52 protein-coding genes and 1 pseudogene (1 of these 53 running past the window's edge) are annotated in these 57,671 nt (G+C 31.3%); 28 read left to right on the forward strand and 25 right to left on the reverse strand.

Annotated elements, in window-relative coordinates; translation table 11 throughout:
* Nucleotides 1–846, reverse strand: a pseudogene (locus Q0678_RS08530) (hypothetical protein); the annotation flags it as partial.
* A 257-nt stretch (nt 847–1,103) separates the two neighbouring features.
* On the opposite strand from Q0678_RS08530, the gene era reads away from it, so the two are divergent.
* Nucleotides 1,104–1,988, forward strand: coding sequence for a GTPase Era (era, locus tag Q0678_RS08535; RefSeq protein WP_299056630.1), 885 nt, complete (start codon nt 1,104–1,106; stop codon nt 1,986–1,988).
* Between the two features lie 8 nt (nt 1,989–1,996).
* Here the strand turns inward: era and Q0678_RS08540 are convergent, their stop codons facing one another.
* On the reverse strand, nt 1,997–2,518 hold the full coding sequence (locus tag Q0678_RS08540; protein WP_299056632.1) for a GTP-binding protein: 522 nt from the start codon (nt 2,516–2,518) through the stop codon (nt 1,997–1,999).
* Nucleotides 2,519–2,596: 78 nt separating this feature from the next.
* On the opposite strand from Q0678_RS08540, the gene der reads away from it, so the two are divergent.
* The 6 genes from der to Q0678_RS08570 all read left to right on the forward strand — a co-directional run bounded on the left by der (nt 2,597) and on the right by Q0678_RS08570 (nt 8,364).
* Complete coding sequence (der, locus tag Q0678_RS08545; RefSeq protein WP_299056634.1) at nt 2,597–3,907, forward strand: ribosome biogenesis GTPase Der; 1,311 nt, start codon at nt 2,597–2,599, stop codon at nt 3,905–3,907.
* A 178-nt stretch (nt 3,908–4,085) separates the two neighbouring features.
* A complete protein-coding gene (msrB, locus tag Q0678_RS08550; protein ID WP_299057163.1) occupies nt 4,086–4,532 on the forward strand; it encodes a peptide-methionine (R)-S-oxide reductase MsrB in 447 nt (148 codons plus the stop codon).
* Between the two features lie 87 nt (nt 4,533–4,619).
* Nucleotides 4,620–5,156, forward strand: a complete 537-nt coding sequence (gene msrA, locus Q0678_RS08555; protein ID WP_299056636.1) for a peptide-methionine (S)-S-oxide reductase MsrA — start codon at nt 4,620–4,622, stop codon at nt 5,154–5,156.
* Nucleotides 5,153–6,709, forward strand: a complete 1,557-nt coding sequence (locus Q0678_RS08560; RefSeq protein ID WP_299056638.1) for a YdiU family protein — start codon at nt 5,153–5,155, stop codon at nt 6,707–6,709. Before msrA ends, Q0678_RS08560 begins: the two co-directional genes overlap by 4 nt.
* 37 nt (nt 6,710–6,746) lie before the next feature.
* On the forward strand, nt 6,747–7,760 hold the full coding sequence (locus Q0678_RS08565) for an XdhC family protein (RefSeq protein WP_299056640.1): 1,014 nt from the start codon (nt 6,747–6,749) through the stop codon (nt 7,758–7,760).
* A gap of 1 nt (nt 7,761) precedes the next feature.
* Entirely contained in the window at nt 7,762–8,364 is a 603-nt protein-coding gene (locus Q0678_RS08570) for a nucleotidyltransferase family protein (RefSeq protein ID WP_299056642.1), read from the forward strand.
* An 8-nt stretch (nt 8,365–8,372) separates the two neighbouring features.
* On the opposite strand, the gene Q0678_RS08575 is transcribed toward Q0678_RS08570, so the two are convergent.
* From Q0678_RS08575 to Q0678_RS08595, 5 genes are all read right to left on the reverse strand, one after another.
* Complete coding sequence (locus Q0678_RS08575) at nt 8,373–9,200, reverse strand: YgcG family protein (protein WP_299056645.1); 828 nt, start codon at nt 9,198–9,200, stop codon at nt 8,373–8,375.
* Nucleotides 9,197–9,634, reverse strand: coding sequence for a TPM domain-containing protein (locus tag Q0678_RS08580; protein ID WP_299056654.1), 438 nt, complete (start codon nt 9,632–9,634; stop codon nt 9,197–9,199). Before Q0678_RS08580 ends, Q0678_RS08575 begins: the two co-directional genes overlap by 4 nt.
* A 4-nt stretch (nt 9,635–9,638) precedes the next feature.
* The gene (locus tag Q0678_RS08585; RefSeq protein ID WP_299056656.1) at nt 9,639–10,247 is read right to left on the reverse strand and encodes a LemA family protein; all 609 of its coding nucleotides are present in this window, start codon (nt 10,245–10,247) and stop codon (nt 9,639–9,641) included.
* Between the two features lie 66 nt (nt 10,248–10,313).
* The gene (locus Q0678_RS08590; protein ID WP_299056658.1) at nt 10,314–10,643 is read right to left on the reverse strand and encodes a MerR family transcriptional regulator; all 330 of its coding nucleotides are present in this window, start codon (nt 10,641–10,643) and stop codon (nt 10,314–10,316) included.
* Nucleotides 10,644–10,687: 44 nt separating this feature from the next.
* Nucleotides 10,688–11,656: a M23 family metallopeptidase gene (locus Q0678_RS08595; protein ID WP_299056661.1), complete on the reverse strand. Its 969-nt coding sequence runs from the start codon at nt 11,654–11,656 to the stop codon at nt 10,688–10,690.
* A gap of 156 nt (nt 11,657–11,812) precedes the next feature.
* Between Q0678_RS08595 and alaS the strand changes: the two genes are divergently transcribed.
* Complete coding sequence (alaS, locus tag Q0678_RS08600; RefSeq protein WP_299056663.1) at nt 11,813–14,431, forward strand: alanine--tRNA ligase; 2,619 nt, start codon at nt 11,813–11,815, stop codon at nt 14,429–14,431.
* A 9-nt stretch (nt 14,432–14,440) separates the two neighbouring features.
* A complete protein-coding gene (locus Q0678_RS08605) occupies nt 14,441–15,391 on the forward strand; it encodes a GSCFA domain-containing protein (protein WP_299056664.1) in 951 nt (316 codons plus the stop codon).
* A gap of 15 nt (nt 15,392–15,406) precedes the next feature.
* Here Q0678_RS08605 and Q0678_RS08610 read toward each other — a convergent pair whose 3' ends face one another.
* Nucleotides 15,407–15,715, reverse strand: a complete 309-nt coding sequence (locus Q0678_RS08610) for a rhodanese-like domain-containing protein (RefSeq protein ID WP_299056666.1) — start codon at nt 15,713–15,715, stop codon at nt 15,407–15,409.
* 5 nt (nt 15,716–15,720) lie between these two features.
* The gene (locus tag Q0678_RS08615; RefSeq protein WP_299056668.1) at nt 15,721–17,469 is read right to left on the reverse strand and encodes an aromatic amino acid hydroxylase; all 1,749 of its coding nucleotides are present in this window, start codon (nt 17,467–17,469) and stop codon (nt 15,721–15,723) included.
* Between the two features lie 203 nt (nt 17,470–17,672).
* Here Q0678_RS08615 and gpmI point away from each other — a divergent pair, with 203 nt between their 5' ends.
* From gpmI to Q0678_RS08640, 5 genes are read left to right on the forward strand one after another with little or no spacing between them, the layout of a single operon-like run.
* Nucleotides 17,673–19,190, forward strand: coding sequence for a 2,3-bisphosphoglycerate-independent phosphoglycerate mutase (gene gpmI / locus Q0678_RS08620; protein ID WP_299056670.1), 1,518 nt, complete (start codon nt 17,673–17,675; stop codon nt 19,188–19,190).
* 18 nt (nt 19,191–19,208) lie between these two features.
* Complete coding sequence (locus tag Q0678_RS08625) at nt 19,209–19,739, forward strand: thioredoxin family protein (protein ID WP_299056673.1); 531 nt, start codon at nt 19,209–19,211, stop codon at nt 19,737–19,739.
* 1 nt (nt 19,740) lies between these two features.
* Nucleotides 19,741–20,139 (forward strand): BT0820 family HAD-type phosphatase, encoded by a 399-nt coding sequence (locus Q0678_RS08630; protein WP_299056676.1) that lies wholly within the window; start codon nt 19,741–19,743, stop codon nt 20,137–20,139.
* A 54-nt stretch (nt 20,140–20,193) separates the two neighbouring features.
* The gene (gene map / locus Q0678_RS08635; protein WP_299056678.1) at nt 20,194–21,003 is read left to right on the forward strand and encodes a type I methionyl aminopeptidase; all 810 of its coding nucleotides are present in this window, start codon (nt 20,194–20,196) and stop codon (nt 21,001–21,003) included.
* A 5-nt stretch (nt 21,004–21,008) separates the two neighbouring features.
* Nucleotides 21,009–21,776 carry a class I SAM-dependent methyltransferase gene (locus tag Q0678_RS08640; RefSeq protein ID WP_299056683.1) on the forward strand — a complete coding sequence of 256 codons (768 nt, stop codon included), beginning with the start codon at nt 21,009–21,011 and terminating at the stop codon, nt 21,774–21,776.
* 27 nt (nt 21,777–21,803) lie between these two features.
* Here Q0678_RS08640 and Q0678_RS08645 read toward each other — a convergent pair whose 3' ends face one another.
* Nucleotides 21,804–22,796, reverse strand: a complete 993-nt coding sequence (locus Q0678_RS08645; protein WP_299056685.1) for an FAD:protein FMN transferase — start codon at nt 22,794–22,796, stop codon at nt 21,804–21,806.
* Between the two features lie 115 nt (nt 22,797–22,911).
* Here Q0678_RS08645 and Q0678_RS08650 point away from each other — a divergent pair, with 115 nt between their 5' ends.
* Entirely contained in the window at nt 22,912–23,757 is an 846-nt protein-coding gene (locus Q0678_RS08650) for an OmpA family protein (RefSeq protein WP_299056687.1), read from the forward strand.
* 83 nt (nt 23,758–23,840) lie between these two features.
* On the opposite strand, the gene Q0678_RS08655 is transcribed toward Q0678_RS08650, so the two are convergent.
* Nucleotides 23,841–24,206 (reverse strand): Na(+)-translocating NADH-quinone reductase subunit F, encoded by a 366-nt coding sequence (locus Q0678_RS08655; protein WP_299056689.1) that lies wholly within the window; start codon nt 24,204–24,206, stop codon nt 23,841–23,843.
* Between the two features lie 30 nt (nt 24,207–24,236).
* Nucleotides 24,237–25,589, reverse strand: coding sequence for a DEAD/DEAH box helicase (locus tag Q0678_RS08660; RefSeq protein ID WP_299057166.1), 1,353 nt, complete (start codon nt 25,587–25,589; stop codon nt 24,237–24,239).
* Between the two features lie 129 nt (nt 25,590–25,718).
* Here Q0678_RS08660 and Q0678_RS08665 point away from each other — a divergent pair, with 129 nt between their 5' ends.
* The 5 genes from Q0678_RS08665 to Q0678_RS08685 all read left to right on the forward strand — a co-directional run bounded on the left by Q0678_RS08665 (nt 25,719) and on the right by Q0678_RS08685 (nt 31,753).
* Nucleotides 25,719–26,483 carry a TatD family hydrolase gene (locus Q0678_RS08665; RefSeq protein ID WP_299056691.1) on the forward strand — a complete coding sequence of 255 codons (765 nt, stop codon included), beginning with the start codon at nt 25,719–25,721 and terminating at the stop codon, nt 26,481–26,483.
* Nucleotides 26,483–26,977: a methylated-DNA--[protein]-cysteine S-methyltransferase gene (locus tag Q0678_RS08670; protein WP_299056693.1), complete on the forward strand. Its 495-nt coding sequence runs from the start codon at nt 26,483–26,485 to the stop codon at nt 26,975–26,977. The genes Q0678_RS08665 and Q0678_RS08670 overlap by 1 nt, the downstream gene beginning before the upstream one ends.
* A 153-nt stretch (nt 26,978–27,130) precedes the next feature.
* Nucleotides 27,131–30,412: a hypothetical protein gene (locus Q0678_RS08675; RefSeq protein ID WP_299056695.1), complete on the forward strand. Its 3,282-nt coding sequence runs from the start codon at nt 27,131–27,133 to the stop codon at nt 30,410–30,412.
* 52 nt (nt 30,413–30,464) lie between these two features.
* Complete coding sequence (locus Q0678_RS08680) at nt 30,465–31,028, forward strand: DUF3575 domain-containing protein (protein ID WP_299056697.1); 564 nt, start codon at nt 30,465–30,467, stop codon at nt 31,026–31,028.
* Between the two features lie 374 nt (nt 31,029–31,402).
* On the forward strand, nt 31,403–31,753 hold the full coding sequence (locus tag Q0678_RS08685; protein ID WP_299056699.1) for a nicotinic acid mononucleotide adenyltransferase: 351 nt from the start codon (nt 31,403–31,405) through the stop codon (nt 31,751–31,753).
* A gap of 75 nt (nt 31,754–31,828) precedes the next feature.
* On the opposite strand, the gene Q0678_RS08690 is transcribed toward Q0678_RS08685, so the two are convergent.
* Nucleotides 31,829–32,998, reverse strand: coding sequence for a hypothetical protein (locus Q0678_RS08690; RefSeq protein ID WP_299056700.1), 1,170 nt, complete (start codon nt 32,996–32,998; stop codon nt 31,829–31,831).
* Between the two features lie 114 nt (nt 32,999–33,112).
* Nucleotides 33,113–35,821 (reverse strand): TonB-dependent receptor, encoded by a 2,709-nt coding sequence (locus Q0678_RS08695; protein WP_299056702.1) that lies wholly within the window; start codon nt 35,819–35,821, stop codon nt 33,113–33,115.
* A 334-nt stretch (nt 35,822–36,155) separates the two neighbouring features.
* Here Q0678_RS08695 and Q0678_RS08700 point away from each other — a divergent pair, with 334 nt between their 5' ends.
* Together Q0678_RS08700 and Q0678_RS08705 are read left to right on the forward strand one after the other, a co-directional pair.
* Nucleotides 36,156–37,385, forward strand: a complete 1,230-nt coding sequence (locus Q0678_RS08700) for a porin (RefSeq protein WP_299056704.1) — start codon at nt 36,156–36,158, stop codon at nt 37,383–37,385.
* A gap of 79 nt (nt 37,386–37,464) precedes the next feature.
* Nucleotides 37,465–39,720 carry an inorganic phosphate transporter gene (locus Q0678_RS08705; RefSeq protein ID WP_299056706.1) on the forward strand — a complete coding sequence of 752 codons (2,256 nt, stop codon included), beginning with the start codon at nt 37,465–37,467 and terminating at the stop codon, nt 39,718–39,720.
* Nucleotides 39,721–39,779: 59 nt separating this feature from the next.
* On the opposite strand, the gene Q0678_RS08710 is transcribed toward Q0678_RS08705, so the two are convergent.
* Both Q0678_RS08710 and uvrC read right to left on the reverse strand, forming a co-directional pair.
* Nucleotides 39,780–41,975 carry a patatin-like phospholipase family protein gene (locus Q0678_RS08710; protein WP_299056708.1) on the reverse strand — a complete coding sequence of 732 codons (2,196 nt, stop codon included), beginning with the start codon at nt 41,973–41,975 and terminating at the stop codon, nt 39,780–39,782.
* Between the two features lie 15 nt (nt 41,976–41,990).
* Nucleotides 41,991–43,787: an excinuclease ABC subunit UvrC gene (gene uvrC, locus Q0678_RS08715; protein ID WP_299056710.1), complete on the reverse strand. Its 1,797-nt coding sequence runs from the start codon at nt 43,785–43,787 to the stop codon at nt 41,991–41,993.
* 249 nt (nt 43,788–44,036) lie between these two features.
* Here uvrC and Q0678_RS08720 point away from each other — a divergent pair, with 249 nt between their 5' ends.
* Together Q0678_RS08720 and Q0678_RS08725 are read left to right on the forward strand one after the other, a co-directional pair.
* The gene (locus tag Q0678_RS08720) at nt 44,037–46,577 is read left to right on the forward strand and encodes a T9SS type A sorting domain-containing protein (RefSeq protein WP_299056712.1); all 2,541 of its coding nucleotides are present in this window, start codon (nt 44,037–44,039) and stop codon (nt 46,575–46,577) included.
* A gap of 28 nt (nt 46,578–46,605) precedes the next feature.
* Nucleotides 46,606–46,773, forward strand: a complete 168-nt coding sequence (locus Q0678_RS08725; protein ID WP_299056714.1) for a hypothetical protein — start codon at nt 46,606–46,608, stop codon at nt 46,771–46,773.
* Between the two features lie 121 nt (nt 46,774–46,894).
* Here the strand turns inward: Q0678_RS08725 and Q0678_RS08730 are convergent, their stop codons facing one another.
* The 5 genes from Q0678_RS08730 to Q0678_RS08750 all read right to left on the reverse strand — a co-directional run bounded on the left by Q0678_RS08730 (nt 46,895) and on the right by Q0678_RS08750 (nt 52,990).
* Nucleotides 46,895–47,509 carry a lipoprotein signal peptidase gene (locus tag Q0678_RS08730; RefSeq protein ID WP_299056716.1) on the reverse strand — a complete coding sequence of 205 codons (615 nt, stop codon included), beginning with the start codon at nt 47,507–47,509 and terminating at the stop codon, nt 46,895–46,897.
* Between the two features lie 34 nt (nt 47,510–47,543).
* The gene (locus Q0678_RS08735) at nt 47,544–48,206 is read right to left on the reverse strand and encodes a hypothetical protein (RefSeq protein ID WP_299056719.1); all 663 of its coding nucleotides are present in this window, start codon (nt 48,204–48,206) and stop codon (nt 47,544–47,546) included.
* A gap of 52 nt (nt 48,207–48,258) precedes the next feature.
* Nucleotides 48,259–48,636, reverse strand: a complete 378-nt coding sequence (locus Q0678_RS08740; protein WP_299056721.1) for a TraR/DksA family transcriptional regulator — start codon at nt 48,634–48,636, stop codon at nt 48,259–48,261.
* Nucleotides 48,637–48,641: 5 nt separating this feature from the next.
* Nucleotides 48,642–52,118: an isoleucine--tRNA ligase gene (gene ileS / locus Q0678_RS08745; RefSeq protein WP_299056723.1), complete on the reverse strand. Its 3,477-nt coding sequence runs from the start codon at nt 52,116–52,118 to the stop codon at nt 48,642–48,644.
* A gap of 125 nt (nt 52,119–52,243) precedes the next feature.
* Nucleotides 52,244–52,990: a TerB family tellurite resistance protein gene (locus Q0678_RS08750; protein ID WP_299056725.1), complete on the reverse strand. Its 747-nt coding sequence runs from the start codon at nt 52,988–52,990 to the stop codon at nt 52,244–52,246.
* A gap of 335 nt (nt 52,991–53,325) precedes the next feature.
* Between Q0678_RS08750 and Q0678_RS08755 the strand changes: the two genes are divergently transcribed.
* The 3 genes from Q0678_RS08755 (at nt 53,326) to Q0678_RS08765 (ending at nt 54,735) form a co-directional block, all read left to right on the forward strand.
* Nucleotides 53,326–53,736, forward strand: a complete 411-nt coding sequence (locus Q0678_RS08755) for a BrxA/BrxB family bacilliredoxin (RefSeq protein ID WP_299056727.1) — start codon at nt 53,326–53,328, stop codon at nt 53,734–53,736.
* A 100-nt stretch (nt 53,737–53,836) separates the two neighbouring features.
* Nucleotides 53,837–54,076 (forward strand): hypothetical protein, encoded by a 240-nt coding sequence (locus Q0678_RS08760; RefSeq protein WP_299056730.1) that lies wholly within the window; start codon nt 53,837–53,839, stop codon nt 54,074–54,076.
* On the forward strand, nt 54,076–54,735 hold the full coding sequence (locus Q0678_RS08765; RefSeq protein ID WP_299056733.1) for an HD domain-containing protein: 660 nt from the start codon (nt 54,076–54,078) through the stop codon (nt 54,733–54,735). The genes Q0678_RS08760 and Q0678_RS08765 overlap by 1 nt, the downstream gene beginning before the upstream one ends.
* A gap of 8 nt (nt 54,736–54,743) precedes the next feature.
* Here the strand turns inward: Q0678_RS08765 and Q0678_RS08770 are convergent, their stop codons facing one another.
* Both Q0678_RS08770 and Q0678_RS08775 read right to left on the reverse strand, forming a co-directional pair.
* Nucleotides 54,744–54,917: a hypothetical protein gene (locus Q0678_RS08770; RefSeq protein ID WP_299056735.1), complete on the reverse strand. Its 174-nt coding sequence runs from the start codon at nt 54,915–54,917 to the stop codon at nt 54,744–54,746.
* Nucleotides 54,918–54,921: 4 nt separating this feature from the next.
* Complete coding sequence (locus Q0678_RS08775) at nt 54,922–55,794, reverse strand: AraC family transcriptional regulator (protein WP_299056738.1); 873 nt, start codon at nt 55,792–55,794, stop codon at nt 54,922–54,924.
* Nucleotides 55,795–55,999: 205 nt separating this feature from the next.
* Between Q0678_RS08775 and Q0678_RS08780 the strand changes: the two genes are divergently transcribed.
* Complete coding sequence (locus Q0678_RS08780; RefSeq protein WP_299056741.1) at nt 56,000–56,575, forward strand: hypothetical protein; 576 nt, start codon at nt 56,000–56,002, stop codon at nt 56,573–56,575.
* A gap of 113 nt (nt 56,576–56,688) precedes the next feature.
* On the opposite strand, the gene Q0678_RS08785 is transcribed toward Q0678_RS08780, so the two are convergent.
* Entirely contained in the window at nt 56,689–57,465 is a 777-nt protein-coding gene (locus tag Q0678_RS08785; RefSeq protein ID WP_299056744.1) for an enoyl-CoA hydratase-related protein, read from the reverse strand.
* A 49-nt stretch (nt 57,466–57,514) separates the two neighbouring features.
* Nucleotides 57,515–57,671: the end of an ATP-binding protein gene (locus Q0678_RS08790; protein WP_299057169.1), read on the reverse strand. Its footprint extends 1,253 nt past the window's final position; the window shows 157 of its 1,410 coding nt (coding positions 1,254–1,410); the start codon falls outside the window, past its right edge — the gene reads right to left on this strand; its stop codon occupies nt 57,515–57,517.

Genomic DNA, 57,671 nt, shown 5'->3' on the forward strand with positions numbered 1-57,671 from the left:
GATTTTTCGAATAGCAAAATTCTCTCCATCAGCAACATATAAATTATTTGCAGCATCAATAGTTATACCGTATGGATCATTAAAACGTGCAACAGTTCCAGTACCATTAACAAAACCACGTTCACCAGTCTCACTTCCGGCAAAAACAGTAACCTCTCCTGTAATAGCTACTTTTAATATACGATGCTCATTGTTATCAGCTATATACATATTGCCAGAAGCATCAAAAACGTTCCCTGCTGGCCAACTAATAAATTCAGAAGGTATTTCATATTTAGGATTTTGATCAGAAGTACCTACATAAGTAGAAACTGTATAAGGAGATTCATACTGTTCCATGTAATAGGTAGCACCATTTTCTAATAAGTCTTCTGGGTCTAATCTAGAACTTGCCTCAGGAGAAGCATACCAATCTATTCTTGTATTTTCATTTTCTGTATTTACAATATCTAACAGCTGGGTTGCTGCATCATTGTAATTAAAAGTACTCGTTTCTAATACTTTTTTTACTGAAACTGCAAAACGTTTTACACTCACTACACCTCCAACAGTTTGGCTCGCATAGTAAGTAGTGGCATCTTGTAAAACTGTTGTTAATGCTAAAACACTACCTCCAGTAGGTGTTGCATACCATTGTATATTCTCTCCTGTTACTTCTAAATCAGCTAAAGTAGCCTCTCCTGCATAAATTTGTGTAGACAAACCTTCGGGTGGTGGTGTATTAAAAAAAGAGTTTGAAAAAAGAGTTTCTGATTTGTAAATACCATTATTGGCATTCAATACAAAAGAACTAAATACTGCAAACAATAGTATTGTGATACTGTTTTTTTGGGGGAAATATTTCATAAATAGAATTTTAAAAATAAAATTATGTTTGGGGTTACATGTTTAAATCTTGCTCATTAAACAAAAATACTGGGTTTTAAAATTTTTTACTGTTTTTTTTATAGTGAAGTTGTTTCAAAATGCGATTTTGACACAAACTTTAACAAAAAAGACCCTAAAATGTCTTTGTATTTTTAAAAAAAAGTTTAAAAGTTTTTTTTCTAAACTTCTTAAATTTAAAAATATTCTAAAATCAAAAAACAAACTATCTTTGCACCATGACACATAAAGCTGGTTTTGTAAATATTATTGGAAATCCTAATGTTGGTAAATCTACATTGATGAATGCTTTGGTGGGCGAAAAGCTCTCTATTATTACTCCAAAAGCACAAACAACAAGGCACCGTATTTTGGGGATTGTCAATGATGAAAATCATCAAATTGTATTTTCAGACACACCAGGTATTATAAAACCTGCCTACGAATTACAATCTTCTATGATGGATTTTGTAAAGTCTGCCTTTGAAGATGCCGATATTTTAATCTACATGGTAGAAGTTGGCGAAAAAGAATTAAAAAACGAAGCTTTCTTCAACAAAATAATTCATAGTGAAATACCTGTTATTTTATTGTTGAATAAAATTGACACTTCTTCTCAGAACGAAGTAGAAGAAAAAATTGAGTATTGGAAAAACAAAGTACCCAATGCAGATGTTTTTGTTATTTCTGCTTTAGAGGGATTTAACGTAGCTGAAGTTTTAGAAAAAATAAAACAAGAGTTGCCCGAAGCACCTGCTTTTTATCCGAAAGACCAACTAACAGACAAACCAGAACGCTTTTTTGTAAATGAAAAAATTAGAGAAAAAATACTAATTCATTATAAGAAAGAAATTCCGTATGCTGTAGAAGTAGAAACAGAAGAGTTTACAGAGGAAGAAACAATTGTTAGAATTAGAGCTGTAATTATGGTAGAAAGAGAAACTCAAAAAGGAATTATTATTGGTCATAAAGGAAGTGCTATCAAAAGAGTTGGTGCAGAAGCAAGAAAAGATTTAGAGAAATTTTTTGCTAAAAAAGTATTTATAGAACTCTATGTTAAAGTGAATAAAAACTGGCGTAGCGATAAAATTCAACTAAAACGCTTTGGCTACAATCAAAAGTAACCCACTTCTTATATATTTTCAATCATAAAATGGTGTAGCTTTTTCATTTGAGGTTTGCCTGTATCTTTGCCTATTTTTCCTAAAACATATAATAAAATCCAAAGGAAAGGGACAACAAGCAGCATTACAACCGGAAGAAAAACAGGTTTTTCTAAAGAGATATTTGCGTATAAGAGCACTCCAAAACCTACAAACAAAGCGCCTAATATAAAGTGAAGAAACATAAAGAACGTCCAAACTTGTGGTTTTGGCCCAAAAAGTCCTTTTAAAACTGTTGTTGTTTCTGTTACTTTAATAAATTCTAAATGCAGTTGCGGAGACCAAAAATGTTCTTCTTTCTTGGGCACACTTATAAAAACATGTCCATCTACTACACTTCCTCTAAATAAAACAGTTTTGTTTTTAAACTGATTCGAAAACCGATCTAAAAGCAGCTCATAATTTTCTTCTAAAGTGATTGAAAACCTTGGTCTTAAGAAAATTTCGCTATTTCTTTTCTCTATTAAAAGTTTCTTTTCTTCGTGTAACATGAAAGATTTTATATGTGACTAAATTTACAATAATTTATCGTACAGTAAATTGTATCTTTGCAAAAAATATCAATCAAAATGAATAGTATTGTTGCCATTGTAGGAAGACCAAATGTAGGGAAGTCAACACTTTTTAATAGATTAGTGCAAAGAAGGGAAGCTATTGTAGACTCTGTTAGTGGGGTAACCAGAGACAGACACTATGGTAAATCTGACTGGAACGGAAAAGAGTTTTCTGTAATTGACACTGGTGGGTATGCAATTGGTTCAGACGATATTTTTGAAGAAGAAATAAGAAAACAAGTTGCCCTGGCAATCGAAGAAGCAGATATTATTGTGTTTGTGGTAGATGTCGAAGAAGGCATTACTCCGATGGATGCTGAAGTTGCCAAACTACTTAGAAAAGTTAAAAAACCAATTTTTGTTACTGTAAACAAGGTAGACAACGCCATGCGAGATGCAGATGCAGTAGAATTTTACAACCTTGGTTTGGGAGGATATCATACTATTTCATCGATAAACGGAAGTGGAACAGGAGATTTACTAGATGCTTTGGTAGAAAAAATGCCAGATCCAGAGCCTTTTGATTCTGAGAAACAAGAACTGCCAAGATTTGCAGTAGTTGGTAGACCAAATGCAGGAAAATCTTCTTTTATAAATGCTTTAATTGGAAAAGATAGAAATATTGTAACTAATATTGCTGGTACCACAAGAGATTCTATAGACACAAAATACAACCGTTTTGGATTCGATTTTAATTTGGTTGATACCGCTGGTATTCGAAAAAAATCGAAAGTAAAAGAAGACTTAGAGTTTTATTCTGTAATGAGAGCCGTCCGTTCGATAGAATACGCAGATGTTATTATTTTAGTTGTTGATGCCACTCGTGGTTTTGAAGGACAAGATCAAAACATTTTCTGGTTGGCAGAAAAGAATAGAAAAGGAGTTGTAGTGCTAATTAACAAATGGGATTTAATTGAAAAAGAAACCAATACGCTTCGCGATTTTGAAGCCATGGTTAAAAAACAGATAGAACCTTTTACAGACGTGCCTATTGTTTTTATTTCTGCACTTACTAAACAACGTTTGTTTAAAGCCATAGAAACTGCAGTAGAAGTTTTTGAAAAAAGAAAAAACAAAATACCAACTAGCAAGTTAAATGATGCCATGTTAGACTTGGTAAAAAGTTATCCACCACCAGCTACCAAAGGTAAATTTGTAAAAATAAAATACTGTATGCAGTTGCCAACGCCAACGCCTCAGTTTGCTTTTTTCTGTAATCTACCTCAATATGTAAGAGATCCTTACAAACGATTTTTAGAAAATAAACTAAGAGAAATGTATGATTTTTCTGGTGTACCAATTACTATTTACTTCAGACAAAAGTAACAACGATTCTTGGTATGTAAATGTATTCTAAATAGTTAAAATCTTTTTTAACTATTTTTTTTTCGCCAAAAAGTAAGTAATTTTAAAGAATATTTTAAACCCCTTTCAAATCGGTTTATCTGTAATTAAAAGGTGTTTTTTTCGACTAATAATAACACTAAACAAAGAAAACCAAATGATGCTTACATGGAAAGATATTATTCGTTTTGCAACCAAAGGAAGTCCGAATCCTGTAAAACGAGTTGAAAAAACACCGGCTGAATGGAAAGCTCAGTTGACTGAAGAACAGTACAGAATTACTAGAGAAAAAGGTACAGAAAGACCACATTCTGGTGCATTGTGTGCTATCTATGATGAAGGACAATACAATTGCGTTTGTTGCAACACACCACTATTTGACTCTACCATTAAATTTGAATCTAGCTCTGGTTGGCCAAGTTTTACACAACCTATTTCAGAAAATGCCATAAAATACCACAAAGATCTTACGTTTGGTATGGTAAGAGTAGAAGTACTTTGCAATACTTGCGATGCGCATTTAGGGCATATATTTCCTGACGGACCAGAACCAAGTGGCTTGCGTTATTGCATTAATTCTGAAGCCATGGTTTTAGATAAAAAATAATTGAACAATATTAAAAAATACCAAACAGTCTCAAAAGAAAACTAAAGATTAGATAATGATACTTCTTTAAAAAGACATAAAATTAAAATGGGTAAAAACATACAAATTGCCACAATAGGCGGAGGATGCTTTTGGTGTACAGAAGCTGTATTTCAAGAAGTAAAAGGAGTCGAAAAAGTAGTGTCTGGTTATGCTGGCGGTAACGCTCCTGGAAAACCAACCTACAGAGAAATTTGCTCTGGTTTAACAGGGCATGCAGAAGTTATTCAGGTTACTTTTAATGCAGATATAATTTCTTTTCAAGACATCTTAGTCATTTTTATGACAACACACAATCCTACAACATTAAATCAACAAGGTGCAGATAGAGGTACGCAATACAGGTCTGTCATCTATTATCATAATGATGCACAAAAATCAATTTCAGAGGAAGTCGTAAAACAAGTGCAACCTTATTACAACCATAAAATTGTAACAGAAATAAGTAAATTGCCTATTTTTTACGAGGCAGAAAAAGAGCATCAAAATTATTACAAAGAAAATACACAACAAGGATATTGCAGCTATGTAATTGAACCGAAATTGGCAAAACTAAGACAATTACACGCAGATAAATTAGCATGAAACTAAACATTAAAAATACATTTATAGAACACTTACCAGCAGATCCTAATTTAGAAAACACTAGAAGACAGGTAGAAGAAGCTGTGTATTCTTTTGTAAATCCGAAGCAAACAAAAGCTCCTAAAGTAATTCATACTTCATTAGAAATGGCGACTTGTTTAAATATTTCTGAAGCGGATACAAAAAGTGATTTTTTTAAAGATATTTTTACAGGCAACCAAATCTACCCAGAAACTAAACCCTTTGCCATGTGTTATGCGGGCCATCAATTTGGCAATTGGGCAGGGCAATTAGGAGACGGTAGAGCTATTAATTTATTTGAGGTAGAACACAAAAACTACAACTGGAAAATACAATTAAAAGGCGCTGGCGAAACTCCGTATTCTAGAACTGCAGACGGCTTGGCAGTGTTAAGATCTTCTATAAGAGAATATTTGTGTGCAGAAGCCATGTTTTATTTAGGTGTACCCACCACAAGATCTTTGTCTTTAAGTTTGTCTGGTGATACTGTTTTACGCGATGTCTTATACAACGGAAATCCTGAATATGAAAAAGGAGCAATTGTTGCCAGAGTGGCACCTTCCTTTATACGTTTTGGTAATTTTGAAATATTTGCGGCAAGAAATGATACTAAAAACCTAAAAATACTTACCGATTATACCATCAAACACCACTTTCCTCATTTAGGAACACCTTCTAAAGAAACGTATCTTCAATTTTTTAAAGAAGTTACTACCCGAACCTTAGACATGATTATAGCTTGGCAACGCGTTGGTTTTGTGCATGGTGTAATGAATACAGACAACATGTCTATTCTAGGTTTAACAATAGATTATGGCCCATATGGCTGGCTAGAAGGTTTCGATTTTGGTTGGACACCTAACACCACAGACCGCCAAAACAAACGCTACAGATACGGAAATCAGCCTAATATTGGTTTATGGAACCTGTATCAACTAGCGAACGCGTTGTATGTTTTAATTGAAGATGTACCTGCATTAGAAGCTATTTTAAAAGCCTATGAGGTAGATTTTGAACAAAAATCTTTACAAATGATGAAATCCAAATTAGGATTGTTTTCTTCGGATGCAAACGATGTTAAGCTCTTGCAAGATTTAGAAGATAATTTACAATTAGCTGAAACCGACATGACTATCTTTTTTAGAAATTTAAGTAATTTCTCTGAGGCTAGAACAGGGTTTAACACAATAGAAAATGCTTTTTACGATTTAGAAAACATGTCTGATGAAATAAAAATGAGATGGATTACTTGGTTTGAAAGTTATGAAACCAGATTGAAAAAAGAACACCTTTCATCCGAAGAAAGAAAAGAAAAAATGGATGCTGTAAACCCCAAATATGTACTTAGAAATTACATGGCACAATTGGCAATAGATGCAGCAGAAAAAGAAGATTATTCTTTAATTGATACCTTTTATCAGCTTCTTAAAAAACCTTATAATGAGCAACCAGAACACCAACAATGGTTTGCAAAAAGACCTGAATGGGCAAGAAATAAAGTAGGATGCTCTATGTTAAGTTGTAGTTCTTAACTTTAAAAAGAGTACTTTAGTTTAACAGTTTTCTACTATGATACACGAATTGAAAGAAATAATACATCAAGCAATTTTAAACCAGCAAAAAGGATTAAAAAATGTATTGGCTTCTGTAGTGTACCTAGAAGGTTCTTCCTATAGAAAACCAGGTGTTAGAATGTTAATTTCTGAAGATAAAACCACAGTGGGTGCAGTATCTGGTGGTTGTGTAGAGAAAGAAATTATAAAACGTGCAAATACTGTCTTTAAAGATCAAAAGCCAAAAATAATTACCTATGATGGCAGATACAGATTGGGTTGCGAAGGCATCTTATATGTACTCATAGAACCTTTTTTTATTGCTACTAATTTTTTAAATGCATTTTCTGAAGCTGACAAAAACAGAGAAAGTCTAAAAATAGAAAGTTATTATACCAAACAAGACGAGGCTTTTGGTAATTTTGGTTCGATAGTAACATTTGAAAACAATGAGACGTTTAAGTTTTCTGAGGAATTTATTCCTGAAAGCAAAGAGGAAGTCTTTACACAAATACTGCCTCCAAACTTTAAATTGATACTAATTGGCGGGGAACATGATGCTGTAAAACTTTGTAAAATTGCCGCCAACATTGGCTGGCAAATAACGGTAATTACCGCTGCAAAAGACAGCAAACAACTTTCTGATTTTCCAGGGGCATATTCGGTAACAGGCAGCACTCCAGAAAGTATAGCGTTTTCCAATATTGAAGAAAACACGGCTATTGTACTTATGAATCATAGTTATGTTCAAGATTTAAAATATTTGGTAAAACTCTCTGCACACTTACCAAAATACATTGGTATTTTAGGTGCTCCTAAAAGAAGAGAAAAACTTTTTAATGACCTTTTTGAATATGCACCAGACACAACCGAAGAGTTCTTAGACGCAATTTACACTCCTGCAGGTTTGCATATTGGGGCAAAAACACCCGAAGAAATTGCCATTTCTATAATTGCAGAAATATTAGCAGTAACCAGAAAAAAAGAACCATTTTCTCTGCGCAAGCTAACAGATAAAATTCACAATTAGAATGACAAAAATTGCAATTTTAGTATTGGCTGGGGGGCAATCTACAAGAATGAAAACGCCCAAACAATTGGTAAAACTAGGAAACAACTACTTGTTAGAAACAGTCTTAAACAAAGCAAAAGACATCAAAAAAAACCATGTATATTGTGTATTGGGTGCAAATGCAGATTTAATTAGAAGAGAAATAGCCTGTGCGAACATTCGTTTTATTTACAACAAAAACCACACAACTGGCTTAAGCGCTAGTATTGTTGCTGGCACTCATTTTATAACTTTACAAAAAGAAAAATACGACGGTCTTTTAGTGCTTTTAGGAGACCAACCTGCTATTGAAAAAGAATATTTATTACATTTAATAACAGAATTCTCTAAGGATTCTCTAAAAATTATCAGCTCAAATTACAAAAACAAGCCAGGTGTGCCTGCAATTTTTCCAACACATTATTTTTCTAAATTAAAATTGATGAAAGGTGATTTTGGTGCCAAAGAAATTTTAAAGAACAATAAAGACGTTGTTATTTCTAAAAAAACAAGCAATTTTATAGACATTGACACTCCAGAAGACCTAGAAAATTTTAAAAAATTGCTTTTAAAAAAAGACTAAAAACAGAATTACCAACCACCAGAAGCACCACCTCCGCCGAAGCTTCCACCACCAAAACCGCCGCCAAAACCTCCTGAAGAAGAGCCTCCGAAACCGCCTCCAAAACTCCCACCTCTACTACCTCTTCCTGCGTTGCTTAAAATAATAGCTTCTAAAATATTTGCAGCTAAAGTTCTTTTCCGAAACCTTCTGTTAGGGCCATCATCATTTTTATTGCCTTTGAAAATCAAAATGAAAATAATGATAAATGCAATGATAAAAAAGAGTTTACCAGTATTAAACCCCTCTTTAGTTTCAATTCTAGTCCCTTTAAATTCGCCTTGTAAGGTTCTAAAAATATAACTAGCTCCTAAATCTAACCCTTTGTAATAACTTCCTCTTTTAAACTCAGGAATAATAACTCTTTCAATAATTCTTTTAGACAGAAAATCTGTAAGTAAAAACTCGACACCCTTACCTACTTGAATTGCTATTTTTCGGTCATCTCTAGCCAATAAAATTAAAACTCCGTTATCTTTATCAGCATCACCAATACCCCATTTTTCTCCCCAATTTGCAGCTAAGTAATTTATGTTTTCACCTTCGGTAGAAGAAATTATAGCAATTACAATTTGTGTTGATGTAGTATCTGAATAACGAATTAATTTTTGTTCTAAAGTAGATTTTTCTGAAGATGCCAATAAACCAACATAATCGTAAATACTTGTCTGAAAATTGGGCTTAACAGGTATTTTATATCCTTGAGAAAAAAGGGTATTAGAAAGTATAAAAGCAATAAAAAAAAGGAATTTGTTACTAAAAAACAAACTCTTAAGACTTATTTTATTTTGCATCATGCTTTAGATATCTCGTTAGATAGTTCATTTTCATCATCTGTTTTGTAAGGAAAATGATCTTGTAATGCTGAACCGGCTTTTAGAATACCGTCTACAATACCTTGCTTAAAATTTCCAGTTTTAAAATGATGTTGCATGACATCTTTAGTAGCGTTCCAAAAATCTGAAGACACAATGCTATGAATGCCTTCATCGCCATAAATTACAAATTTCTTATCATTAACAGCAACATAAATCAACACTGCATTTGCTTGCTTTGTTGTATTCATTTCTAAAGAAAAAAACACTTCGATTGCACGCTCATAGTGGTCTTTATCCGAAGTAGCCTCTATATGAACTCTAATTTCACCCGAAGTGTTTTTTTCTGCAACCCTAATGGCTGCAATAATCTCTTGTTCTTCTTTGGATGTTAAAAACGCCTCAATTTTAGACATTTAATTATTGTTTCTTATTAAAATCGAAATTTACATCAGGTGCATTTTCAGATCCAGGATTTGCTTTGTAACGAGACATTTCTTCAAAACCAAATAAGCTTGCTAATAATTTACCAGGAAACTTTGTAGTATGTATATCGTATATATTTACTTTTTCGTTAAAACGATCTCTTGCAACATTAATTCTATTTTCTGTACCTTCTAACTGACTCTGTAATTCTAAAAAGTTTTTATTTGCCTTTAGCTCTGGATATCTTTCTACAGAAACCAACAATTTAGACAATGCGCCACTTAAACCTGTTTGTGCTTGCTGAAATTGCGCCATTTTTTCGGGTGTTAAATTACCCGCATCTATATTTACAGAGGTTGCTTTTGCTCTTGCATTGATAACATCTGTAAGGGTGCTTTTCTCAAATTCTGCTGCCCCTTGCACTGTTTTTACTAAGTTGCCTATTAAATCGTTTCTACGTTGGTAAGAACTTTCTACATTAGACCAAGATGTTTTTGCATCTGCTTGATAGGTAACTGCTGTGTTATTAAAACCAACTGCCCAATTATAAATTGCAAATACTATTACTGCAATTACTATTACGGGTACTAACCATTTTTTCATAATTCTTCTTTTATTTATTAAATTGTTTAGATTCTTATAATTTTAGACCCCAATAAAGAGATAAAGTTACAACTGACTTTTTATTTTTATTAATTCTGATTTAACATGCTCTAACCTTGTTATAATTTTTTGATTATGAATGGCTACTTTGGCATTGGTTTTTAACTTTTGCTTAGCGCCCTCTAAAGTAAATCCTCGTTCTTTAACAAGATTAAAAATCAGCTTAAAATTTGCAACATCTTCTTGGGTAAACAATCGATTGCCTTTGGCATTTTTTTTAGGCTTGATGATATCGAACTCTTTTTCCCAAAAGCGAATTAAAGAAGCATTTACCTCGAAGGCTTTGGCTACTTCTCCTATCTTATAATATCTTTTGTCTTGTAGTTCTATGTGCATTATATATTGATAACCGTATACTTTTCTAACAGAAAATTAAGTGATTAATCGTAAGATTGCCCTTCTTCTTCTGCCGCTTTTTGCATGGCAGCAAATTCTTCTGGGGTTAAATCTCCGTAGTAAAAGTTAATCGGATTTAAGGCTACATCATTTTTATGTACTTCGTAATGCAAGTGTGCAGATACAGATCTACCTGTATTACCCACGTAGCCAATTAAATCTCCCCTATTTACCTTTTCTCCTCTTTTTGCTTTAATTTTACTCATGTGAGCATAGATTGTTTTATAGCCATAACCATGATCTATATAGACAACGTTACCAAAAGTAGCACTTCTTTGCGCTCTTATAACCGTTCCGTTACCAGAGGCATAAATAGGTGTGCCCGACGGAGCTGTAAAATCCATCCCTTTATGAAATTTTCTAATTTTTAAAATAGGATGCATACGCCATTTGTAGCCAGATGCCATTCTTGTTAAATGTTCTAATTTAACAGGCAAAATTGCAGGTATAGAGGCAAGCATTTTTTCTTTTTCTTTTGCTAAACTAACTATTTCATCTAAAGATTTCGATTGCACAACTAATTGTTTCGAAAGTAAATCGATGTCTTTGGTTAATTTGGTAATCATGGTCGAGTTATCAAAACCATCTAGATATTTGTACCTGTTAACACCACCAAAACCTGCTTTTCTTTGTTCGTCTGGTATTGGGTTTGCTTCAAAATAAGTTCTGTAAATATTATTATCACGCTCCTGTAATTGTGCCAAAACCAAAGCGCTATCTTCCATTCTTTTAGAAAGTAATTGATAGTGTAATTTTAAATTGTCTAACTCTCTTTTTTGAGCTCGTTCGTTGGGCGATTGAATAAACTGACTAAAAACAATAAAACCTATAAAAGCGACTAAAACCAAGGCAAAACCACCAAAAATGGTTCTCTTGTAATAGTCTCCTTTCTTTGTGGTAATTTTCCTGTAAGAAAGGGTGTTTGCATCGTAATAATATTTTACTTTTGCCATAAATAGTAATTATAGTATTTTTGCATAGTTTGGGGTAAGCCTATTTAAAACTTATAATAAAAGAACAAATTTACAAAATGTTTTACAATTGCTTTTTAAAAGTACATTTTTTAAAATTAAATTAACAAAAACCGACCTGTTGGTAACTGCTTTTTTATGAAATCACAAGATATACGCGCTACTTTTTTAAAATTCTTTAAAGATAAAGGCCATTTGATAGTTCCTTCTGCTCCAATGGTTACAAAAAACGACCCAACACTGCTTTTTGTGAATTCTGGTATGGCACCATTTAAAGAGTATTTTTTAGGAAATGGTACTCCAAAAAATAATAGAATCTCTGACTCTCAAAAATGTTTGCGTGTTTCTGGTAAACACAACGATTTAGAGGAAGTGGGTTATGACACTTACCACCATACGTTATTTGAAATGTTAGGAAACTGGTCTTTTGGAGATTATTTTAAAAAAGAGGGGATTGCATGGGCTTGGGAATTGTTAACCGAAGTCTATAAAATTGACAAAGATATTTTATACGTAACTGTTTTTGAAGGATCTGAAGATGCCGACAATCTAAAAATGGATACAGAAGCTTATGATATCTGGAAACAATTTATCCCTGAAGACAGAATTTTAAAAGGCAATAAAAAAGATAACTTTTGGGAAATGGGCGAACAAGGTCCTTGTGGTCCTTGCTCTGAAATTCATGTAGACATTCGTTCTGCCGAAGAAAAAGCCAAAGTTAGCGGAAGCAGTTTAATCAACGAAGATCATCCGCAGGTAGTAGAAATCTGGAACTTGGTTTTTATGCAGTACAATAGAAAAGCCAACGGAACATTAGAGGATTTACCAAACAAACATATAGATACAGGTATGGGGTTTGAGCGTTTGTGTATGGTTTTGCAAAACGTACAATCTAATTACGATACTGATGTTTTTAAACCTATTATAAGTGAAATTGCTACCATTACTGGCACAAAATATGGCATAGACACCAAACAAGATATTGCAATACGTGTTATTGCAGACCATTTAAGAGCTGTTGCTTTTTCTATTGCTGATGGTCAGTTGCCAAGTAATACAGGTGCAGGATACGTAATACGTAGAATTTTAAGACGTGCTATTCGTTACGGATTTACATTCTTAGATACAAAAGAGCCTTTTATTTATAGATTGGTTGCAATTTTAAGCACAAAAATGGGAGCTGCTTTTCCAGAATTAAAAGCACAAAAACAACTGATAGAAAATGTTATTAAAGAAGAAGAATCTTCTTTTTTAAGAACCCTAGACAAAGGACTTATTTTATTAGACGGAATTATATCAGAAAATAAAACAAAAGAAATTTCTGGAGAAAAAGTATTTGAATTGTACGATACTTTCGGTTTCCCAATAGATTTAACGGCTTTAATTTTATCTGAAAAAGGATTTACATTAGACGAAAAAGGATTTCAGGAAGAATTGCAAAAACAAAAAAACAGATCTAGAGCTGCAAGTGAATCTTCTACTGAAGATTGGTCTATTTTAGTGAATGATCCTGTAGAAGAGTTTATTGGATATGATGCTTTAGATGCTGATGTAAAAATTACAAGATACAGAAAAGTAACCTCTAAAAAAGATGGTGAAATGTATCAGTTGGTGTTTAATCTTACTCCTTTTTATCCAGAAGGCGGCGGTCAAGTTGGAGACAAAGGGTATTTAGAAGACATACACGGAGATGTAATTTACATTCTAGATACTAAAAAAGAGAACAACGTAATTATTCACTTTACCAAAACTCTACCAAAGCATTTAAATGAGAATTTTAAAGCGGTTGTAGACAAAAAACAACGTTTTAGAACAGAGTGCAACCACACAGCAACGCACCTTTTACATCAAGCTTTAAGAGAAGTTTTAGGAACGCATGTAGCGCAAAAAGGTTCTGCAGTTCATTCTAAATATTTACGTTTTGATTTTTCTCATTTTTCGAAATTGACTTTAGAAGAAATTAGCGATATCGAACATTTTGTAAATGCTCGTATTTCTGGTAAAATTCCTTTGGAGGAAAACAGAAATATCACACTTAAAAAAGCCACAGAAGAAGGCGCAATTGCTTTATTTGGAGAAAAATATGGCGATACTGTTCGTGCCATCAGATTTGGAAACTCTATAGAATTATGTGGTGGTACTCATGTAAAAAACACCGCAGACATCTGGCACTTTAAAATAAAATCTGAGAGTGCAGTTGCATCTGGAATTAGAAGAATAGAGGCAATTACCAACGACGCTGTAAAAGATTTTTATTCAGAAAACAATAAAACGTTATTAGAAATTAAAGAAACTTTAAACAACGTTAAAGAACCTGTAAAGGCAATCAAAAAAATACAAGAAGAAAATGCCGATTTGCAGAAACAAATAGCAGCACTTTTAAAAGAAAAGGCTCAAAATTTAACGGGCGAAATTGACAACCAATTGCAAGAAATTAATGGTGTGCAGTTTTTAGCAATTAAAGTAGATTTAGATGCAAATGGCATTAAAGATTTGGCTTTTGAAGTTGGTAAAAAACATCAAAACTTATTTTTATTATTTGCTACTGCACCTGCAAAAGACAAAGCAATGTTAACGTGTTATATTTCTAAAGAATTAGCCAAAGAACGTGGTTACGATGCTGGTAAAGTAGTAAGAGAGCTTGGTAAATTGATACACGGTGGCGGTGGTGGCCAAAATTTCTTTGCAACCGCAGGTGGTAAAAACCCTTCAGGAATTGCTAAAGCATTAGAAAAAGCACAGGATTATTTGGTTTAAGCTCAAAAAATGAAACTCCAAACAATTGTTCCGATAGAAAAACAATCTAAAAACGCCATAGACTACAACGCTAGGGTTTTACTATTAGGCTCTTGTTTTTCAGAAAACATTGGTACTAATTTTGAGTATTATAAGTTTAACAGCACTCAAAACCCATTTGGAATTCTATTTCACCCAAAAGCTATAGAAAATTTAATTTGTAATTCGTTACATCAAAAAAAATATACCGAAAAAGAGCTCTTTTTTAAAGAAGAAAGATGGCATTCTTTCGAGGTGCATTCTAGTCTTAGTAATACAAATAAAGATGCTCTTCTAACTCTTTTAAACAACTCGGTTTTAGAAACAAAAAAGCAAGTAGAAAAAGCAAGTCATATAATTATTACGCTTGGCACTGCTTGGGTTTACAAATATACAGAAACCAATAGTATTGTTGCTAATTGTCATAAAGTTCCGCAAAAAGAGTTTACAAAACAGCTTTTATCAGTTGCTGAAATTACAGAAAGCTTACAAACTATTTTAACGGAAATAAACAATGTAAATAAAAACTGTACTGTTGTTTTTACAGTTTCTCCCGTAAGGCATTTAAAAGATGGTTTTGTAGAAAATACCAGAAGTAAAGCTCACTTAATAGCTGCCATACATCAAGTATTACAAAATAATAAAACGATGTATTTTCCTTCTTATGAAATTATGATGGATGAGTTAAGAGATTATCGTTTTTACCAAGAAGACATGCTGCATCCTAACAAAACTGCCATTCGGTATATTTGGGAAAAATTTGTTTCCGTTTTTTTCACAGAAAACTGTCAAAAAACAATGAAAGAAGTTGCTCTTATTCAGAAAGGGATGGCTCACAAACCATTTCATCTTGACAGTGAGAGTCATCAAAAATTTTTAAAAAAATTAGACCAAAAAAAAGAAGAATTAAAGCAAAAACACCCTAATCTTTCTTTTTTCTGATCTTGTTATTTTAGGCTATAAATGCTGATCTACATTTTGCCAAGGACCTCCATTAATAACGTCTACACCATGGTTTGCTAAAAACTGTGTTGCTTGTCCGCTTCTACCACCACTTCTACAAACAGCAATTACTGGCTTGTTCCAAGACTTAATTTTTTCTACCTCTAAAGGTATTACTGTTAAGACAATGTGTTCTGCGCCTTCAGTATGGCCTTCATCCCACTCTTCTTTTGTTCTTACATCTAAAATAACAGCTCCTTTTGCTAGATATTCTTTAATTTCTGCACTCATATTTTTCTTGGTAAATAGGTTAAAAAATCCCATATTATCTATTTAATTTCAGCCAAAATTAAACCATTCTCAATTAATTTTGTGTAGCTTTTGTTACACTTTAATTCATTTAGTCTCGCTAAAATTTCATTTTTAATATTTAAATTATTTTGCAAAGCTAGTTCATATAATTCTAAACACAACAACCAATCTGACTGAAATTTGGTTTTTAACTCATTAAAAATGGTGGTAATATTTTTATTTGTAGCTGTTTTATGCTCTCTTAGTTCTTTTACTTGTGCATAAAGTTGATACAATTGTTTCTCTTTATCCGTATATACTATTTTATGTGTTTTTGTACTAGACAATTTGCCCATACTTAAAAAAGAAGCAACATCTGCAGGGCCAGAAAAAGCAGAAACCACTTCTTTACCAATAGCCATATCATAAATACCCCATTCTGGTTGAAAGAGAATTTCATCTTTATAAGTTACGGTGCACTCATCCAAAGAAATAATTAAAATTTTACCTCTTAAATCTCTGGTTCCAGTAATGGCTTTTCCTTTAACAACAACACCGCTTTCGAACTCTAAATTCATAAATTCACCTTCATAAATGCCGTAAGCTTTTAAGTCTCTCGGACTCATGTCTTCTATAGGTAAATTAATGCCTTTTAATTTACCAACAGGGCTACCAAAACCATTTGCATGGCTACTTGTACCATGCCCAATCAACTCTTTATCTCTGTTAGAAAGTGCAGTGGGTCCTTGGGTTTGTATGTAGGCTACTTTATTATTTTTATACTGAATTACTTTAGTAAACACACCCGATATTTGAATACCCGTTGTTAACTCTATAGTACCCAAGTTTTCTGATTTAATTAGCTTATTTACACCAGTTAGACCACCATTTCTTAGAGCCATTGTATTTGCAAATTCGTCTAAAACAAGACTTAAATAGGCAAAATCTGGTGTAACAAATAACTGAGGTTGTGGTTTTGTAATGTCAAAATTAGCGGATGCTGCATCTATAGAATAAGGCACTTTTTTAACTTCTTTTTTCATACACCAAGCACTTTCTCCGATAGATGAAAGCAAGCCAGCACCGTATATTTTGGGACTATCTACTGTACCTATTAAGCCATATTCTACCGTCCACCAATGCAAATTTCTTATCTGTGCCATTTCAGACAACTCGCCCATATTGTCTTGTAAGTCTTTTACAGCTTTTTCTGCTTCAGCTACTTTATTTAAAGGGGTGTTTGGGTCTTCTTTTAAGATGGATAAAAGACGAATTGCTTCATACATTTGATAATCTTTTGATGAAGATATTGCTTTGCTACCAATTTCACCAAAACGCCTTAAATACTCTGCATATTCTGGATTTGCAATAATTGGTGCATGTCCGGCGGCTTCATGAATAATATCTGGCGCTGGTGTATACTCGATATGATTAATGGTTCTCATATCCGAAGCAATTACTAAAACATTGTACGCCTGAAACTCCATAAAAGCATTTGGGGGTATAAAACCATCTACTGCCACAGCAGCCCAACCTATTTCTTTTAAAATTCTATTCATTCCATCCATATTTGGAATGTTATCTATTGAAATACCTGTCTTTTTTAATCCTGAAATGTAAGATGAATGAGCAACTTTGCTTAAATAATCTATATTCATCCTCATTACATACCGCCAAACAGCCTGATTTTGTGCAGTATACTCGCTGTAAGGTTGTTTTACTATAAATTTATGTAAATGCTTTGGCAACTTTTTTGTAACCTCATTTACCTCAAAATGATCTGCCATTATATTATTAATAATTTTAAGTCGTAAAATTACGAATTTTACAATTTAATACCTCTTTTTTACCTTTATAAAATCAACTAAAAAAGAAAAATAAAAATACGTTTAAAAGATTACTTTTTATACCTCGAAAAATGATATCGGTTTCGTAGAAAAAGGAAAGTAAGCCAAATAAATTTCTTATTTTTACTGCTCAAACTAAGAAAATGAGCAAAAAAGTTATTCTAATGATTTTAGACGGATGGGGTATAACGCAAGACCCAAAAGTATCCGCTATTTACAACGCAAAAACACCCTACATTAATAGTCTATATGACAAATATCCGAATGCAACACTAAGAACCGACGGAGAGCATGTTGGTTTGCCAGAAGGACAAATGGGAAACTCTGAAGTTGGTCATATGAATTTAGGTGCAGGTAGAATTGTGTATCAGAATTTAGCCCGCATAAACAAAGCGGTTGAAGAAAAAACTTTAGGCAAAGAAAAAGCATTGTTAGACACGCTACAATATGCAAAAGAACACAAAAAAGATGTTCATTTACTGGGTTTGTTATCTAATGGAGGCATTCATGCACACATCAACCATTTAAAGGGTATTTTAGATGTTGCTAAAGAAAACGAAGTAGAAAATGTGTATTTACACGCTTTTACAGATGGTAGAGATTGTGATCCAAAATCTGGAACTTATTTTATAAATGACATTCAAGAATACATGAAAGAAAGTACCGGAGAATTGGCTTCTGTTACTGGGCGTTATTACGCAATGGATAGAGACAATAGATGGGAACGTGTTAAAGAAGCATATGATGGTTTGGTGCATTCTGTTGGTACAAAAACAGGAGATCCTATTGCAACCATGAATGCTAATTATGAAAACGGAATTACAGATGAATTTCATAAATCGATAATTGTTACCAATGAAGACGGAACTCCGAAATCTAAAATTAAAGAAGGCGATGTTGTTCTTTTCTTTAACTACAGAACCGATCGAGGAAGAGAATTGACCAATGCATTGTCTCAAAACGATTTTCCTGAATTTGGCATGAAAAAATTAGATTTGTATTACACAACTATTACCATGTATGACGAAAGTTTTAAGGGAATAAATGTAATTTACAATAACGATAATATAAAAAACACATTAGGAGAAGTACTTGCAAATGCAGGTAAAAAACAAATTAGAATTGCTGAAACAGAAAAATATCCGCATGTAACATTTTTCTTTTCTGGCGGACAAGAAGCTCCTTTTAAAGGAGAATCTAGAATTTTAAGAAATTCGCCTAAAGTGGCCACTTATGATTTAAAACCAGAAATGTCTGCATACGAATTAAAAGAGGCACTTTGTGAAGATTTAGAAAAAGGTGAAGCAGATTTTGTTTGTTTAAACTTTGCAAACGGAGACATGGTAGGCCATACAGGTATTATGGAAGCAGCCATTAAAGCCTGTGAAGCAGTAGACAACTGTGTAAAAGAAGTGATTGAAACTGGTATTGCAAACGGATATTCTACATTGTTAATTGCAGATCATGGTAATTGCGAAACCATGATGAATCCAGATGGGTCTCCGCATACAGCACATACAACAAACCCTGTGCCTTTTATTTTAATAGACTCAGAAATAAAATCTATAAAAAGTGGTATCTTGGGCGATATTGCGCCAACAATTTTAGATTTACTAGAAGTTGAACAGCCAAAAGAAATGACACAACATTCATTATTATAGAAACTTTAAAAAAAGAAAATGAAAAATTTAATTTTAATTGCATTTATAGGAATATTATCCGCTTGCAATGCACAACAAAAAATAACGGCTACAAAAAATCAAAATGGAGATTTAGTAGGTATTGCTAATAAAGAATCTTTTGCTGATGATGCTTACAAACAGTGGTTTAATGCTAACTACGACAATTACAATGCAGATAAAGTTACCATTAGCCAATTAAAAAGAGCTTTAAAAGGCCATACAATTAAAGGTTTTATGGGTACTTGGTGTGGTGATAGTAAAAGAGAAACACCACGTTTTTACAGAGTTTTAGACGATGCAAATTTCGACTTAAAAAATGTAGAAATGATAACCGTTAACAGAAGTAAAAGAACACCAGATAATTTACAAGAAGGCCTAAATATTTTTAAAGTACCAACTTTTATTTTTTACAAAAACGGCAAAGAAGTCGGTCGTTTTGTAGAGCGTGTTAGAGAGTCTTTAGAAAAAGACATGCTTAAAATTGTTACTAACAAAGGATATAAACATTTTTACGACAGAAGCAAGTAAAATGATTAACAACACTTTAATTGTAGCTGTAGATTTTGATGGTACCATTGTAGAAGATGCGTATCCTAAAATTGGTAAGCCACAAATATTTGCTTTTGAAACGCTTAAAAAACTTCAAGAAAAAGGATACAGATTAATTCTTTGGACCTACAGGTCTGGCAAACCTCTTAAAGAAGCAGTTGCCTTTTGTAAAGAAAATGGTATCGAGTTTTATGCTGTAAATAAAAGTTTCCCAGAAGAAGAATACAATGAAAAATACAGCCGAAAAATAAACGCAGATCTTTTTATAGACGATAGAAATATTGGCGGTTTTATTGGCTGGACAGCAGTATACAAAGAGCTATTTAATTACGAACCAACTCCTAAAAAGAAAAAAGGATTGTTCTCTTTTTTAAAATAAAACCCTCTACGTCTTTCCTTAAAAAATAGTAACTTTGCGGTTCAATTTTTTAAGATGATTAAGATAAAAACCAAAGAAGAAATAGAAATCATGCGCGAGAGTGCATTGGTAGTTTCTAGAACACTAGGCATGCTTGCTAAAGAAGTAAAACCCGGTGTTTCTACTTTATACTTAGACAAATTAGCAGAAGATTTTATAAGAGCAGAAGGCGCAATACCCGGTTTTTTAGGATTGTATGATTTTCCAAACACGCTTTGTATGAGTCCGAATACTCAAGTTGTACACGGCATTCCTAATAAAGAACCGTTGCAAGAGGGAGATATCATTTCTATAGACTGTGGTGCTAAGAAAAATGGTTTTTATGGAGACCACGCCTACACATTTGCCGTTGGTGAAATTGCAGCTGAAACTAAAAAATTGTTAGACGTTACTAGAGAGAGTTTATACGTTGGTATTAGAGAGTTTAAAGTAGGCAATAGAGTTGGCGATGTTGGTTTTGCCATTCAAAAATTTACCGAAGACCATGGTTATGGTGTTGTAAGAGAATTGGTAGGTCATGGTTTGGGAAGAGAAATGCATGAAGATCCAGAAATGCCTAACTACGGAAAAAGAGGTAGAGGTAAAAAATTTGTTGAAGGTATGGTTGTTGCCATCGAACCAATGACAAATTTAGGAACTCATAAAATAAGACAACATAGCGATGGTTGGACAATTACAACGCTAGACAACAAACCATCTGCTCATTTTGAACACGATGTTGCCATTGTAAACGGAAAACCAGAATTACTTTCTACATTTAAATATGTTCATGAAGCATTAGGAATTACAACTAATGAAGAAGATGAATTTAGAGCTTTACGATAACAAAAGTGTCTATCTTTAAATCTATATTAAACACTGTACCCAGACCATGGCTTATTAAAATTAGCTATTGGGTAAGGCCTTTTGTTGCTTTCGCATTAAAGGGAAATCGATTTACAGATCCTATTGATGGTAAATCTTTTCGTAAATTTTTACCTTACGGATATGGAACACAAAGAGAAAACGCACTTTCGCCCTCTACTTTATCGTTAGAAAGACACCGACTGCTATGGTTATTTTTAAAAGAGGAAACTGATTTTTTTACTTCAACAAAAAAACAAAAGACGCTACATATTGCGCCAGAGCAATGCTTTTTAGACCTTTTTAGAAAGCAACATAATTTAGAGTACACTACTTCTGATATAGAATCTCCTATAGCCGACGTAAAAGCCGATATTTGCAACTTGCCTTTTAAAGACAATGAATTTGATGTTGTTTTTTGCAATCATGTGTTAGAACACATTACTGATGATACAAAAGCGATGCAAGAACTGTATCGAGTTTTAAAGCCTGGCGGATTTGGTATTTTTCAGATTCCGCAAGATCTTAATAGAGAAAAAACTTTTGAAGACAATACAATTACAGATCGTAAAGAACGCGCAAGAATTTTTGGCCAATATGACCATGTAAGAGTCTACGGAAGAGATTATTTTGATCGGTTAAGAAATGTAGGTTTTAAAGTTGACGAAGTAAACTACACGCAAAAAATAACTCCAGAAAAATTAGAGCGATTCTGTTTGATGAAAAATGAAATTTTACCTGTTTGTTATAAATAGCAATTAATTAAGATCCTCAAAATAAATTTAATCATAAGTATAATTAGAGTATTCCTCTAAATTTCCAGCATCATTTATATAAATTAAAATACTTTTAATTTTAGGGTTTTCTTGTAAAAAAAGTGTTGTTTTTTCTAAACCCATTGCCATAAAAACTGTTGCATAAGCATCTACATCTGCACAATCTAACCCTGCAATTACAGAAGCACTTAACAGATTACTTTCGAATGCAAAACCAGTTTTAGGGTTGATTGTATGTACATATTTCTGTCCATTTTCGGCTACTCGATACTTTCTGTAATTTCCAGAAGTAGCCATTGCTTTGTTAGAAAGGTTTATATTTTTAAATCCGGTAGCACCATCAGACTCAATTGGATCTACCAACTTAATTATCCAAGGCTTGTCATTCTTCTTATACCCTTTTGTTCTTATTTCTCCACCAATTTCTATAAGATAGTTGTGTATGTTTTTAGAATCAAAAAAACGCGCAATAACATCTAGCCCATACCCTTTTGCAATCGAATTAAAATCTAAATAAATCTTGTTGTTTTGCTTTATAATTTTATTGTCAATCAATTGTACTTTATCAAAGCCAACATATTTCATTTGTTCATCTACCTGAGCCTGAGTTAAATTCTGTTTTTCCTTTTTAGGCCCAAAACCCCATGCATTTACTAGATTACCAACTGTAGGATCAAAATACCCATTGGTTTCTTTATAAATTTTCTTAGATTTTATAAAAACTTCTTTAAAATAGGCATCTACAACAACGGTAGAATCTCCATTATTTATTCTAGAAATATCTGAATCTGGAATGTAGGTAGATAATGACTGATTCATCTCAAAAAACAAACTATCTATAGATTTCTGATAATTATTGTTCGCATTTAAATACGTTATTTTGTAAGAGGTGCCAAACACCAATCCCTTTAAGGTATAATTGTTATTTTTTGTTGTAGTAGAACAACTTAATAACAACATTGCTATTGTAATTAGTAAAAAGCTTTTTTTAAAGAACATTATAAATCTTTTATATTTACAAAAATAGCGCATAAAGTTTTCATAAAATATCATTATAACTACTTTTTGTAAATACATTTTGTTAAATTTGTTTGATTAATATAATTATATAACAATGAAAAAAATATCTTTATTACTACTAACCACTGTTTTATTAAGCTCTTGTGCTCTAAAAAAAGACTTAGTTGCGTTACAAGCTAAGCACGATAAAACAAAAACAGAATTAGTAAATGTAAAAGCAAGCTTGCAGAAATGTTTAATTGAAAATGAAAAAGATGCATCGCAAGTTTTTTCTTTAACAGAGCAAGTAAAGGCTTTAAAAGAAGATAAAAAAGTTGCCTTAAAACAAGTAGAAAACTTAACTGTTTTAACGCAGTCATCTTCTGATAATATTAAAAATGTAATTTCTCAATTAAGCGAAAAAGACAAGTATATTAATGGTGTTAGAAAAGCAATGACTCAAAAAGACTCATTAAACCTTGCTATTAAATACCACTTAACTAAAAACTTAACAGACGGTATACAAGATAAAGACATAGAAGTAAATGTTGAAAAAACAGTTGTTTTTATTTCTATCTCTGATAAACTATTATTTAAAAGTGGTAGCTACAATGTAACCGATGGTGCGTATACTGTTTTAGAAAAAATTGCTAAGGTTGTAAACGATCAACCTAAAATGGAAGTGATGATTGAAGGTCATACAGATACCACTCCTATTAAAAGAAATTTAATGCAAGACAACTGGGATTTATCTGCATTAAGAGCAACCTCTATTACAAGAATTTTACAATATAAATTTGGTGTAAAACCAGAGCGTTTAATTGCTGCCGGAAGAAGCCAATACATTCCTTTAGCGGGTAATGATAGTGCAGAAGGAAGAGCAAAAAACAGAAGAACAAAAATTATTATTATGCCTAAATTAAATCAGTTTTTTGATTTGTTAGAGCAAGATGCTAAATAATTTACATAGTTTATCACTAAAAAAACCATCTCAATTGAGATGGTTTTTTATTTCATATAATTCTAGTCTTTGTAATAAATTTATTAGGCTATTATTTTAATAAAATCATCAAAGGCTACATAATAAGGTTGATCTTTAAAAACAGGGCTGTCTACACTTTCTGCATTTGCTAAACCAACACCTGCAAACCAAACTTTAGCGTTTTGTTTTTGAGCATGATTTTTAAAAGTCTCCATCCAAACAGTATCATATTCATTTGGGTTTTGCACATTGTTTGTTGCCTTCACTAGCACAAAAATAGTAGGTTCACCTTTTTTAAATAAAACAAATTGGGGATGTCTTTTTAGCTGACTGTTAATTGCCTGAAATTCATAGCCCATTGCTGTAAGTTTTTTTCCAACGATATTCATTGCCAAATTGTGCAACTCTTGTGGTGTTAAAATCTGCATAGTTCTACGGGTGTATTTTTAATATATATTTTACTTCTTTTTATTACGTTTGTTGTAGTTTTTATCGCCTCTAGTTTTTGGCTTCTTATATTTTAAAGCAATTTCTCTTCGGTAAGAACCACCTCTATTTACTTGTTTATTTTTTTCGCTTTTTTCATGAAAAGCTGGTCCAGGAACATACTCTAAAGAGGTTCTGTTTTTAGAAATACCTTGATCTTCTTTTGGACGCTCATCTTCGGTAAGTAGTTTAGAAATTTCTACACTTTCTGGTAATTCTAAAATAGGAATTTTAAAATCCATCAATTTCTCTATAGCTTCTTTTGCCTCTTGTTCTTTTTCTGTAGAAAAGAGAATTGTTTTTCCTTCTTTCTCTGCACGACCTGTTCTACCAATTCTATGCATATAATTCTCTGGAAACTCTGGAGTATCAAAATTAATAACATGAGATACATTCTCAAAATCTAAACCACGTGCCATTACATCTGTTGCAAGTAATATTCTGTTTTTTCCTTCATCAAACTGCCTAATAGAGCGTATTCTATAATTTTGTGTTTTATTAGAATGAATAACACACATTTCGTCATTAAAAACCTCTTCTAAATGCTTAAACAAAAGATCTGCAGTTCTTTTAAAACCAACAAATATTAATACTTTATGGTAAGTTTCTTTGTCATGCAATAAATGATTTAACAAGTTTACTTTGGTAAAGAAGTTAGGTAAGTTGTAAGAAACTTGTGCAATATTATCTAATGGCGTTCCGCTTAATGCTACCGAAATTTTTTCTGGATTTTTAAAGAAATCATAGATTAAAGCATCTACATCTTCGGTCATTGTTGCAGAAAACAGTACGTTTTGCCTTCTTTCTGGTATTACATCAAAAATGTTCATCAACTGAAAACGAAACCCTAAATCTAACATAACATCTACTTCATCAATAACTAATTTCTGAATAGATTTCAATTTTAAAGCATTGCTTAATGCTAAATCATATAAACGACCAGGTGTTGCAACAATAATGTCTTGTCCTTGTAATATGGCTTGTTTTTGCGTGTTGATGTTTGTACCACCATAAACGCCTAAAACACGACAATTAATGTATTTAGACAACTTTTCAATTTCATCAACAACCTGTATTACAAGCTCTCTGGTTGGCACTAAAACCAACACTCTTGGATGCTGTTGTTTAGAAAATTTTAAATCTTGAAGAATAGGCAACATATAGGCAAATGTTTTACCAGTACCTGTTTGTGCAATTCCTACTACATCTTTACCAGATCTAACTACAGAAAATGCTTGTTCTTGAATTGGGGTTGGATTTACAAAGCCCAAATCGTCAATAGCATATTGTAGTTGTCTAGAAATTTCTAAATCTTCAAAAGTCATTCTTAATATTTTTTGCAAAGATACTATTAATGTTTTTGTGTGGTAAGTTATTATTAAAGAGTTCAAAAAAACAATTTTAAAGAGCTATTATTTATGTAAATGTGTAGTTTTGCTATCTCAATATTTTTTATGATTACAGACACACATACGCATTTATACTCTAGTCAATTTAAAGAAGACCAAGCAGCAATGATGCAGCGAGCAAAAGAAGCGGGCGTAACTCGTTTTTTTGTACCTGCTATTGATGCTAGCTATACTGATAAAATGCTACAACTAGAAAAAGATTTTCCTGAAGATGTTTTTTTGATGATGGGATTGCATCCTACTTATGTAAAAGAAAACTATTTAGAAGAATTGGCACATGTTAAAAAATGGATAGACAAAAGAGATTTTTACGCAATAGGAGAAATTGGTATTGATTTGTATTGGGATAAAACTTTTTTACAACAACAACAAGAGGCTTTTAAAACTCAAATTAGGTGGGCAAAAGAGAAAAAACTACCTATAAATATACATTGTAGAGATGCTTTTGATGAAGTTTTTGAAGTTTTAGAAAGTGAAAAAGGAGCTGATTTAAAAGGTATATTTCATTGTTTTACAGGTACTTTAGAACAAGCAGAAAAAGCAATTTCATATAATCTAAAGTTAGGCATTGGTGGTGTTGTAACCTTTAAAAACGGAAAAATTGATCAGTTTTTACATCAAATAGATATAAGTAATATTGTTTTAGAAACCGACGCACCTTATTTAGCGCCTGTACCTTACAGAGGTAAAAGAAATGAAAGTGCTTACATTATTAATGTTGTAGATAAATTAGTAGATATTTACGATTTACCTTATCAAAAAATTGTAGAAATAACAACGCAGAACGCTAAAGAGATCTTTAATATTTAATGTTAGAAATACAAACTACATATTGTAAAACACCAATTGGCATTGCAAAAATTACTGGCAACAAAAATGGAATTCAAGAGATTACTGTTTTAGAAGAAAGTGAAGTCTCTAAAAATGATTTAAGCAAACCTGTACCTTATGATCTACAAGACTGCTATGTTCAATTAGAAGAATACTTTAATGGTAATAGAGCAAGTTTTAATTTGACTGTAAATCCTAAAGGAACGGATTTTCAAAAAAAAGTTTGGAAATCACTATTAAAAATTCCTTTCGGAAAAACCACTAGCTACCTAGAACAAAGTAAAAAACTGGGAGATGTAAAAGCAATTAGAGCAGTTGCTAGTGCAAATGGTAAAAATCCGTTATGGATTGTGATTCCGTGTCATAGAGTTATTGGTTCAGATGGTTCTTTAACAGGTTATACTGGCGGAATTTGGCGTAAAAAGTGGCTTCTTGCACACGAGAATCCTACAAAACAACAATCGCTATTTTAATTTTTACAATTGTACATTAAAATGCACTTTTTTGCGTTGTATAATGTGTGCTAAATTATGGTTAAAAAAATACTGTTTTTTCTTTTTTTGTGTATTGCTATATCGGCACAAGCACAAACGAGTTCTAAAGAGTTTCGACAAAAAACTTTTTTAGTGAAGAGCGATACGCTTAAAATAGATACGGTAGCCATAAATCCACAAAAATTTAAAATTAAAGATGTTTCTTTTAAAATAGTTCCTGCAACAGAATACGAGATCGATTTTAGTAATGCTGTATTAATTATTGACTCTAAAAAACACACTTCAATTAGTGTTGAATATTTTACCTATCCAGATTTTATCACAAAAACATATACGCCTTTTAACGAAAAGATTATAATTAACGATGCTGTAAACACAGCAAAAGCATATCGCCTAACATCAAATGTAAAAAAAACAGAAACTACTCTTTTTGAAGGCTTACAAACAAAGGGTTTTATTTCTAGAGGTATTACTAGTGGTAACAATCAAAATGCAGTAACCAATGCTGCTTTAGATTTAGAAATATCTGGTAAACTATCTAAAAAAGTAACTTTAAGAGCTAATATTTGGGATACTAACATACCGATTCAAGAAAACGGATATTCGCAAAATATTACAGATTTTGATCGAATTTTTATAGAAATGTTTACTGATAATTGGCGTGTAAAAGCAGGTGACATTTCTTTACAAAACCAAGACAGTTACTTTATGCCAATTAATAAACAAATTTCTGGCTTGCGAGTAGAAGCTTCTATACATAAAAAATTAAAAGTTGCAGCTTCTGGGGCAATTGTTAGAGGTAAATTTAACAGTTACACATTTACGGGTATAGAAGGCAATCAAGGGCCTTACAAAATTTATGGTTTAAATAATGAAGCTGCAATTCTTATGATAGAAGGCAGCGAACAAGTTTTTATTAACGGAATTTTAATTGAACAAGGTGCAGAAAAAGACTATACCATAGACTATAATTTAGCAGAAATTACTTTTAACACTACTTTTCCGATTACAAATGATCTTAGAATTGCTGTTGAATTTCAATACGCTGACAGAAATTACAATCGATTTGTTACCTATCAAGAGGCAAATTACAGTAGCGAAAACTTAAATATTAGCGCTTATTTTTACAATGAAAATGATGCAAAAAACCAACCGATACAAAATAACTTAACAGACACTCAAAAGCAAATTTTAGAAAACGCAGGTAATAATACCGATTTAATGGTTGCAGAAAGTGCTTATTTAAGTAATTATGATGAAAATAAAATACTTTACAAAAAAGCAATAACTGGCAGTGTAGATATCTTTGAACATTCTACAAATGCATCTGACGAACTCTATTTTGTAACTTTTACAAATGTAGGTGTTAACAACGGAGATTATCAATTAGAAAAAAATACAGCTATTGGCAACATTTATAAATTTGTTGGTATAAATTTAGGCGATTATAGCCCAATTATTGGTTTAAACGCACCTACCAAAACACAAACTTATGTACTTAAAGCAGATTATAAAACGAGTAAAAAAGGAACTATAAATACTGAAATTGCTTTAAGTAATAATGATGCTAATTTATTTTCTACGAAAGATGATGAAAACAATGTTGCCTTAGCTACAAAAATAGATTGGACACAGGTATTAATTGATAAAAAATGGCAATTAAAAAGTACAATTAGTCATGAGTTTGTTCAACAAAATTTTAACACAGAGCAAGGTTGGGAAACTGTTGAGTTTAATAGAGATTGGAATATTTTAAACAACAACGAAACAAAGAGCTTGTTTCAGACCGAAATAGCTCTTCAAAATAAAAAAGATGACTTTGTTTTATATCGGTATAATGACTTGAGGTATAAAGATATTTTTACAGGAAACAAACACGAAATACTTTCTAAAATAGCAGCAAATAAAACGTCTTTCTATTTAGATGCTAGCTTTTTAAAAAACACCTCTTCTTTAGAAAAAAATTCATTTTATAAAGTAAAAACAAAAATAGAACACAATTTTAATAAAAAATGGCTAGGTACATTTATCAATGTTGAAAACAATAGTAGAAAAAATAATGTTTCTAAAGAATACATTAACACCAGTCATCAATTTAAAGAATTTGAAACTTATTTTGGTGTTGGAGACACTACAAATGTATTTGCGAAATTCGGTTTTAACTACCGTAATAATGACAGTATAAAAAATAATACTTTTACAGAAATAAACAACCGAAAAACACTCTACTTAAATAGTAATTTAATTAAAAAGAAAAACACTAATTTAAGTCTGTTTGCAAATTATAGAATTACAGAAAATAGTTTTTCTACTGATGAAAAATCGTTGAACTCAAAGTTGACTTTCAGTCAAAAATTATTTGATAATTTTATACATTTAAACACAGTATACGAAACCTCTTCTGGCAATATTGCTAGGCAAGAATATATTTATGTAAAAACAGAACCCGGTTTGGGTTTTTATACTTGGATTGATTATAATAATGATGGTGTAAAAGATTTTGATGAATTTGAAATTGCAGAATTTACAGACCAAGCATCTTATTTACGATTGCCAAAACCAAACTTACAATTTATACCTACTCAGAGAGCAAAATTCACACAATCAATTATCATAAACCCTACTTTATGGTCTACCAAAAAAGGGCTTCGAAAAGTACTTTCTAAACTATACAACCAGACTTTTTTAAATGTAGAAAACCAACAAGAGCGTATTGGTGACTCTTTTAATTTTAATCCTTTTAATTTTGATGAAAACAAGCTATTAAGCCTGCAACTAAACATAAGAAATAGTTTGTATTTTAATAAAAACCTACAAAAATACAGTACAACATATACGTTTGGTAAAAACACACAAAAACAACAATATTTTATTGGTAGTCAAGAAAACAACTTGTTATTACATCAACTAGAATTTAACCATAAATTTGCAGATTTTTGGCTTTTTGAAGTACTAGGAAAAAGTGCTAAAAATAATTTAAATACAGAAAACTTTACTAATAGAAATTACAAGATTAACTCGATCGAATTGGCACCAAAATTTAGTTTTTTATACAACCAAGACAATCGACTAACAGCTTTTTATCATTATAAGAATAAAAAGAATGAATTGGATAGTTTTGAAGAATTAAAGCAGCAAAAAATTGGTATCGAATATTTTTATATCAGCAGCAAAAAAAACCAGGTGTCAGCAAATATCAACCTATTTTTAAATAATTTTAAAGGAGATACAAACACACCAGTTGCCTATCAAATGTTAGAAGGTTTACAGAATGGTAAAAATTACACTTGGAATGTGCTTTTTAACCAAAAAATAAATGCTTTATTAAATTTAAATTTAAGTTATTTAGGCAGAAAAAGCGAGCTATCTAAAACCATTCATACGGGTAGCATTCAATTAAAAGCTATTTTTTAATTATTGGTATATTTATTGATATAATTTTACTAAATTTATAAAAAACAACACTATGAAAAAGACAATATTATTCTTACTGCTATTAACTACTTCTTTTATTTTTTCTCAAGAAAAAGAAGAAAAATACCCGCAAGACATAGATAAAAAGTATGAAGTAAAACTAAATGTTTTAAACTTAATTGGTTTTGAATTTTTAGACGCTTCTTACGAATATCTTATTAATGAAGAGTCTTCTTTTGGTATTGGCGCTTTGGTAAGTTTTAATAATGATAGAGATATAGACGAATATCGTACCTTTTCTTTAACACCTTATTATAGAAGATATTTTTCTAACCAATATGCACGAGGTTTTTTTGTTGAAGGATTTGGTATGTTGCATTCTTATAACAACAACAACTATGATTACTATTATGATTCTTATGGTAATTACTATGACTACAGCAATCAAGAATCTGTAACTCAATTTGCCGTTGGTATTTCTGTAGGTGGTAAATTTGTTTCTAAAAAAGGTTTCACTACTGAAGTCTATTTTGGTGTAGGAAGAAATTTAGGAGGAGACAATACTTCATTAGAAGCTGTTGGTAGAGGAGGAATTTCTTTAGGATATCGATTCTAATAAATCCTTTTTTCTTCTAGTAATCTTAACAAGAACAACCCTTTTTTAATAACACGTTAAAATGTGATTGTATTAATAGCATTCCTAATATTTTCTTACACAAGCTTCTATTTATTTTAAATATGGAGTTTTGATATCAATTGGTAAACTAAAACAATACTGACATACACATTAACTACAACATTTATAAAACTAGCGTTGCTTAGGATCTAGCGGTAAAAAAACATCTAATCAATGATGAATTTAGCACTTGTTTAAAGTTAGTAAAATTCCAATGTTAAATTAATGTTACCAAATTATTACCTAAATGTTTCTTTTTTGATTTTTTTTGTGTATATTTGTGTAGTTACATATTTCACTTAAATATTTAGATCATGAAAAAATTAATTTTATTAGCAGTATTCTTTATAGCAGCACAGGGTTTTTCACAAGAAAACGAAACAACTTTTGAAAAAGAAGGAGAGTTAGTAAAAGCTACTTATTATTTTGATAATGGTAATGTTAAGGTTCAAGGTTTTTTTAAAAACAAAAAGCTAACAGGTACTTGGACTAGCTATGATATAAATGGAAACAAAACACAAATAGCACAATACAACGAGGGTAACAAGGTAGGTAAATGGTTTATCTGGAACGATGCTTCTCTTAAAGAAATAACTTACAAGGATAATTTTATTGTAAGTGTTAATGATTGGAAATCTGAATCTAGATTAGCTTTCAACGACTAAAGAATTCATTTCATATTATTCTATAAAAAAAGCAGGCTTAAAGCCTGCTTTTTTTTATAGAATATTTGTTTTTTCTTAGAAAGTATAGCCTGTCCAAGCAAAAACAGTTGCATCTGCACCACCAGAAGTACCAGCTGTTAAAGAAATACTTGCACCACCAGTAGTAGTATTCTTAATATCTAAAATATCTAAACCATTTGCAGTATTTGCAACTGCAGTAATAGAAGTAGCCTCAGTAGCATCAGATTTACCATCTTGTAAATCTATTACATCACTAAAAGTTGCACCAGCTCCTAAAGCTAAATAAGCATTTGTTATTGTTGCAGTAGCATCTCTTCTAATTTTTATACCGTCAGACATTTCTACACCGCTTGCATTGTTAATAATGGTAACACCATTAACTGTAAAATTAGATTCGTTGATGTCTGAAGGAGAATTACCATCTAAATTACCATCTGCCTCTATACCTCTTGGGTCTGAAGTTACCGCTGTGTAACCATTTTCTCTAATTCCGTATAAGTTTGTACAAGTACCTACATATCCTTGCGAAAAATCGAACATATCATCTTTTGCATTTACAACCAAGATATTTGAAGCATCTACCGTTCCTCCAAAAAACTCAATTCCGTCATCATCTCCATTTAAAATTGCAATGTTAGAAATAGTTGTTCCAGAACCTACACCATTTAAGGTTAAACCATTGTGTTCTGCTTCATCATCTATTCTTGCACCTGTATACTCCATAATTACATAGTTTAAAATACCAGAATTGTCTGCAGCATCAGAACCTCCAAATAAAATAGAATTCTTAACTTCTGTAGCAGCATTGCTATCTGCACCATCTTGTCTACTTATAGGCGCATTTCCATTTAAAATAATACCACCCCAATCTCCAGCTTTTGGTATTGTTGCACTAGAAGAAAATTTAATTGGATTTGCAGCAGTACCATCTGCTATAATTTTACCACCTCTTTCTACTAAAATATAAACATCTGTACCACCTGCTAAAGCATTGATTGTAGTACCTGCTTCTATTGTTAAGGTAGCTCCTGATTTTACTAAAAGAGCACCTGTTAAATTATGAGCAATACCCGAGTTTAAAGTTAAATCTGATGTTAAATTTCCTGCTAAATTTTGAGCAGTTACCTCACCACCTGTTATAACAACGTTGTCGTCTTCACTTAGAGAACAACTTGTAAAAATTAAACTTGCGATTGCTACGATTGATAAAATTGATTTTTTCATTTTTTTTTAATAATTGAATTTGTTTATTAATGTATCTTTTTACAAAATTGAACTATAAACGTTGCTTTTACTTTATCTAAATTTTAAAGAATTGTTATTAAAAACAAGACTTCTTTAAAAATTATATGAAAATCCTAAACTTAGATTAACACCTTTTTTATAATTACTTAACACAACTGTATCACCTCCATTAAACCCTGCTCTATTTAACTGAAAATCTGGGTTTAATAAGTTTGTTGCTTTTAATTTAATACTATAATTTTTGTTAAAATCATAAGAAGACACAAAGTCTAGTGTAGGTATTCCTTTTTCTATAATATTCTCAAATCCTCTTGTACCAATAGAATATACTCTTTCACTAAAATAATTAAGCACTACAGAAGAAGTAAGCGTATTGTCTTGGTATTTTTTATTTAAAGAAATATCTGCATTTACTAAAAATGGAGTTGCTCCTTCTAAATTACTAGTTGTACTTGTAAACTGTGCAATAGAATTTTGATCTAAGTTAATATTAGAAACTAAGAAAGAAGTATTAACACCTGCCATTACTTTTAAATCTTGATCTTCTATTTCTAACACACTTTTTCTAGCTTCTAATTCTATACCATATACACTTGCATCATTACCAACATTTAAATATGTTAAGGTATTCCCACCAGAAGGAATTTCGCTTCTTGCAATTGGGTTTTTAATGTATTTGTAAAAACCAGTAACTGTAACTAATTCTGACGAAGAAAAGTAATATTCATATTTTGCATCAAAATTATAATTATCTGATGGATCTAAATCTGGATTACCTTGAGATGAAAAGCTAATATCTTGGTATTTAAAAGGAGCCGTTTCTTTAAACTGAGGAAATGTATACGATTGGCTACCTGCAAGTCTAATAATACTGTTTTCGTTAAAATTGTACTTTACATTAAAACTAGGCAATACATAGGTTCTGTTTAATTTAGATGCGCCATCTACAGCAGATTGAGCAATATTTGTATTGTAAGTAACCAACTGCTGAATGTTCTCGAATCTTGCTCCAAAAGAAGCTACTAAATTATCATTTAACTGATATACTAAAGTACCAAAACCACCAAATATCTGTCTTTTTCCTCTGTACGTAAAAGGTACAAATGCATTCGGATTACTTGCATTACCTCTTCCTGTTTCTAACTCAAAAATATTATTGTCTATAGAAGACTGGTTAAAAACAGCGTCTGGATTTTCTACATCTATAGCAACTCTGCTAGAAAAATCATGGTTAAAAATTGTTGCAGAAAATAAACGTTCTGTATACCTGTAGTCTCCTCCAAACTCAAGAACACTAATATCTTCTTCATCTTCTTTTAACTTGTATGATAATTTTCCTTTTGCAGCATAATCGTTTTCTTCTAATTTTGCAAAATAACGCTCGTTTTCTCCTGCAGAACTTGTTTGTGGACTATAAAAATTATCTCTAAAAAGGTATTTATTAGTTCTTCTATCTGGCTCATTCCCTCTAATAAAATTTAAAGAACCTTTTGCTTCGAAGTTTACTCTTTCAGAAAATTTATAGTTACCAATTAATTGATTTACATACAACTCGTTGTTATTAATTTGTTGTCTTCTTTGAAACTCGATATCTCCGTCTTGCTCAGGATTATTAAATCCTAAATAGTCTCCGATAGATTGTTTGTTGTTATGAATAAATAAGTGGTTAAAAGCAATATTATGCCCCTCGTCGAATTTGTAATCTAAGTTTGCCATTAATAATTGCGATACATTATAATCATATTTAGAGAAATCTTGATCCTGAAAAACTTCGCCTGAACTAGTAGTTTGTTTTATGTTTCCTTCTAAATAATTATACTTTGCATCAAAACCACCAACTACAAAAAAGCTAAAGGTATCATCACCAAAATTATATTTTTTACCTCCCGAAAAAGAAATACTCTTGTTTGTTTGAAGGTTTTGACTTTCTGGATTCCAAGAATTGTTAAAAGAATACTTTGTTAAATCGTTAACAGGTATACCACTATTTTGAGTACCAAATGTATTTGTACCATCTATAGTTAAAAATTCTTTTGAAACAGTTTGTGTATTGATGCCCGCAGAAGCTCCAACACTAAAAAGACTCTTTTTAACCAACTCTTTAGATACAATATCAATATTTGCACCACCAACATCGGCACCTAAATCTGCTGTAAAAACTTTATTTACACCAATGTTTTTAATAATACTTGTATCAAAAAAATCTAAAGAAATATTTTTATATTCTGGGTCTTCAGATGGTAATGGCAAACCGTTTAATGTTGTAGAATTGTAACGATCTCCCAAACCTCTTACCACTACGTTTTTAGAACTCTTAGAAACTCCTGCTGTTTTAGCAACAGCTCCTTCTGCATCAGAAACTCCTTTAGCAGCCAATTCTTGCGCACCAATAGTTGTTTTAATAGAAACTGCTTTCTTTTGCTCTAAAATTAATGCTGTTCTCTTTTCGTTATTAGTAGTAGATTTGATAACAATCTCATCTAAAGAAACACCTTGCTCTGCAGCTAAAATTTGATTTAAAGTAACAACTTGTCCTACTTTAATTTCTATAGCCTTTTCGATAGTTTTGTAACCTAAAAAGCTAAAAGATATCGTTTGTAAACCTACAGGTAATTTTAGTAAATAATTACCATCAAAATCTGTTGTAGTACCAATTGTAGTTCCTTTAACAATTACGTTTGCAAAGGGTAAAGGCTCATTATTCGTTTCTTTGTCAGTAACCAAACCTTTTAAAGTCCCTTTATCTTGTGCTCCTAAGAATTGAGAAAAAACAACAAGAATTATCAATAAAATTTTCTTCATTTTTTTTATTTAATATATATGTGCAAAACTCTATCTTATTTGTAAATTTTATGTTATGAGTAAATTATGTTACTATTATTTTAAGTTTACTAGAGTGTTAATTTGACAAAATTTGATAACATTTTTTTAATTTTAAAAAAACATTAGTTTTAAGAATAAGAATGAAATTTGAAACTATCTTTTAAGATAAAAATGTCAATATAATTATAGTTTTTGTCAACTTTTATATGACGAACTGCCATTGGCCATGGCAGTTTTTTTTTGTTTTAATAATACTGTAGTAACATTAACTTAACATCTATTTTGGTTATTTGCAGCGACAAAAACTAAAATTATGTATACAAAAAAACTACAACACGTAGTAAAGTTGGCATTATTGTGCCTATTCTTAACCACAAATGCCCAAGAATTTAATTCAAAGAAATTCGGAAAAGGATTGTTCAACCTAGTTGGTAAAGACAGTACTTGGACTATGAAAGTAGGAATGAGGTTTCAAACATTGGCTCTTAGCTCTTGGGATGTTCAAAACGGACTTAAAAACCCAGAGTCTTCTATGCTGATTAGAAGATCTCGTTTAAAATTTGATGGTTGGGCTTTTTCACCAAAACTAGAATACAAGCTAGAATTAGGTTTGTCTAACAGAGACAAATCTGGGGCTTCTTATTTTACACATGATGCGCCTAGACAAATTTTAGACGCCGTTTTAAAATGGAATTTTTCTGGAGATTGGGTTCTTTGGATGGGGCAAACAAAATTACCAGGAAACAGAGAACGTGTAATTTCTTCTGGAGACCTACAAATGGTTGATAGATCTTTATTAAATAGCAGATTTACCATTGATAGAGATATTGGTTTTCAATTAAGGCACAAATTTAAACTGTCTGATAATTTTTTGGTAAAGCATATTTATGCAATCTCTCAGGGAGAAGGCAGAAATATTACTAGAGGAAATCTTGGAGGACATCAATATACTGCTAGAGTAGAATTGTTTCCGTTTGGAGATTTTTCGGGTAAAGGAGATTATAAAGGAAGTGATTTAAAATTTGAACCAACTCCAAAATTATCTGTAGCTTTTAATTATGATTTAAATAATAACGCATCTAAAAATAGAAGCAACCAAGGTTCTTACATGTTTATAGACGGAACAACCGCAGGTGCTAATGCAGCATTTTTTCAGACAGACATTTCTACATTATATATAGATGCAATGTACAAACACAAAGGATTCTCTTTTATGGCAGAATATGCTGATAGAAATGCAGCCGATGCTATTGCAAAAAATACTGATGGAAGCTTAACAGGCGATGTTGTTCAAGTTGGTAACGGTTTAAATTTACAGACAGGATATTTACTTTCAGAAAAATTAGAAGTTTCTGCTCGTTACACAAATATCTCTTTAGATAAAAACTTAACAGGTAAAGGTGCAGAAAATCAATATACATTAGGTTTATCTAAATACATTGTTGGCCATAAGTTAAAAGTACAAACAGATATAAGCTACACTGATATTGGGTTTAGCCAAAATCAATTATTATATAGATTGCAAGTAGACATTCATTTTTAAGTAAAAAAGATAACATAAAGGTAACATAAGTACCCATTTATGTATTTAAATTTGTTAAACTAAAAAATAAACCAAAGAAATGGGAGATCCATATATTTTAATGTTAGTCGCATTGGCTGTTTTAGCCATAGTAGACTTAGTTGTAGGAGTTAGTAACGATGCTGTTAACTTCTTAAATTCAGCCATTGGCTCTAAAGCAATTTCAGTTAAAAACATCATGATAATTGCTAGTTTAGGTGTCTTTTTTGGCGCTGTAACCTCTAGCGGAATGATGGAAGTTGCTCGTAAAGGTATTTTTAATCCAAGCATGTTTATGTTTCAAGACATCATGTTTATATTTATGGCAGTAATGATTACTGATATCTTATTACTAGATATCTTTAACTCTTTAGGAATGCCAACCTCTACAACAGTTTCTATTGTTTTTGAATTGTTAGGAGCTGCCGTTTGTATTTCTCTAATTAAAATTTCTGCAAATGATGCGCAGAGTTTTAATGATCTTTGGAGCTATATTAACCACGAAACTGCAACTAAAATCATTTTTGGTATTTTACTCTCTGTAGTTGTCGCCTTTTCTGTAGGTGCTATTGTACAATTTATTTCTAGACTTATTTATTCTTTTAATTTTGAACAAAGAGCAAGCTATATAAGTGCCTTGTTTGGTGGTTTTGCAATTACTGCAATTACTTACTTTATCATCATTAAAGGAATGAAAGGAACTCCTTTTTATAAAGATGTAAAGTTTTTAATTGAAGGAAATACCATCGCAATCATTCTAGGAAGTTTTGTAGTATGGTCTGTAATTTCTCAAATATTAATATCTGCCTTTAAAATTAATATATTAAAATTAATTATTGGTGTTGGTACCTTCTCTTTAGCTATGGCATTTTCTGGTAACGACTTGGTAAACTTTGTTGGTGTACCAATTGCTGCTTGGAACTCTTACCAAGCCTGGGAAATTTCTGGTGTTTCTGCAGATGCTTTTTCTATGGGAATTTTGGCTAAAAAAGTACCTAGTAATATTTGGTTATTATTAGTAGCCGGTGGTATTATGGTAGTTACTTTGTGGACGTCTAGCAAAGCACAAAATGTAATAAAAACGGGTATCGATTTATCTAGACAAGGTGAAGGACACGAAAAATTTCAACCAAATCCATTATCTAGGGTTGTTGTAAGAGCTGCAATGGGTTTAAACTTCGGAATTAGCAAAATTTTTCCTAAAAAAGTATTGAGTTTTGTAGATAGTAAATTTCAAAAACCAGTAATAAGTTTGCCAAAAGACAAAACGTATGAGTTGCCTGCTTTCGATTTAATTAGAGCCTCTGTAAACTTAATTGTTGCTGGTATTTTAATTTCTATTGCAACTTCTATGAAACTACCACTATCTACAACTTACGTAACGTTTATGGTAGCTATGGGTACTTCTTTAGCAGACAGAGCTTGGGGTAGAGAAAGTGCAGTATATAGAGTAGCCGGAGTATTAAATGTTATTGGTGGTTGGTTTTTAACTGCAATAACAGCATTTTTAGCAGCTGCTATTGTTGCGTATTTAATTAGTTGGGACATGGTAATGATTCCTATTTTGCTAGCAGTTGTTGCTTTTTTAATTGGAAGAAATACTTTAATCCACAGAAAAAAATCTAAGGAAGTAAAAAAACAAGAATATATAGAAAGATCTGAACTAATTACCATTAATGGAGTAATTGAAGAAAGTGCAGATCATATTACAGAAGTTGTAAACCGTGTAACCAAACTATACACAAATGTTGTAAATGACTTGGCAGACCACGATTTAAACAAACTGCGTAAAACAGACAAGCACGTTAAAAAATTAAACGATGAAATAGATGGTTTAAAAGATGGTGTTTTTTACTTTATTAAATCTTTAGACGAAACTTCTGTAGAAGCTAGTAGATTTTATATAATGGTGTTGGGTTATTTACAAGATATTGCACAATCTATAAGCTATATTTCTAGAGCAAGTTACAAGCATGTAAACAACAATCATAAAAACTTAAAGAAAGGGCAAATACAAGATCTTAAATCTATAGATAAAGCGTTGTCTAAATTATTGACCAAAGAAGCGTCTATTTTTGAGAAACGAGAGTTTGATAAATTAAATAGTCTATTGATAGAGAAAAATGAATTATTACAAGATGTAAGTGCCTCTATTGAAAAGCAAGTTGCTAGAATTAGAACTGATGAAACAAGTCCTAAAAACACAACACTTTATTTTAGTGTTTTACTAGAAACAAAAGATCTAATTAAGGCTTTAATGAATTTATTAGAAACATATGAAGAGTTTCATTTAACTACAAAACAAGAGGTTAAATAAACCTTTCTGTTTATCAAAAAAATAGCTATCTAAAATTTAGATAGCTATTTTTTTATGCCCTAAAACCAAAAACCTAGGTTAAATAAAAAGCTGCTTTCTTTGGTATCTGGAGACCAACTGTATTTTAATTCTATAGGGCCTAGAAAAGAATTATAGCTGTAACCAACTGCATAACCAGATTTAATATCATCAAATATATTAATATCTTTAAATACATTTTCTTCTACCCTTGCATAATTTGCTAACACAGAAACATAATGATTTTCTATTATTTGATACCTTACATCAATTAACGTTTTTAAGAAAGAATTACCAGATATATCTGCAAAATCATAACCATATAAAGAAACAAAAGTGTTTATATAGTTCTGATTATAGCCTCCTAAATAAAAATCGAAAGTGTTAGATATTGGACTTCCAATAGTAAAACCTGCTTGATTTGTGTTTTGCAATGTTAGTCTGTTAAAAAAAGTTTTTGCAAAGCCTAAGGTACCTTTTGCCTGAGAAAACATCATAAAATCTTCTGTATAGTCTGTAGAACCAACATACCATTTGTATTCTAAGTCTGCAAAATACCCTTTTGTAGCAAAATATTTTTTATTATACGTATCAAGCTTTAAATATCCGTAAGTATTAAAATAATTGCTCTTTTCTAAAATGCCATCAGGATTTAAAGTTGTTACAATATTTTCTGAAGTGGCTCTTACAAACTTTTGTTCTACTCCTAAACCAAGAGCAAATTTTCTGTTAAATGTAGTTTGTAAAAAAAGTTGATTGGTTATATCAGAATAATTCAAGTTAATATTACTTACATTTAACTGTTCTGAAACTTGACTAAATTTTGTATTTGTTTTAAAATGGTTGTACCGAGATCTAAAACCGTAACTAATATAAAAACCGTTATCTACAAAGTAATTTAGGTTATAACGTAAATTATCTCCCAGAATCATATCCAAAGAAAATAAATCGTTGTCTTTTAACACATGTTTTTGATTGTAAGTTGCCAACACACTAGAGTTGTATAACAAATCGTAATGCACCCCTAATTTTATATTTGCGTATTCGTTAGATTCTTGTACTTTAAAATTTAAAACATAACTATGGTCTGTTTTTTTAACCAAATCATATTCAATTCTATTATAATTTCTGGTAGCAGAAAGTAAATAAATTTTCTGAGTTATGTCTTCTCTAGACAAGCTATCTCCTTCTCTAATATTTAATTTACCTAAGATAAATGCTCTTGAATAATTCTTTAACCCAGCAATGGTTATGTCGCTAATCAATACCTTTTTACATTGCTGTTTTACTTTCAATTCTTTTTTGAAAGGACTTTGTTTGGCAGCAATTTCTTTAAAAATAGCTGTAAATTCTTGTGCATTTGCGGTTCCTTTTTCTAAGATTTCTAGTTTCTTATCAAATGCAACCATGCTAAAATTATAAATATCTGGATGTATGTATACGTCTAAGTTTTTTTTCTCTTGATCGGTTTTGTTATACATTTTATAACTTACAACCTGATTCATGATAGACACCAGAGAGTTTATTTTATCTTTTTGAAACAGTTTCCCTTCTACATCTACTCCAATTACAATATCCATTCCTTTTTCTTTTAAAATAGAGACCGGGAAATTATTAGCTATACCACCATCAATTAAAAGTTTGTTGTCTATTTCTATCGGATTTAAAATAGAAGGTATAGAACCGGTTGCTCTTAAAGCCAAAGGCAAAGAACCCTTTTCTAAAATTACAGGCGCTCCATTTTCTACATCTGTGGCTACACAGAAAAAAGGAATGGGTAGTTTAGAAAAATCTTGATTCGGAGGAACATTATCGATCAATTCAAACAGAAAATTTAACACATTTTGTCCTTTAGAAATTCCTTTTGGCAACCCAATCTTTCTTTTATCAACAGGAAGTGTTAGTACGGTTTTTTCACCATATTCTTTTTCAAAAAAAGTTTCTGAACTTCTTGGCAAAGCATCTCTAAGCAAACTTGTAAAATCTGTAGTTATTATAATTTGCTCTATCTGCTCTCCAGAATACCCAACAGCATACAAACCGCCTATGATACCACCCATACTTGTACCGCCAATATAATCTAGTTGAATGCCTGCTTTGTCTATTTCTTTTAACACACTAACATGTGCAAAACCTTTGGCACCACCACCACTTAACACCAAGCCTACTTTGGGTTGTTCTTGAGAGAAACTCAAAATAGTACAACTTGTAAAAAGTAATAATAAGAAGTTTTTCATAGCGTTGTTTTAAAGTTATTCTTTTTCTTGATGATAATAACGATGCACCTTTATGGCTCTAGAATGGCCAATTGATGCTTTTAGTTCGTCTAAACTTGCTTCTTTTACTCTTTTAGCAGATTTAAATGTACGCAATAAAGTAGTAATGGTCTGTTTACCAACATCTGGTATTAACTCTAGCTCACTTTGTATTGCACTTTTACTTCTTTTATTTCTATGAAAAGTAATACCAAATCTGTGCGCTTCATTTCTTAGATACTGCGTAATTTTTAGCGTTTCAGACTTTTTATCTAAATACAAAGGTACAGGATCTCCTGGATAATATATTTCTTCTAAACGTTTTGCAATACCAATAATAGCAATTTTACCTCGCAAGCCTAAATCGTCTAAAGCTTTTAAACCCGAAGATAATTGTCCTTTACCACCATCTACAATAATTAACTGAGGTAATGGTTGGTTTTCGGCAAGTAACCGTTTGTATCGCCTAAAAACAACCTCTTCCATAGAACTAAAATCATCAGGACCAACCACTGTTTTTATATTGTAATGTCGGTAATCTTTTTTACTAGGCTTGCCATCTTTAAAAACAACACAAGCGGCAACAGGATTTGTACCTTGTATGTTCGAATTGTCAAAACACTCAATATGCCTTGGCTCTACTTGCAAGCGTAAATCCTTTTTCATTTGTGCCATAATACGTTTTACATGCCTATCTGGATCTACAATTTGTACTTGCTTAAATTGCTCCATTCTGTAGTATTTTGCATTTCGCTCAGAAAGCTCTACAATTCGTTTTTTATCGCCTAATTTTGGCACAGTCACCTTCAGTTCTTCACCTAAATCTACCTTAAAAGGAACATAAATTTCTGGTGATTGTGAGTCGAATCGCTGTCTTATTTCTACAATAAATAGTGCTAATAATTCCTTATCTGTTTCATCTAATTTTTTCTTGATTTCTGTGGTATGCGATTGAATAATAGATCCATTAGAAATTTTTAAAAAATTTGCATATCCATGCGTTTCATCAGAAATGATAGAAAAAACATCTACATTATTAATTGAAGGGTTAACAATGGTACTTTTTGATTGGTAATTGCTTAGTAAACTTAACTTTTCTTTAATTTTTTGAGCCTCTTCAAATTCCATATTTGATGCGTAAGACAACATCATTTTTTGAAACTTCTCTAAACTTTCTTTAAAATTACCTTTAATAATATTTCTAATTTCTACTATAGAAGCATCATACTGCGCAGTTGTTTCTAAACCTTCGCAGGCACCTTTACAATTTTTTAAATGGTACTCTAAACAGACTTTGTATTTTCCTTCATTAACATTCTGATGACTTAAATCGTAATTACAGGTTCTTAAAGGATAGAGTTCTTTTATCAAATCTAACAAGATTCTTACTGTTTTAATAGAAGTATAAGGTCCGTAATATTCAGAACCATCTTTTATAACTCTACGTGTCATAAAAACTCTTGGAAAACGCTCTTTTTTGATACACAACCAGGGGTAACTTTTATCATCTTTTAATAAAACATTGTAACGAGGTTTGTACTTTTTAATAAGATTATTTTCTAATAAAAGGGCATCTGTTTCTGTATTTACAACAATGTGTTTTATGTGTACAATGTTTTTTACCAACACTCTTGTTTTACCATTTTCGTGTGTTTTGGTAAAATAAGAAGACACTCTTTTCTTTAAATTTTTAGCTTTCCCAACATAAATAATTACATCATTTTTATCAAAATATTGATACACACCAGGTGTGTTGGGTAAGGTTTGTATTTGAAGTTCTAAAGATGCCTGCATGGTACGAAATTACTAATTTTAAACTGTTGTTTTTAAAAAATTACGTAAAAATTAAACCAAAAAACGTTCAATTTCAAACCAATCATGAGGCTTTAAAAATTAAAAATCTTAAAGACTTTAAAATATAATCACCTAAAAATCAGAAAGTGAAATTTTTTAGTTACAAAAAAATACGCTATATTGGTAAACCAATTTGGTAAACCAGTCAAAGAAAATATTACTAATACTAACAAATAACAATTATTTATTATGAAGAAAATTTTACTTTTTTTAACATTATTCGTCTGCGGCATCTCAGTATCACAAACATTTGATAATATGTCCACAGGGTCTGGTTATTATATCAATAAAATTATTCCGAGCCCAAGTGGAGACGATATGACTAGAGAATATTATGAGTTTAGAGGAACTCCAAATGCAATAATACCCTCTAATCTTTATTTTGTTTCGGTAGAAGGAGATGGTGAGGGCACAAAAACAAATATGGGTAAAGTAGATGAAGCAATGCAATTAGGTGATGGAACAAGAACATTTGGTTCTAACGGACTATTAGTTGTTGTTGCAAATTATACAGATGCTGATGATGGAACGATAACTAATAACCTTTATGCTCCTATAATTTCATCTGGTACAACTGTTTTAACTACAATGATTACAGGAGCTATTGGCTCTGACATTTCAGGCAATAGTTCTAGTGATTTTGGCTCTGCAAACCCAGACATCGGTTGGGATGGCAATTTTGCAGATCCAAGTGCAACGTATATGCTAATTACTGCTAATAGTAATCCTGATGGTGTTGATTTTGATGATGATAATGATGGTATTATTGATGCTGCTGGAGATCATATTGATGACAACTGGGTTCTTTATGACTCTGTTTCTTACTTAGATGATGATGATTTTGCATCTACTAGTGATCAAGGAGAATTTGGATATGGACAAATTGTTTTTGCTCAAAAATATAGTACAGACGGAACTGGTGGAGGTATTGCTTTAAATAATGCATCAGAATTTAGAATAACGACAAGTGCAACAATAATTAATCATGATTCTACAAGTGATGTTAGCTACTTATTTAGACAAGGTACTAAAACTGGTTACACAACAAACGATTGGGTAGGTGCTGCAAATGGATCTACTAGTTACCCTGATTGGAATATAACCGGAACAAATTCAAAAATAAATAGAACCTACTTTAAAGGGTTTCAATTTAATACAGACATTTTTTACGGACAAATAAACCCAACAGAACCAAACGCTTGGAATGGTGCAACTACAGATTGGGCAACCGCTACTAATTGGGATTTAGGAATTATTCCTGGAATAGGAGAAGTGGTTACCATTGGTGCAACCTCTAACAACCCTAATATTAGTGAAACAACAGGAGCAATTACAGAAAATATTACTATAGACACAGCAGCATCTTTAACTATAAATTCTGGTGGTTCTTTAATTGTGAATGGAACAGCAACAGGTAATGTTACTTACAAAAGAACAATAACAAAAGATGCAGGGCCAACAAATGCTTGGTACGCTGTTTCAATACCCGTTTCTGGTACTACTGTTACCTCTTTACTAACTGAAAATAATTTTGCTATTGGATCTATACCAACTAGAATTGGATTGGCAACCTATAACAATGATGGTTCTAACTGGAACTACTATACGAACACAAGTACAGATGTAATTGCCACTGGTACTGGTTTAATTGCAAAGTTAGACAATACTACAGGTGCTAATGATCTATCATTTACAGGCACATACACTAATACAGTTGTAGAACCAGCCATATCTCAAAATGGAAGTAATTTTTTCAACTTTATTGGAAACCCTTTTACTTCTTATGTGAATTTAGGACAGTTTTTTACTGATAACAATGCAACAAATAGACTTTCTGAGCAAACAATTTGGATTTGGGATGAAAATAAAAATGGTACAAACCAAGGTGGATATGTTCAAAAAATGGCGGGCACAGATGCCGCTTTTGAAATTGCACCTACACAAGGTTTCTTTGTAAGTGCAGGTACTGCAAACTCAAATAAAGTAACATTTAATCTAGAAAACCAAAGCCACCAATCAAATACATTCTTAAAAAGCAGTAGTAATACTTCAGAAATTACGTTAAAAATTGCACAAGAAGATCAAATTAAAAGCACAAAAATTTATTATCTAGAAAATGCTACTACAGATTTTGACAATGGTTTTGACGGAAGTATGTTTGATGGCCTTAACTACGACCTGGCAATTTACTCTGAATTGGTATCAAGTAACACAGGTAAAAAAATTGGAATACAATCTTTACCAAAAAATGAACTAGAATCTTTAAATATTCCTATCGGGATAAAAGCATTCGCAAATAAAGAAATTTCTATTTCTGCAAGTTCAATAAACTTACCAGAAAACGTTGATGTTTTTTTAGAAGACAAAACAACCAATACAATTACAAATTTAAACGAAACTGATTACACCGTTACAGTAAACAATGATATAGACGGTAGTGGTCGTTTTTTTATAAGAACTACAACTTCGCAAGCGCTTTCTGTTGCTAATGAAACTTTATCTTCGATTAACATCTACAAAAAAGACAAACAAACATTAGTAATTTCTGGACTATTAGAAGAAGGACAAATAAAAGTATCTATTTACAACTTACTTGGCAAGCAAGTATTAAAGACTTCAACAATTAACAACTATAGTTCAGAGATAAAATTACCCAATTTAACTAGTGGCGTGTATATTGTAAAAGTGGTTTCAGAAAAAGGAAATGTTCAAAAAAAGATAATATTATAATAATTTACGATCTTAAAATAGAAGAATAATGAAAAAAAATAAAACGAACAATACAGAGATTAGTCGTAAAGAAGCAATTAAAAAAATAGGTAATTATGGTAAATACGCAGCGTTAACTGCCCTAGGAACCTATATGATTTTAAACCCACAAAAGGCTCAAGCACAAAGCCCAGAAGCACCAGGAACTGGGTTTTAATTTCAATGGAATTAAACATATAATAAGTATCAACTTCAACTATCATTCAACAGGTTAACGAAGCATTGTTAACCTGTTGTTATGTTAAAGATAACAACCTAAATAAGTATACTAAACAACATTACACAACTTCTTCATCCTTAGGAAAAGCCTGTTTACTAAAAATAAAAAGTAAAGCAACGCCAACACTTATATAAGCATCTGCAGGATTAAAAATATACTGAAAAAAGGTAAACATTTGTCCGCCTACAAAAGGAAGCCAGTCGGGTAAAACAGCATTTTCTATAATAGGAAAATAAAACATATCAACTACTTTACCATAAAACAGCTCGCCATAGGGTGTCTCTGAAAAAAGTGTAGCAACATTATTATTAGAAGCATCAAAAAGCACTCCATAAAAAACAGAATCAATAATATTACCAACTGCTCCAGAAAAAATTAATGCTATTGCAACAATTACTGCATTATGTACTTTCTTTTTTATGTTTTGTACTAGCCAATACACAATACCAGTAACTGCAAATAACCTAAAGAGAGTTAAAAATAATTTACCTGCTTTACCACCAAACTCAAAACCCATGGCCATTCCATTATTTTCAACAAAATGTATTTTAAACCAGTTAAAAACAACTACTTCTTCACCCAAAACAAAGTGTGTTTTTACGTAAATTTTTATTAACTGATCTACTAATATGGCAACTAAAATGGTAAGTATTGCAAGTGTCTTTTTTGACATTTTTTTATGATTTGAATACACAAAAATAAGAATATTATTGTGTTTTATGAGTACTTAAATAAATATTCGCTAGCACACTACTAATGCTAATTTCTTTAGTGCTTTTAGTTTGCTGATTTAAATATTTCTTAGAATATAAAACTGTGTCAATTTTTATGTTCCCTTTTTTAGATGCAATTTTCACATTAGCATCTTTGTAACATCCAAAAACACTACCTGTATATAATTTTAACTCTAAATTTTGTTGTACGGTATCTAACTTTACAATACCATTTTCTAGAAAAACCCTTAAATTACCCGCATAACTTTTAGAGGTAACATTTATATTTTCTCCTAAAATAGTTACTGCTTTATTTTTTGGCACTTTTATTTTTGCGGTTGCTCTTTGCAACCTTTCTGTTATAAATTTTCTAAAAATAATTTCTTTTTCAATAGGGATTGGTATCTTAAAATGAATGCTTGTTTCATAAGTTTTTGCACCTACTAAAATATCTTGTTTGTCTATATTTTCTGATGCTAATGAAACCTCTACAAGATTAGAATTTGAATTTTCTAAAATAAAATCATCCAATCCTTCTGTATAAATTACTATTTTGTTTTGAGCTGTAGCAAACTTTTTAATTACTGTCTTTTGAGAAAAAACATAGCAACTACAAAAGAAAAATACAATTAGAACTCTAAAGCGAAACTGAACCATTGTCCGGATTTATTTTATAAAAAAACTCTCAATAAATTGAGAGTTTTTTTTCTTATTGCTTGCGTTTTGCTTCAATACTTAAAGTAGCATGTGGCACTAATTTTAAACGCTCTTTTTGTATTAGTTTTTTGGTTACTCTACAAACTCCGTATGTTTTATTTTCAATACGTAACAATGCGTTTTTAAGATCTCTTATAAACTTTTCTTGTCTAATGGCTAGTTGCACATTAGCTTCTTTGCTCATTACCTCAGAACCTTCATCAAAAGATTTAAAAGAAGAAGAAGTGTCATCGGTACCATTACCAGCATCATTTTTGTACGAAGCCTCTAACAATGCTAAATCTTCTTGCGCTCTTGCTATCTTTTTTTCTATAATAACTTTAAACTCTTGTAAATCTTCATCAGAATATTTTAGCTTTACTTCTTGCATAAATCTTACATTTTTTCGATTAATATTTTACTTTTTACAGTATCAAACTCAATTTCTGTACCATTTTTTAATTCGTCAACAAAAAGCAACTCATTTGTTAACGTTTCACTCATGATATACTTTTTATTATCTAAAATAGATTGTTGTAAGTTTTCGAAATTTAAAATCGTTAATTTTATTTTATCTGTTACTTCTAAACCACTGTCTTTACGGGCATTCTGAATTCTATTAACCAATTCTCTAGCTACCCCTTCTTTATGTAATTCTTCTGTTATAGTAACATCTAACGCAACCGTTAACGACCCTTCATTTGCAACCAACCAACCTTCTATATCTTTAGATGATATTTCTACATCTGAAAGGTCTAAATTAATATTTTTTCCATTAATTTCTAAGAGAATGTTTTTATCTTTCTCTATTTTGTTAATATCTTCTTGGTTAAATTTCTGAATTTCAGCAGCTATAAAACGCATGTCTTTACCAAACTTTGGCCCTAAAGCTTTAAAATTTGGCTTTATCTGTTTGATTAAAATATCTGAAGCATCATCTAAAATTTGAATTTCTTTAATATTCACTTCGTTTTTAATCAAATTAGAAACCGCTAAAATTTCTTCTTTCTGTTGCTCATTATCAACAGGAATCATGATTTTTTGAAGTGGCTGGCGTACTTTTATTTTTTCTTTTGCTCTTAAAGACAATACTAACGAAGAAATAGTTTGTGCATTTTCCATTTTACGCTCTAAGCTAGCATCAACAAAACTTACATCAAAAGCAGGAAAATCTGCTAAATGTATACTTTCTGAAGTTTCTTTTTGCGTAACCGAGTTTAAATCTTGATACAATTTATCCATAAAAAATGGCGCAATTGGTGCACTTAACTTGGCAATGGTAATCATGCAAGTATAAAGTGTTTGGTATGCAGATATTTTATCGGTTTCATAGGTTCCTTTCCAGAAACGTCTTCTACTTAAACGCACGTACCAATTACTTAAATAATCTTGTGTAAAATCTGATATAGCTCTTGCTGCTCTTGTTGGTTCGTATTCTGAATAAAATTTATCAACTTTTGCAATTAAAGTGTGCAATTCAGACAAAATCCAACGATCTAATTCGGGTCTTTCTTCTAAAGCAATGTCTGCTTCTTTATAAGCAAAACCATCTATGTTTGTATACAAAGTAAAAAATGAATAGGTATTGTATAAAGTTCCAAAAAACTTACGCTTTACTTCTTCTATTCCTTCTAAATCGAACTTTAAATTATCCCAAGGGTTTGCATTCGAAATCATGTACCAACGTGTGGCATCTGCACCATAGGTAGATAATGTTGTAAAAGGATCTGTTGCATTGCCCAAACGTTTAGACATTTTATGTCCGTTTTTGTCTAAAACCAATCCATTAGAAACCACATTTTTGTAGGCTACCGAATCGAAAACCATTGTTGCAATTGCATGTAATGTATAAAACCAACCTCTTGTTTGATCTACACCTTCTGCAATAAAATCTGCCGGAAAAGATTCGTTACCGTCTATTTTTTGTTTATTTTCAAACGGATAATGCCACTGTGCATATGGCATAGAACCAGAATCGAACCAAACATCAATTAAATCGCTTTCACGCTTCATTGGTTGTCCTGATGCAGAAACTAAGGTAATTTTATCTACAATATTTTTATGCAAATCTAATTTAGCATAGTTTTCATCAGAATTATTATCTACTTCAAAATCTGCAAAAATAGCCGAAGACATAACTCCTGCTTTTACAGCTTTATCCATTTCGATTTTTAACTCTTTAACAGAACCGATACAAATTTCTTCTTTACCATCTTCTGTTCGCCAAATTGGCAATGGAATTCCCCAATAACGAGAACGCGATAAATTCCAATCATTTGCATTTGCCAACCAGTTACCAAAACGACCAGTTCCTGTAGATTCTGGTTTCCAATTAATGGTTGTATTCAGCTCATGCATTCTATCTTTTACATCGGTTACTTTTATAAACCAAGAATCTAACGGATAGTACAAAATTGGTTTGTCTGTTCGCCAACAATTTGGATAACTGTGCTTGTATTTTTCTACTTTAAAAGCTTTATTTTCGTTTTTTAACTTTAAACCAAGTCTTTCATCAACTGATAAATATTTGTCTTGGTTTTTTAAAACTTCTTGTAATTTTTCTTTCTGATTTTTTAATTCTACTTCAAAATCAGCTTCATTTAAATATTCAGATTTTACATATTCATTTGCAAAACCATAAATATCATCTTTAATTTCTTTTCTAAATTTACCTTGTAAATCTACTAAAGGAACTAAATTGTCATTTTCATCTTTAACCAGTAGTGGTGGTATTTCTGGACTTGCTTGTTTGGCAACCAAGGCATCATCTGCACCAAAGGTTGGCGCTGTATGTACAATTCCGGTTCCATCTTCTGTTGTTACAAAATCGCCAGCAATAACTCTAAAAGCATCTTGTTTGTTTTCAAAATCTAAATTAAAATCTAAAATTTGCTCGTATTTTATACCCACTAAATCTTTACCAACAAATTCTTTTACAACATAAAAAGGAATCTTTTTTTCTCCGGATTTGTAGTTATTTAATTCTTCTGCGGCTTCAACTTGAAATGCATTTTTACCTCCGAATTGTTTCCCTATTAAGTTTTTAGCCAAAATAACTTTTACAGGCTCAAAAGTATATTGGTTAAATGTTTGCACCAAAACATAGTCTATTTTTGGGCCTACGGTTAAAGCAGTATTACTTGGCAACGTCCAAGGTGTGGTAGTCCAAGCAATAAAATTAACATCGCCTTCATTCTGTAAAAAATCTGGTAAAGTTTCTGTAACCGCTTTAAACTGTGCAACTATAGTAGTGTCTGTAACATCTTGATATGTACCTGGCTGATTTAATTCGTGAGAACTTAAACCTGTACCTGCTTTTGGTGAATAAGGTTGTATTGTATAACCTTTATAGATTAGTTTTTTGTTGTAAATTTCTTTTAACAACCACCAAACAGACTCCATGTATTTAGGTTCGTAGGTAATATACGGATCTTCCATATCTACCCAATACCCCATTTTATTGGTTAAATCGTTCCAAATATCTGTATAACGCATTACAGCTTTTCTACAAGCCGCGTTGTATTCTTCTACAGAAATCTTTTTACCAATGTCTTCTTTTGTTATTCCTAACTCTTTTTCTACACCCAACTCAATTGGCAAACCATGCGTATCCCAACCAGCTTTTCGCTTTACTTGGTAACCTTTCATGGTTTTATATCTTGGAAAAATATCTTTTATAGCACGTGCTAAAACATGATGAACACCTGGCAAACCATTAGCAGAAGGCGGTCCTTCAAAAAAGACATAAGGCTCTGCACCTTCTCTTGTAGTTACACTTTTTTCGAAAATGTTATTTTCTTGCCAATAATTTAAAATTTCTTCTGCTACTTTTGGTAAGTCAAGTCCTTTATATTCAGGAAATTTCGCTTTCATATTCTTGCTGTTCTTATAAGTTTGCGAAAATAAGGATTTTCTAGGAATTTTTATGAGTTGAAAGCCTCAAAATTACAAAGTAACATCGCTATTAAAAATTGTAGGTTTAAACATGCCAACACATTTTAAAAACCTCTTTCGGCTTTTATATTCTCGTAGGCATTTTGTATGCTTTGAAACTTTTCTTTTGCGCCTTTTAAATGCTCTTCACCTAAACCAATAATTTTATCTGGATGGTATTTTTTAGCCATTTTTCGGTAGGCTTTTTTCACCTCGTCATTAGATGCAGACTTTGTGATTTCTAAAATTTTATAGGCATTGTCAGTGCTATCGAAAAACATGGCTTTGATAGATTCAAAATCATGTGAATTGATATTTAAATAACCTGCAATTTTTCTAATTTCATTAACTTCAATTTCACTAACACGCGTATCTGCTTTTGCAATTCCGAATAAAAAATGCATCAATTGCAAACGTGATGCATGCGGCATGTGCTGTCTTATTTGCGCACATACTTGATATGCAGAAATGTCTTTTTTAATAATGCCTTTAAATAATTTAAACGCATTATTTGCACGCTCTTTACCATACATACCCACAAATTGAGTTCTTACAAAATTGAGTTCTCGCTGATCTATCTTACCATCTGCCTTAATTATTACAGAGGCTAAGATTAGTAAACTGATTTCGAAATCGCCAGACTGTGAGTTTCTATTTGCTGTTCTTTTTTGGTTTTCTTGAAATTCTTTTAAAAGATCTTCTTTAGAAAATCCGTCTACAAAATTACCAACTACAAAACCTATTGCGGCTCCTATTGGTCCAAAAAGTGTAAATCCTAATCCTGCTCCTAACCATTTGGTAAAACTTGCCATTTTATCTAATTTTTGTGCCGCTAATTTACAAAGTTCTAGAGATAAGAACGTGTTTGTTATAATTATTTACAGCTAATTTATATTTCTAAGTTGCGTGAAGGATTGTAGCATTTGTTTAAGCTCTCACGCTTTTTTTGCGTGAAGCGAGTGCGAAAAGCCTGACGATTTTTTGTGTGATTTAATGAAGCAATAGCGAAATAGAATTACACAAAAAATAGACACGCCCTAAAAAAGAAGGTATCAATTTTATTGATGTTTCTATCGTAAGTTCTCTATGGAATTCAGTTGAATTTTGCAAAACAAATACTTATATTTGCATTTTAAATAGATAAAATATGTATCCAGAAGAATTAGTAAAACCAATGCGTGACGAGTTAGTGAATGCAGGTTTTAAAGCTTTATATACCAGTGACGATGTTACTGAAGCAATGTCATTAAAAGGAACTACTTTAGTTATGGTTAACTCTGTGTGCGGTTGTGCTGCAGGTACTGCAAGACCAGGTGCAATTGCATCTTTACAGGCAGATAAAAAACCTACAAATTTAACGACTGTTTTTGCAGGTGTAGAAAAAGAATCTACACAAAAAGCAAGAGAATTTATGGTGCCTTTTCCACCGTCTTCTCCTGCAATTGCCTTATTTAAAGATGGTAATTTAGTGCACATGTTAGAGCGTCATCATATAGAAGGTAGATCTGCTCAAATGATTGCGCAGAATTTAGCACAAGCTTACGAAGAGTTTTGTTAATCTTATAAATCCTTTCTAAAAAAAGGGACTTTAAAATAATATTCGATAAAAACCACGCAATTTGCGTGGTTTTTTTACTTTTACTAAAACATAACACATTATGCCATCTATACTTTCTACCTATTCTAAAGAAGAACTTGTTAAAAAATTAAAAACTCAGAAAAAATTATTGATCCTAAAAATTGGTGTTATAATTTTATTGGGAGTTTTGGCTGTAATCAGTACTTATGAGAATGGAGTTTCTTTTAATACATTTTTACCGCTATTTTTTATTCCGATGGCAATTTATATGTACATGGAGTATAAAAGAATTAAAAATGAACTTGTTAAAAGAAAATAATGACAGATAAAGATAGCGTCTTAAAAAATACTGAAGCTTTTGTAAAAAAAACACTTAAAAATTCTGAAGGCGGGCATGACTGGTTTCATATACAAAGAGTATTAAATAATGCCAAACTAATTGCTAAAACTGAAAATGTTGACGAATTTATTGTTGCATTAGGTGCTTTGCTACATGATATTGCAGATGCGAAGTTTTATGATGGTGATGAAACTATTGGCCCGAAAATGGCAAGGGAATTTTTAGAAAATGAGCAGGTAGATGAAGCTACTATATTGCACATAGAAAATATTATTAATTTTATTTCTTTTAAATCTTCATTGTCTTCTATAACAAAATTTACATCTGCTGAGTTAGATGTAATTCAGGATGCAGATAGATTAGACGCTATTGGTGCTATTGGCATTGCTCGATGTTTTAATTATGGTGGTTTTAAAAACAGGGCTTTATATGATCCAGAAATTGCTCCTAATTTAAAAATGACCAAAGAGGAGTATAAAAAATCTACAGCTCCAACTATCAATCATTTTTATGAAAAATTGTTATTGTTAAAAGATAAAATGAACACTAAGACAGGAAAGCAAATTGCAACAAATAGGCATTTGTTTATGAAGCAATTTTTAGATCAATTCCATAACGAATGGAATGGTATTAGCTAAGGTAAAAATTACTCTGATTTAGCAACTTCCAAAGCCGTAATTTTAAATTCTAACTCTTTTAGTTTTTTTCCTTTTTCAATAATTTCGTCTACTGTTAAGGTGCTGCTTGCATTTATCTCATTTAAAATCTTATTGCTTTTAAAGGTATAATATTCTAACACTTTATCAATAGTACTTTGCATCTGTTTACTGAATTAAGTTTAACATTTCACTTCTATATTTAGAAGCTGGCTTGCCTGTAAATTCTTTAAATAATTTATTAAAGTGAGAAAAGTTATTAAAACCACATTCAAAAGATACATCTGCAATACTAATATTACTTTCAGACAATAGCTTTGTAGCATGCACAACTCTATATTCGTTTACTAATTTTGTAAATGTTTTAGAGGTTGTTTTTTTAAAAAACCTACAAAAAGCTGGCACTGTCATGCTTACCAAGTCTGCAATTTCTTCTAATGCAATGTGTCTTGTAAAATTATCATTAATGTGTTTAAAAACAACATCTATCTTCTCATTATCTTGTGGCTGAGCTTCAAATGCAAAACCATCTGCATTTAAAAGTGTATAGTCTTCTGCCTTAGAAAGAGTATGCAGTATTTCTAGTAAAATTAATATTTGTTTAAACCCTTTTTTTTCTGAAATTTTTTCAATTTTTAGTCCTACTTTTTGTTTTGTTTTAACGCCAAAAAGTATGCCTTTTTTTGCCTTTTCAAACAAAATACTAATAGGTTTCATTTCTGGGACATCAAAAAAAGCTTTTCCTAAAAACTCGGGAGTAAACTGTATCAGTGTTTCCGAACCATTTGTAGTTAAACGATCTGTAAAACCATTATGAGGTAAATTAGAACCGATTAACAACAATTGACTATTATTAAAATAAGACAAATGGTTACCTATATGTCGTTTTCCTTTTCCCTTATTTACGTATACTAATTCTATTTCTGGATGAAAATGCCAAAATGCTTTTATCTGCTTTAAAAACTCTGTATGCTTTTTTACCAAAATTGAACTTCCAAAATCTGGACTAATTTTTTCTAAAGTTGGTTTTTGGTGTATCATTCTATATAATTTAGTTGCAAAGTTACAATACAAAAATAAAAGAAAGTGTATAAAATTACCAAAATTATATACCATATTAACAGATAGTGTGATTTTATTCTGCGTATGTGATAATTTAGAATATAAATTTGCCAATTCTGATGTTTTCTTGAGTTTGCTTTTCAACTAATTTTGCCTTGTAATTAAACATCAAAAAATTAAAAAAATGAAAACGTTAAAAAAAATCAGCTTTGCAGTATTATTAATTTTTGCGATAAGCACATCTGCATCAGAGAAAGAAACAAGCCTTGACAACTCTAAAAACATTAAAGTTGAATTCAAAAATGTTAAAAAAGGTCATACAATTGTAATTAAAGACAACAATGGTGTTTTAATTTATTCTGGTAAAGTTAAAACCTCTGGTAATTATGCAAAAATGTTTAATTTTTCTGCATTAAACGACGGATTATACACTGCAGAATTAAATAAAGATTTCGAAATTATAATTAAAACACTTTCTATAAAAGACGGAACTGTTACAATATCAGAAAATACTACCGAAAAAATATTTAAACCTGTAATTAGAAACTCGAAAAACATCTTGTATGTTTCTAAATTATCTTTTAATAATAAACCACTTAAAGTTGTCATATACTTTAACGATGAAATTATTTTATCTGAAACAGTAGAAGGATCAAAAAAATTAGAAAGAATTTATAAATTATCAAACAACGAAATAGGTACATATAAAGTAGTTGCTAGTTCTGATAATAGAACATACGTAAAAGAAATTTTACTTTAAAATTTAATTAGTTAGTTAGTTAGTTAGTTAGTTAGTTAGTTAGCGCATCAAAGTATTACCGTAATTTGATGACAAAAAGCGAGCCTTATCAGACTCGCTTTTTTTTATGCCTATTATTCAAATTTTGGCTTTCTTTTATTTAAAAAAGCTGTGGTGCCTTCTTTAAAATCAGGTGTTTCAAAACATGCGCCAAAAGCTTCTACTTCTACATCATACCCATTCTCATCATTATTAAACCCAGAATTTACGGCTTTAATTGCAGCACCAATTGCAGATGAAGAATTTCTTATAATTTTATTAGCAATACTCTCTGCAAAAGAAAGCAACTCATTTAAAGGCACAACGTGGTTTACCAAACCAATATATTTAGCTTCTTCTGCAGAAATCATCCCCGCAGTCATAATTAATTCGAACGCTTTTCCTTTACCAACCAATTGCGGCAAACGCTGTGTGCCGCCATAACCTGGTATTACCCCTAAAGAAACCTCTGGTAAACCCATTTTTGCGTTATCAGACGCTATCCTAAAATGACAAGCCATCGCCAACTCTAAACCGCCACCTAAAGCAAAACCATTGATTAATGCAATGACAGGTTTCGATAAGTTTTCTATATAATTAAAAAGTGTTTCATGTCCTATCTGTGCAAGTTCTGCTCCTTTTAATGATGTAAAATGCGCAAATTCGGCAATGTCTGCACCAGCAACAAACGCTTTTTCTCCACTACCAATTAACAAAATTACTTTTATAGAGTTCTCTGATTCTAAAATAGTAAAAGCCTCACTTAATTCTTGTATGGTAAGTTTGTTTAAAGCATTTAATTTTTTTGGACGATTTATGATTATCGTTGCAATTCCTTTTTCTGCGGATACTAATATGTTTTCGAAATTCATTGTTCTATTTTTTAATCTTTAAAACTCACTAAAGATGATGATTAATTATTTATGTTTTCGGAATAATTACAATAAAAACAGTACCAATACCTTCTGTTGAAGTAAAAGAAATTGAACCATCATAAGCTTCTATAATATTTTTAATCATTGCTAAGCCTAATCCCATTCCGCTACTTTTAGTTGTAAATTTTGGCTCGAAGATTAGA

The sequence above is a fragment of the uncultured Polaribacter sp. genome, assembly GCF_947497125.1.
In the GTDB taxonomy this organism is placed as follows: domain Bacteria; phylum Bacteroidota; class Bacteroidia; order Flavobacteriales; family Flavobacteriaceae; genus Polaribacter.

Bases quoted from the DNA above. Each gene is read 5' to 3' on its own strand.
- Q0678_RS08785 (WP_299056744.1), bottom strand. From the start codon at position 57,465: ATGAATTTCGAAAACATATTAGTATCCGCAGAAAAAGGAATTGCAACG.
- Q0678_RS08605 (WP_299056664.1), top strand. From the start codon at position 14,441: ATGAAACTCCAAACAATTGTTCCGATAGAAAAACAATCTAAAAACGCC.
- Q0678_RS08630 (WP_299056676.1), top strand. From the start codon at position 19,741: ATGATTAACAACACTTTAATTGTAGCTGTAGATTTTGATGGTACCATT.
- Q0678_RS08765 (WP_299056733.1), top strand. From the start codon at position 54,076: ATGACAGATAAAGATAGCGTCTTAAAAAATACTGAAGCTTTTGTAAAA.
- Q0678_RS08670 (WP_299056693.1), top strand. From the start codon at position 26,483: ATGTTAGAAATACAAACTACATATTGTAAAACACCAATTGGCATTGCA.
- Q0678_RS08780 (WP_299056741.1), top strand. From the start codon at position 56,000: ATGAAAACGTTAAAAAAAATCAGCTTTGCAGTATTATTAATTTTTGCG.
- der (WP_299056634.1), top strand. From the start codon at position 2,597: ATGAATAGTATTGTTGCCATTGTAGGAAGACCAAATGTAGGGAAGTCA.
- Q0678_RS08700 (WP_299056704.1), top strand. From the start codon at position 36,156: ATGTATACAAAAAAACTACAACACGTAGTAAAGTTGGCATTATTGTGC.
- Q0678_RS08680 (WP_299056697.1), top strand. From the start codon at position 30,465: ATGAAAAAGACAATATTATTCTTACTGCTATTAACTACTTCTTTTATT.
- ileS (WP_299056723.1), bottom strand. From the start codon at position 52,118: ATGAAAGCGAAATTTCCTGAATATAAAGGACTTGACTTACCAAAAGTA.
- Q0678_RS08750 (WP_299056725.1), bottom strand. From the start codon at position 52,990: ATGGCAAGTTTTACCAAATGGTTAGGAGCAGGATTAGGATTTACACTT.
- Q0678_RS08575 (WP_299056645.1), bottom strand. From the start codon at position 9,200: ATGATGCAAAATAAAATAAGTCTTAAGAGTTTGTTTTTTAGTAACAAA.
- Q0678_RS08695 (WP_299056702.1), bottom strand. From the start codon at position 35,821: ATGAAGAAAATTTTATTGATAATTCTTGTTGTTTTTTCTCAATTCTTA.
- Q0678_RS08615 (WP_299056668.1), bottom strand. From the start codon at position 17,469: ATGGCAGATCATTTTGAGGTAAATGAGGTTACAAAAAAGTTGCCAAAG.
- Q0678_RS08560 (WP_299056638.1), top strand. From the start codon at position 5,153: ATGAAACTAAACATTAAAAATACATTTATAGAACACTTACCAGCAGAT.
- era (WP_299056630.1), top strand. From the start codon at position 1,104: ATGACACATAAAGCTGGTTTTGTAAATATTATTGGAAATCCTAATGTT.
- Q0678_RS08655 (WP_299056689.1), bottom strand. From the start codon at position 24,206: ATGCAGATTTTAACACCACAAGAGTTGCACAATTTGGCAATGAATATC.
- msrA (WP_299056636.1), top strand. From the start codon at position 4,620: ATGGGTAAAAACATACAAATTGCCACAATAGGCGGAGGATGCTTTTGG.
- map (WP_299056678.1), top strand. From the start codon at position 20,194: ATGATTAAGATAAAAACCAAAGAAGAAATAGAAATCATGCGCGAGAGT.
- Q0678_RS08705 (WP_299056706.1), top strand. From the start codon at position 37,465: ATGGGAGATCCATATATTTTAATGTTAGTCGCATTGGCTGTTTTAGCC.
- Q0678_RS08585 (WP_299056656.1), bottom strand. From the start codon at position 10,247: ATGAAAAAATGGTTAGTACCCGTAATAGTAATTGCAGTAATAGTATTT.
- alaS (WP_299056663.1), top strand. From the start codon at position 11,813: ATGAAATCACAAGATATACGCGCTACTTTTTTAAAATTCTTTAAAGAT.
- Q0678_RS08740 (WP_299056721.1), bottom strand. From the start codon at position 48,636: ATGCAAGAAGTAAAGCTAAAATATTCTGATGAAGATTTACAAGAGTTT.
- Q0678_RS08625 (WP_299056673.1), top strand. From the start codon at position 19,209: ATGAAAAATTTAATTTTAATTGCATTTATAGGAATATTATCCGCTTGC.
- Q0678_RS08775 (WP_299056738.1), bottom strand. From the start codon at position 55,794: ATGATACACCAAAAACCAACTTTAGAAAAAATTAGTCCAGATTTTGGA.
- Q0678_RS08610 (WP_299056666.1), bottom strand. From the start codon at position 15,715: ATGGGATTTTTTAACCTATTTACCAAGAAAAATATGAGTGCAGAAATT.
- Q0678_RS08580 (WP_299056654.1), bottom strand. From the start codon at position 9,634: ATGTCTAAAATTGAGGCGTTTTTAACATCCAAAGAAGAACAAGAGATT.
- Q0678_RS08770 (WP_299056735.1), bottom strand. From the start codon at position 54,917: ATGCAAAGTACTATTGATAAAGTGTTAGAATATTATACCTTTAAAAGC.
- Q0678_RS08570 (WP_299056642.1), top strand. From the start codon at position 7,762: ATGACAAAAATTGCAATTTTAGTATTGGCTGGGGGGCAATCTACAAGA.
- Q0678_RS08650 (WP_299056687.1), top strand. From the start codon at position 22,912: ATGAAAAAAATATCTTTATTACTACTAACCACTGTTTTATTAAGCTCT.
- Q0678_RS08730 (WP_299056716.1), bottom strand. From the start codon at position 47,509: ATGTCAAAAAAGACACTTGCAATACTTACCATTTTAGTTGCCATATTA.
- Q0678_RS08645 (WP_299056685.1), bottom strand. From the start codon at position 22,796: ATGTTCTTTAAAAAAAGCTTTTTACTAATTACAATAGCAATGTTGTTA.
- uvrC (WP_299056710.1), bottom strand. From the start codon at position 43,787: ATGCAGGCATCTTTAGAACTTCAAATACAAACCTTACCCAACACACCT.
- Q0678_RS08595 (WP_299056661.1), bottom strand. From the start codon at position 11,656: ATGGCAAAAGTAAAATATTATTACGATGCAAACACCCTTTCTTACAGG.
- gpmI (WP_299056670.1), top strand. From the start codon at position 17,673: ATGAGCAAAAAAGTTATTCTAATGATTTTAGACGGATGGGGTATAACG.
- Q0678_RS08725 (WP_299056714.1), top strand. From the start codon at position 46,606: ATGAAAAAAAATAAAACGAACAATACAGAGATTAGTCGTAAAGAAGCA.
- Q0678_RS08590 (WP_299056658.1), bottom strand. From the start codon at position 10,643: ATGCACATAGAACTACAAGACAAAAGATATTATAAGATAGGAGAAGTA.
- Q0678_RS08720 (WP_299056712.1), top strand. From the start codon at position 44,037: ATGAAGAAAATTTTACTTTTTTTAACATTATTCGTCTGCGGCATCTCA.
- Q0678_RS08760 (WP_299056730.1), top strand. From the start codon at position 53,837: ATGCCATCTATACTTTCTACCTATTCTAAAGAAGAACTTGTTAAAAAA.
- Q0678_RS08660 (WP_299057166.1), bottom strand. From the start codon at position 25,589: ATGACTTTTGAAGATTTAGAAATTTCTAGACAACTACAATATGCTATT.
- Q0678_RS08540 (WP_299056632.1), bottom strand. From the start codon at position 2,518: ATGTTACACGAAGAAAAGAAACTTTTAATAGAGAAAAGAAATAGCGAA.
- Q0678_RS08690 (WP_299056700.1), bottom strand. From the start codon at position 32,998: ATGAAAAAATCAATTTTATCAATCGTAGCAATCGCAAGTTTAATTTTT.
- Q0678_RS08665 (WP_299056691.1), top strand. From the start codon at position 25,719: ATGATTACAGACACACATACGCATTTATACTCTAGTCAATTTAAAGAA.
- Q0678_RS08735 (WP_299056719.1), bottom strand. From the start codon at position 48,206: ATGGTTCAGTTTCGCTTTAGAGTTCTAATTGTATTTTTCTTTTGTAGT.
- Q0678_RS08685 (WP_299056699.1), top strand. From the start codon at position 31,403: ATGAAAAAATTAATTTTATTAGCAGTATTCTTTATAGCAGCACAGGGT.
- Q0678_RS08710 (WP_299056708.1), bottom strand. From the start codon at position 41,975: ATGAAAAACTTCTTATTATTACTTTTTACAAGTTGTACTATTTTGAGT.
- Q0678_RS08565 (WP_299056640.1), top strand. From the start codon at position 6,747: ATGATACACGAATTGAAAGAAATAATACATCAAGCAATTTTAAACCAG.
- Q0678_RS08755 (WP_299056727.1), top strand. From the start codon at position 53,326: ATGTATCCAGAAGAATTAGTAAAACCAATGCGTGACGAGTTAGTGAAT.
- msrB (WP_299057163.1), top strand. From the start codon at position 4,086: ATGCTTACATGGAAAGATATTATTCGTTTTGCAACCAAAGGAAGTCCG.